The organism is Aureimonas sp. AU20 (genome assembly GCF_001442755.1).
GTDB lineage: Bacteria > Pseudomonadota > Alphaproteobacteria > Rhizobiales > Rhizobiaceae > Aureimonas.
Genome location: NZ_CP006367.1, coordinates 1928259 through 1985330 on the forward strand (window position 1 = coordinate 1928259; position 57072 = coordinate 1985330).

Sequence of the window (57072 nt, forward strand, 5' to 3'; positions counted from 1 at the left end):
GCCGTAGTCGATGGCGACGATCGTGTAATCCGGCTGCGCGGTGCTGCCATAGCCGGCGTCCCAGACCCAGGGGCCTTCGGTCCAGACTTCCTCGCTCGCCGTCGCGGCGTCCTTGGCCAGATCCAGCCCCACGAGACCGCTCCAGTCGGCGGCCTTGCGCTTCAGCGCCTCGACGTCGAACACGCCGTCGGCGCGATGCGCGATCACGGCGTTGGGCATGCCCTTCTCGCGGATCAGCGCGGTGAGCGCTCGGGTGTCGATGCCCGATAGGGCGACGACGCCGCGCTTCTTCAGCCAAGCGTCGAGACCGCCGGCCGAGCGGTAGTTGGACGGAGCCGAGACTTCGGCGCGGAAGATCACGCCGACCGCGCCGATGCTGTTGTCCGGAACGAGATCCTCGACGTCCTCGTCATTGGCGCCGACATTGCCGATATGGGGAAAGGTGAAAGTGACGATCTGCCGGGCGTAGGACGGGTCGGTCAGGATTTCCTGATAGCCGGTGAGGGAGGTGTTGAAGCAGACCTCGCCCAGCGCTTCCCCTTCGGCGCCGATCCCGTCGCCTTCGATCACGGTTCCGTCTGCGAGCACCAACAAGGCAGTCGGTGTCCTCTGCGGCCAGTTTGCGCTCATGGGGTGCGTCTCCGTCGGGGTCCAATCGGGCGTATCGAGGCCGCGCAACGCGGCCGAGCCCTTCCGGAGCGTTTCTATCGCGCCACAGACGCCCGAACGCAACCCTCTTCTCGTTGGAGAACGCCGCCGTCCCCTTGCAAATGCGGTGCACAAAACTTAATGCATTGTGAATGCGAGGGGCGCGTGGACTGGATCCGCACCCTCGAACCGTGTCCGAGAGAGCAGGTCCTCAGGCCCGCGCCCGAACAGTTAAGCAGTGTACGACGACAGGATGATGACGACGCGGCCTGCCGAGGCCGTCTTTCTCTCCGCTTCGCATGCCTTCACCCCCAGGTCAGTTTCCCGAACTAGGATGCTTGCCCATTCGGCATGGGTCCATCCGAGCTTTCGCCCGGGACGCGGCTTTGCCGCGCGCGAGGCGACACATAGGACAGACGCGTATGCGTGAACAAATCGCAGTCGCCCTCCAGGAGGCCTGCACGTCCGGCGACAAACGGCGCGCCTGCCTCTTGCGGCTCATCAATGCGGCCATTCGCGACCGCGACGCCGCCAGCCGCATGGCCGGGCGCGACAAGGTTCCCGACAGCGACATCGCCGGCATTCTGCAGCTTCTCGCCGAACAGCGCGAGCGCAGCGCCAACGACATGGCCGAGAAGGGTCGCAACGAGGATGCCGCACGCGAGCGCGTCGACGCCGCCACGATCCGCTTCTTCCTGCCGGCGGCCCTGCCGGTGGTGGAAATGGTGGAAGCCTGCCGGCAGGCGGTCAGCGACACCGGCGCCAAGGGCCTGCGCGATGTCGGCCGCTGCATGAGCGCCATCAAGGAGCGCTATCACGACAAGGTCGACATGGTTCAGGCTTCGGGCGTGGTGCGCTCGCTTCTCAGCTGAAGGCGGGTAGGGCGGTTTTGGCGCCCGAGCCCTTTTTACATTCCCCGAGGCGTCGGGTCAGGCCGTCCGTTCGGCCAGTTCGCGTGCCGTCGCCTCGTGGTAGCGAATGACTTCGCGCACCACGAAGGCCAGATATTTCTCCGCGAAATCCGGGTCGAGCTTGGCGGTCAGCGCCAGTTCGCGCAGCCGCGCCACCTGGCGCGCTTCCCGCGCCGGGTCGGCCGGGGGCAGCGCATGCTCGGCCTTCAGAACGCCGACGCGCTGCGTACAGCGGAAGCGCTCGGCCAGCATGTGGATGATCGCCGCGTCGATATTGTCGATGCTGTCGCGCAGCTTCTGAAGTTCCGGCAAGGGAGCCTGCTCTTGCATGTCGGCCGTCCGTGGCTGAATTCGCGCCGAGGCGCCACGCCCGCTGGATAGGCCCATGCGCGCGCTTCGTCAAAGGGCTGGGCCTTCGGATAAACGGCCGGTCCAACCTGTGGATTGGGGTGGATAAGGGGGACGCTGGACTGCGCGGCCGGGCGGGCCCATGGTATTTCACGCCTTTGAAGCCGATATCTCCCCCATGCGCTTCTCACCGAGCTTCCTGGACGAAATCCGGGCCCGAATTCCGATCTCCGACGTCGTCGGCCGCCGCGTCACCTGGGACCGGCGAAAGACGCAGCCGTCGCGTGGCGATTATTGGGCCTGCTGCCCGTTCCATGGGGAGAAGTCGCCCTCGTTCCACTGCGAGGATTCCAAGGGCCGCTACCACTGCTTCGGCTGCGGCGTGTCGGGCGATCACTTCCGCTTTCTGACCGAACTCGAGGGCCTCAGCTTTCCCGAGGCGGTGGAGCGGCTGGCCGGCGAGGCGGGCGTGCCCATGCCCGCGCGCGACGCCGAGGCCGAGAAGCGCGAGGAAGGGCGCGGCGGGCTGATCGCCGCGATGAAGCTCGCCAGCGACTTCTTCCGCCAGACCCTGCAGGAAAGCGAGGGTGCCAAGGCGCGCGCCTACCTGCGCGATCGCGGCATGAACCCGGTGACGCAGAAACTCTTCGGCGTGGGCTATGCGCCGGAAGGGCGCAACCGGCTGAAGGAGTTCCTCGCGGGCAAGGGCGTGGCGCGAGACGAGATCGAGGCGGCGGGCCTCGTCGTGTCGGGCGAGGGCATCGCGGTGTCCTACGACCGGTTCCGCGATCGCATCATGTTTCCCATTCTCGACGCGCGCGAGCAGCCCATCGCCTTCGGCGGCCGGGCCATGTCGTCGGATGTCTCGGCGAAATATCTGAACTCGCCGGAAACCGACATCTTTCACAAGGGCAACGTCCTCTACAATTTCGCCCAGGCCCGGCGCGCTTCGAAGGCGGCGGGAACGCTGGTGGTGGCCGAAGGCTATATGGACGTCATCGCGCTCCACCAGGCCGGTTTCGATCATGCCGTCGCCCCGCTCGGCACGGCGCTGACCGAGCGCCAGCTGGAGCTGCTCTGGCGCACGGTCGCCGAGCCCATCCTCTGCTTCGACGGCGACGCGGCGGGCGTGAAGGCCGCCAACCGCGCGGCGCAGATCGCCCTGCCTCTGCTCAAGCCCGGCCGCTCGCTGCGCTTCGCTCTTCTGCCCGAGGGCAAGGACCCCGACGATCTCCTGAAGGCGGACGGGGCGGATGCAATGCGCGCGGTGCTGGGCCGCGCCCGGCCGCTGGCCGACCTCCTTTGGATGCGTGAGACCGCCAGCGGCACGTTCGACACACCCGAACGCCGCGCCGAGCTGGAGCAAAGGCTGAAGGGCCTCGTGCGCGGCATCGAGGACGAGAGCGTGCGCCGCCACTATCTCAGCGACATGGACGGCCGCCTGCGCTCCTTCTTCGGGCCTCCGGCCGGCAACGGCTACAATCGTGGTGGCGGCGACTGGCAGGGGCGCAAGGGCGGGCAGGACCGGGGCGGCCGCTCGGGCATGGGAGGCGGGGGTGGCAACAATGGGCGCTCCGGCATGGGCGGAAGCGGCGGGCTCGGCGGCCGGCGCTCGGCCGTGTCCGAGCGGCTGAGCCGCAGCACGATGCTGCGCCCGCCCGGCGGGCAAGGCGCGTCGCTCCGCGAAATCTCCATCGTGATCGGCTTCATCAACCACCCGCTGCTGCTGCGCGAGGCCTTCGACTATCTCGCCGATCTGGAACTGCCCCCCGGCGATCTCGAACAGCTGCGCTCTGCGGTGATCGACGTCTATGCCGACGAGCTCTACCATTCGCGCGAGGAGCTTTTGGCCGCGATCGAGCGGCAAGGGCTTCTTCCCGTCTTCGACGCGTTCGAGATGCAGCTGCGGCTGGTGCGGCTCTGGTCGGTCTTGTCCAATGCCGCGCTGGAGGACGCGCGCGAAGCCGTCCGTCAGGCGCTTCACTTGCATCACAAATTTCGATCGCTACATAGGGAACTGAAGGCGGCCGAGCAGACACTCGCCGTCGACGGCGACGAACTCGCTTACGCCCAGGTCGTTGAAATCAAGCGAGAGATCAACAATCTAGCGGGAACCGAGGCGCTGATCGACGGGTTTGGTGTTCTGTCCGGCCGACCCGCCAAGGGGATTTGACGGTTCGTCCGGGGCGGGCGAAACGAGGCTCGTTTATGAAAACGGCCAAAATTTGCCGCGAAAAGGCGGCAAAGCCTTGACTCGGCGGATCGAAAGCACAAACACCGCTCGGATGTGTCGGACGTAGTGCTGCAATGACGGCCGCCCTTTCGGACGGCGGATGCGAAAGAGGTCGGCGATCGCTTCAACCTGCTCATGGTTAAGCGATTCTTTACGGCAGGGCGTTTATGAGCGGGGAGCGCGATTCCTCTCTCATCGACCGCGCGAATTGGAGATGAATGCGCATGGCGACGAAGGTCAAGGAAGGCGAGATGGCCGTCGATGAGCGTCAGGAGACGCCTGACAGTCCTCTGCTGGACCTCTCGGACGATGCCGTCAAGAAGATGATCAAGGCCGCCAAGAAGCGCGGCTTCGTCAGTATGGACAAATTGAACTCGGTTCTTTCGGCCGAGGACGTGACGTCGGAACAGATCGAAGATCTGATGGCCATGCTGAGCGACATGGGCATCAACGTCGTCGAGGACGACGAGGGCGAAGAGGCCGAGGAAAAGGAAACCGAGGAGAGCGGCTCGACCGAACTCGCCGAGGTCTCGAACAACGCCGTCGCCACGACCACCCGCAAGGAATCGAACGACCGCACCGACGATCCCGTGCGCATGTATCTGCGCGAGATGGGTTCGGTGGAGCTTCTGTCGCGCGAAGGCGAAATCGCCATCGCCAAGCGCATCGAGGCCGGCCGCGAGACGATGATCGCAGGGCTCTGCGAGAGCCCGCTGACCTTTCAGGCCATCATCATCTGGCGCGAGGAACTGAACGAAGGCAACATCATGTTGCGCGAGATCGTCGATCTCGAGGCGACCTATGCCGGCCCCGAGGCCAAGATGCCCTCCGCCCCGCCGGCCGAAGAGGCCGAAGGCGCGGGCCTGCCCGGCGCCCGGCCGGACGGCGAACTGCGCCCCGGCGAGGAAGAGGACGACGAGGACGATCTCGAGAATTCGCTGTCGCTCGCCGCGATGGAAGCCGAGATCCGTCCGCAGGTCATGGCGATCTTCGACGTCATCGCCGAGAACTACAAGCGCCTGCGCAAGTTGCAGGATCAGCAGGTGGAGAACCGTCTCGCCGCGCAGGGCACCCTGTCGCAGAGCCAGGAGCGCTCCTATCACAAGCTGAAGGAAGACCTGATCGCGGCGGTGAAGTCGCTGTCGCTGAACCAGAACCGCATCGATGCCCTGGTGGCGCAGCTCTACGACATCAACAAGCAGCTCGTCGGCAACGAGGGGAGGCTCTTGCGCCTTGCCGAGTCGCATGGCGTGAAGCGCGAGGAATTCCTCAAGAGCTATCAGGGCACGGAACTCGATCCGAACTGGGTCCAGTCCATCGCCAATCTGTCGGGCAAGGGCTGGCTGAAGTTCGTTCAGGCCGAGCGCGAGCAGATTCGCTCGCTTCGCCAGGAGATCCAGAGCCTTGCGACGATGACGGGCCTCGAGATTATCGAGTTCCGCCGCATCGTCCATATGGTTCAGAAGGGCGAGCGCGAAGCGCGTCAGGCGAAGAAGGAAATGGTCGAGGCCAATCTGCGCCTCGTCATCTCCATCGCGAAGAAATACACGAACCGCGGCCTGCAGTTCCTGGACCTTATCCAGGAAGGCAATATCGGCCTGATGAAGGCCGTGGACAAGTTCGAGTACCGGCGCGGCTACAAGTTCTCGACCTATGCGACTTGGTGGATCCGGCAGGCGATCACGCGTTCGATCGCCGATCAGGCCCGCACGATCCGCATCCCGGTCCATATGATCGAGACGATCAACAAGATCGTGCGCACTTCGCGCCAGATGCTTCACGAGATCGGCCGCGAGCCGACCCCGGAAGAGCTGGCCGAGAAGCTGGCCATGCCGCTCGAAAAGGTCCGCAAGGTCCTGAAGATCGCCAAGGAGCCGATCTCGCTCGAAACCCCGGTGGGCGACGAGGAGGATTCACATCTCGGCGACTTCATCGAGGACAAGAACGCGATCCTGCCGATCGACGCGGCGATCCAGGCGAACCTGCGCGAGACCACGACGCGGGTTCTCGCCTCGCTGACGCCGCGCGAAGAGCGTGTCCTGCGTATGCGCTTCGGCATCGGCATGAACACCGACCACACCCTGGAAGAGGTCGGCCAGCAGTTTTCGGTGACGCGCGAGCGCATTCGCCAGATCGAGGCCAAGGCGCTGCGCAAGCTCAAGCACCCAAGCCGGTCGCGCAAGCTGCGCTCGTTCCTGGACAGCTGAGCCTGTCGTATCCCATCGCATCGAACAAAGGCGCCTCAGGGCGCCTTTTTTCATATCAGATCGTCTTATGAGGACGAAGCGAGGCGAGACCTTGCGGCTGCGGCCGGCAAGCGCTCGCGCGCCTGGGCGGTGCGATGCGAGAGAATGGCCATGACCATGAGTGCGCCGATCACGGTCACATGCTCGGTCGCGGTATGGAAATGCTCCAGCGCCGGCTCGCCCTCCATGGCCCAAAATCGATGCACGAGCAGGATCGTCAGGCCGGTATAGGTGGCGAGCGCGCCCGTGCCGAGCCAGGCCGCGCGATCGAGGATTACCAGCGCGGAGCCGATCAGCAGTGTCGCGATGCTTAGGAGCACGAGCGGCGCGGCGGGCTCGATGCCGAAAGCCTGGAACTCCCCGACGGCGGCGCGAAAGCCTAGAAGCTGCCCCAACCCGGCGCCCCAGAAGACGAAGGTCAGGACGACGCGCGAGACGAGAAGGAAGCGCCTCGATTCCAGAAGGCGCGCTAGAAAGGGTGGCATGGCGTTTCTCCCGAACGGATGCCGCCATCAGGCCGCTCTCTTCATTCTCTGTCCAGCCGCGTTTTTCCCCACAATCCCGCGCCTGCGTTGAGCGAATCCGCGCGTCGATGAACCGAAGATGAACGAGGTCTTCCTCCCGCGTTCAGGCGCCGGGCTGCAACCTGGGGATCAAGGCCCTCTCGGTGGCCTCCCGATTCTCAGGAGATTTCCATGACGTTTCGTCCCGTTCGATCCGTGCTTCTCGGTCTGGCGCTTGCCGGCGGTCTCTGGGCTCCCTCGCAGGCCGCGCCGTTCGAAGCGCCGGCCACGGTGCAGACGGTCCAGTATCGCGGCGATGGCCCCTATGGCTGGCACGAGCGGCGGGGCCGCGACGAACGCTGGCATGATCGTCGCGGCTGGCGCGAGGACCGCCATGGCCGGCGTGACGGCATCTGCCGCCCGGGCTTGGCGCTCGAAAAGGCCGCTCGAATGGGCGTGCGACGCGGCGACATCGTGCGCGTCACGCCGCGCAGCGTGACGGTCGCCGGGTTCCGGCGCGGCCATCCGATCGCGGTGCGCTTCGCGCAGGTGCGCGGTTGCCCTGTGATCGGATAAGCGAAGCCTGCGACGGTTCGTCGGGCATAGGCTGAAAGAGAAAAGGGGAAAGCCGAAATCCGGCTTTCCCCTTTTTCGTGTTTGGAACGTGGGACGATTGCCTGCGGGTGGAGGACGGCCGGGAGATTGTCTCCCCTCGCGACGAAGCGAGCGGGAAGAAAGCCCGGCCAGCCGACCCCTGCAGATTTTGCCTTGGGCTTCTTAGTCCGCCATTTCGTAGACGATCCGCACCTCGGCGCGCACCGCGTTTTCACCGGTTTCGACGGCCATGCTGTCGCTTCTCGCGGATGCGGCCATCTTCATTTCCATGAGCGGGACGGGGGGCATGGGCTCGGCCCGCGCGGCGCCGTCCTGGATCACCAGGACCCGGCCGAGCTTCTGGCCGGAGGCGTCCGCCAGCGTTTCGGCCCGCGCCCGCGCGTCGGCCACGGCGAGGCGGCGCGCTTCCTTCGACACGTCGGCCGGGTCGGCGATCTCGAAACGGATCGATCCGCCCTCGTTGACGCCGAGCTTCACGGCGCGATCCATGATCTCGCCGAGCTTCGAAAGGTCGCGCACCTTCACCGACAGCGTGTTGCGCACCTCGTATCCGACGATCTTGGGCGGGGACTGCTGGCCGTCCTGCCGGTTGTCAGTCTGATACTGCGGCGAGATCTGGAAGCCGGCGGTCTGAAGATCGCGCTTTTCCACTCCGAACTCCGCCATGGCCGTCGCCACGGCGCCGACCGCTTCGCTGGCCTGTTTCGTTGCCTCGGCGGCGGTGGGCGCGTCGCGTAGGACGGTGAGCTGCGTCACGGCCAGATCAGGCGCGCGAAACGCCGTACCCTCGCCGCCGACTTCGATCCGGGCGGGTGGGCGGGGCGGGGCGCCGGCCGGCTCCTGCGCGAGGGCCGGTGCGGAGGCCGAGACGGCAAGGGCCAGAGCGAGGGGAGCGAGCGAAAGACGGATCGGAACCAAGGCGACATCTCCATGCGAATCGGAGCCCGAACCCTGTCACGCGAATGCGGCGCAAAACCGTTGGATAGGGTTTTGGCTGCCGGAGGCGCTGCCGAGGAGAGGGGAGGCAAACCGGGCGACGCCGGAATTAAGGCGCGCGCATTCTCCAAAACCGCTTGGGATGGGGAGATTATTCCCTGAATTCCGGCGCTCGTCGGCCTATCTCGGGAACGAACGGTCGAAGCGCGGGCTTCGATGTGACGGATGATAGGAAGCTTCTCATGAAACGCATGCTCATTCTCGCGGCGCTCGCAGTCTCGCTCGCCAGCGGCGCCTCGGCCGGAAGCCTGAAGCAGATCGAGGCGGCGAAGACGCTGCGGATCGGCACCGAAGGCACCTACGCGCCCTTCACCTTCCACAACGCGTCCGGCGCGCTGGTCGGCTTCGATGTCGAGATCGGCCCCGAGGTCGCCAAGCGTCTCGGCGTCGAGCCGGTCTTCGTGGAAGGCAAGTGGGACGGGCTGATCGCGGGCCTTGCCGCCGACCGCTACGACGCGGTCATCAATCAGGTCGGCATCACGGAGGAGCGCAAGGCACGCTTCGATTTCTCCGACCCCTATATCGTTTCCAAGGCCGTGCTGATCGTCAAGCAGGATGACGACGCGATCAAGGGCTTCGCCGATCTCAAGGGCAAGCGGGCGGCGCAGTCCCTGACCTCGAACTACGGCAAGCTGGCGGAAGGCGCGGGCGCCACGCTGGTCGGCACGGACGGGTTCGACCAGTCCATCCAGCTCGTGCTGACCGGCCGGGCGGACGCCACGATCAACGACAATCTCTCCTTCCTCGACTTCAAGAAGCAGAAGCCCGACGCGCCGGTGAAGATCGCCGCCACGCAGGACGAGGCTGCGGCCTCCGGCATCATCGTGCAGAAGAACAATCCCGAGCTCGTCGCGGCGGTGAACAAGGCGCTGGCCGGGATGAAGTCCGACGGCACCTATGAGAAGATCTCGCAGACCTATTTCGGCGCCGACGTTTCGCGCTGACCGGACGCGTCGGAACCAACGGGGAAGGCGGTTTCGTCCGGCTTCCCCCCCTCACGGGATTTGAGAGACCTTGCCCCCTTTCCTGCAGCTCATGCTCGACTCGCTCTGGCCGCTTCTTATCGGCGGGCTGCGCTTCACCCTGCCGCTGGCGATCCTGTCCTTCGCCTTCGGCCTTTCGCTCGGGTTCCTGACGGCGGTCGTGCGCCTTTTCGCGCCGGCGCCGCTCGCGGCCCTCGCGCGCTTCTATGTCTGGTTCATCCGGGGCACGCCGCTTCTCGTCCAGCTTTTCGTCATCTTCTACGGCCTGCCGAGCGCCGGCATCCTGATCGACGCTTTTCCGGCGGCGCTGATCGGATTCTCCTTGAGCGTCGGCGCCTATACGTCGGAGATCATTCGCGCCGCCCTGTCCTCCATCCCCAAGGGGCAATGGGAGGCGGCCTATGCGATCGGCATGACGCGCGGTCAGGCTCTGCGGCGCACCGTGGTGCCTCAGGCGGTGCGCGTGGCGCTGCCGCCCTTGTCGAACTCCTTCATCTCGCTGGTGAAGGACACCTCGCTTGCCGCCGCGATCACGGTGCCCGAACTCTTCCAACAGGCGCAGCGCATCGTCGCCGTCACCTACGAACCCCTGATCCTCTATATCGAGGCGGCCTTGATCTATCTCGCATTCTCCTCGGTCCTCTCCGCCTTGCAAGGCCGCCTGGAGCAGCGCTACGGCCGGCATGGCGGCTTCGGGGAGGGACGGGCATGATCCGCCTCAGCGAGATCGAGAAGAGCTTCTCCGGCAATCCGGTGCTGAAGAAGGTCAGCCTCGATGTGGCGTCCGGCAAGGTTACGGCGTTGATCGGCCCCTCCGGCAGCGGCAAGAGCACGCTTCTGCGCTGCGTGAACCTGCTCGAAATTCCGGACGCCGGCCGGCTCGACCTAGACGGTCTGTCGCTGACCTTCGGCAAGGCCAGGCTCGGGCGAAACGACGTGCTCGCCGTGCGCCGCCAAACCGGCATGGTGTTCCAGAGCTTTCAACTCTTCCCGCACCGGACCGCGCTCGGCAATGTGATGGAAGGCCTGATCGTCGTTCTCAAATGGCCGGCGGAGCGAGCGCGCGCCCGAGCGTTGGAACTCCTCGAAAAGGTGGGTCTCGCCGACAAGGCCGACGCCTATCCCGCGACGCTTTCGGGCGGGCAACAGCAGCGCGTGGCGATCGCTCGCGCACTCGCAGCCTCCCCCAAGCTCCTGCTTTGCGACGAGCCGACCTCGGCGCTCGACCCGGAACTCGCCGCCGAAGTGGTGGATGCGCTGGGTGCCCTGGCACGCGAGGGCACGACCATGCTGATCGCCACGCATGATCTTCGCCTCGCCAACCGCATGGCCCATCACGTCGCCTTTCTGCAGGACGGGGTGGTGGTGGAGGAAGGAAATCCCGACCGCCTGTTCCGTCAGCCGACAGACCCCCGTACGATCCGCTTCGTGCGCACCTTGGCTGGCACCTGAAGCTCGGCGCTTCGCCTTGACGACGAGATGGGTTGGGGGAGACTCCGCGTTGGGGTGGGTATCTGTTCGATCCCCGCCGACGCTCAGGCTTCAGAAGTTGGAAGACCTCAAGTTGGCTGGTCGGGTTTTCTTCTCGCCGAGCTGAAAGGACGGACCCGATCGATTGGACCGTTCGACGTAACCCCAGCGTAATGGCCCTTTGATAGAGAGAGAACCGATGGGATAGCCCCGTCGGGATCTCACCCTTGATGAACTCGCCTCATACGCCCGCGCTGGAAGCCGAGTTCGCTCGGCTCAATCATCTGCGCTTTTCGCCGGCGATCGAGGCGCGCTTCGAGACCGACGAACAGGAACAGCGGTTGCGCTCGTCCAGGCTTACGGTCCTGGTGGCGGTGGCCGTCTACGACGCCTTTCTGGTCGCGGACTGGCAGATCATGTCGGACATGGTCGGATGGCTGGCCTTGATGCGCCTCGGCATCTTCACCCCGCTCGCCCTTCTCGTCTTCTGGATGCTGCCTCGCATGTCCAAAAGCTGGCAGATCGACGCGATGACGATCGGCTGCACCGTCCTCGCCGTTCTTTTTCCAACGACCGCGATGGTGTTCAGCCATTCCCCCTATGTGCTGATCTACCAGTTCGGGAGCATGGTCACGATCACCTACTTCACGCTCGTGCAGAGGGTGCGGTTCCGAATGGCCGTCATCGGCCTCGTTGCGTCGCTGACGGTCCAATTCTGGTGCGTGGCACTCCGGCCGGAAATCGACGCAGCCTCCTATCAGTTCGTGGTCAGCTTCTACCTGTCCGGGGCGGCTCTCTTGCTGATGGGCTCCTTCGTTCTGGAGCGGACCGAGCGCCACGGGTTTCTGGAGCGCCTGCGCAGCGAATTGCTGATCGAGCATATCGAGCGAACGGCGCGGACGGACATGCTGACGGGCTTGTCGAATCGGCACCATCTCGCCGCCGTGGGTAAGACGTTCGCGGACGGACACGAGAGCCAGCCCATTGCCGCGCTGATGATCGATATCGACCACTTCAAGCGGTTCAACGATACGCAGGGGCATCTCGCCGGCGACCGATGCATTCGCGCCGTCGCCGATCTGATCCGCCAGGAACTGGAGCGCGCGGGTGAGAGCGAGGCTGATCGGAGCGTCGCCTTCCGCTTCGGTGGCGAGGAGTTTCTAATTCTTCTTCCTGGATCGAATGAGCGACGCGCCGCCGTGCTCGGCGAGGCAATTCGCCGTCGCTTGGAGGCGGCTCGAATTCCCCATCCCGCCATGGGCGTCGGCGCGTGGGTCACGGCCTCGCTGGGCGTCGCCGCCTGCCAACAAGGCGAATTCTCGCTCGACGCCTTGGTCGGCGCGGCCGACGCCGCCCTCTATCACGCCAAGCGCGACGGACGAAACTGCCTCGCCATGACCGCCTGAGCCGATCTTCACGACTGTTGGGTGAGCTAGAGCATTTTCCGGCCGGGTAGAGTCTTGGCGTCATTCGTGATTCCCTTCGTCGTTCGGAAGGGACGGGTGGATGGCGAGAGCTTTGTCTATCGATCTTCGGCACCGGGTTCTGAGGGCGATGCGCGAGGGCGCCTCGACCCATGCGGCGGCCGAGCGGTTCGGGATCGCGATTGCCACTGCGGTGCGCTGGCGCTCGAAGGATCGGGCGGGCCGTAGCGATCCCTTGCCGATGGGTGGGGATCGTCGCTCCGGGCGCATCGAGGCTGAGGCTCAGCTCCTTCAAAGCCTGGTCAATTTCAGGGACGACATTACGCTACACGAGATGCAGCGCCGCCTGGCCGACGAGCGCGGGCTGAACGTCGGGATGCGCACGCTCTGGCGCTTCCCCGACCGCCATGGGACGAAGTGGAAAAAAGGCAGCGCACGCAAGCGAGCAGAAGCGCCCGGACCTATTAAGCGGCGTCAGGCTTGGTTCGAAGTACAGCTCGATCTCGTCCCGCCAAGCTCGTCTTCATCGATGGTGAGAGAGACCCGTGGCTCTCGAACGGCCTGTCGACGAAAATGGCGCGACGCCACGGCCGAGCCCCACGAGGTGAGCGGTGCCGGTCCGGCGTGCGCATGGCCACTGGAAGACAACCACCCTTACAAGCGCTCTACGCCTGACGCGCATGACCGCGTCCATGATGCCTCGATGGTCCGATGAACGGCGTCGCGTTCCGGGCTAATGTCAGCCAAGTGCTGGTGCCCACACTCTCGCCTGACGATATCGTCGTGATGGACAACCTTCCTGCCCACAAGGCCGAGGGCGTACGGACGGCCATCGAAGCAGCCAGCGCGTCGAGATGGCCTTCTCCAAGCTTGAAGCCTTCATGCGCGCCAAGGTCGAGCGAACGGTCGAGGCGCTCTGGAAAGCCGTCGGCACGCTCATCCCGCTCTTCCAGACTGCCGAATGCGCCAACTACTTCAAAGCCGCAGGCTGCAACGCAGACTGATCGGAAAACGCTCGAGTTTGGTAGGTTTTCGTGTGCGCGCGGCTTGTTTCGCCCGTTGGGGCACGAAGCGGCTGACCGATTTGGAAACTATCGGCGCGAAAGGGTTCTGGTTGGCCCAGCAAGACACTGCCAAGCGTCACCTGAAGTCATTGTTGGCAAATTACTTTTCGGATTCGCACGTCGTCGCGCCCGCTGTTGAGGCCCACGATGTGTACGGATGGATTAGTTTGGCTGTCAGCAATTAGCGGGAGGAACCTTCCCGCTATTTCTCCAAACTGCATCGTGCCGCGTGTTCCAGGTCGTATCGTTTCCGCCGAAGGCCCACGGCGCTGATGCTGACGCCGAACCGTATGGCCATCGCGTCGAGCCTGCGTTCCTGAGCGTCCAGCTGCAACAGCACCTCGGTGAGCATGGCCGACAGCGAGGGGCGCTCGAACTCCTCGATCGCGTCTGCCAGCCGCGCGGCGAAACCGGCCCGATCTCGCGCCACCCATGGCACTTCCAACAACGTGTCCGGCGCCTCGCCGAACACTTTGACCATGATGCTTTCGAACGGGATGAGGGCCGCGGGCCTTCCAAGGTTGGCGTGTGCAAGCCTCGATGGTGCCGTCTCGGCGGCGCTGAAGGGAGCGACGGCGGGATCGGCGCACGACGACTACATGGACGAGCGAAGCGCTCCGATCGAGAACCCGCGATACCGACGTAACGGACTTGTCCACGACGAACTTGGGTGGAAAGCTTCCGGTCGCCTCTCGGGTCGATCGCGCAGGGAAGTAGACGTTGGACGGACGACCTCCAGCGATGTGGCAGACCCTCCGACGGATCAGCAAGCGCTGCGAGGATCGGTGGTCGACATGATGGGTCGCGCGCGATATTCATCCTGCAACCCGCGCGCGCCGATTGATATCGGAGGCGTGAAGGCTCTACAGCACCTCAACGCCGGTTCCCCCAGCGAACCCAATGACCACGAACGAGACCGAATCCCATGGGCATCGGACCTGAGAGTATGTCCGCCTCGGATACCGATAGCACTGCCCCGCTGCCGATCCTCGTCGATCCGGCGCGACTTGCCGCGCTTGACGGACTGTCGATCCTCGACACGGCGCCCGAACAGGGTTTCGACGACGTGGTGCGCCTCGCCACCCGGCTCTGCGCGGCTCCCGTCGCGCTTGTCAGCCTCGTTGCCGTCGACAGGCAATGGTTCAAGGCACGTGTCGGCTTTCCCCATTGCGAGACCGACCTGAACTCCTCGGTCTGCCGGTTCGTGCTCGATGAGCCCGACGTGATCGTCATCGAGGACCTCGCCAATGATGCCCGCACCGCCGCCAACCCGCTGGTGACGGGCGAACCGCACATCCGCTTCTACGCGGGCGCGCCGCTGCGCCTGGCGAGCGGGGATGTCGTCGGCTCACTCTGCGTGATCGACACGGCACCGCGTCCCGGGGGGCTCGATGCGGACCAGGCCGACGACCTTCGCGCACTCGCCCGCCAGGTATCCGGCCTCCTCGATATGAGACGGGCCGTAGCGCTGCGCGACGACGCCCTCGACAGCCAGCGCGTCGAGGTGCAGCAGGCACGACGCATCGACGTTCTTTCCAAGGCTTCGGAGGCCCTGCTCGTCGGCTTGGATCCAGCGGCGGTGCTCGACCCCATCCTGTCCGCCAATGCGGAGACGCTCGGCTTTGATCGCAGCTACATCTACGATGTCTGGCCCGAGGGCGGCCATCTGCGCCTGACGCATTCGTTGAACGCCTCGGCGCCGGTGAAGGAGTTTCTGCATAAACTACCCTTCGGAGCGCCTGTCTGCGGCATCGTCGCCGAGCGGCTCGAACCGCTGTTGTTGACCGGGATGCAGGCGGATGTCGATCCAGCCTTCGCTACTGCACGCAGCATTGGTCTCAACGCCTACGCCGGCTTCCCGGTGGTGAGCCGCGGCGCACTGCGCGGCGTCATTTCCTTTGGATCGACGCAAGTGGCGGCCTTCGACCACGAAGCCCTCAACTTCTTCGAGACCCTGGCTCGGATGATGTCGGCCGTCTACGAGCGGATCGATGGCGAACGCGCCTTGCGCGAGAGCCACGAGCGGTCCCGGCTCGCCCAGGAGGCCGGATCGATTGGCACGTTTGAGATCGACATCGTGAACGACCGGGCCCGAGTGTCGACCGAAGGCTGCCGCATCTTCGGGCTGCCGGAGATGGAAAGCCGCTCGCCGAGGGACTTCACTGACCTGGTCGTCCCGGACGATCGCTCGTTGCCCGCGAACGAGATGACCATGCGAGATGGCACGGCCGATACCGAGGCCGAGTACCGCATTCGGCGCGCCGACGACAACGCCCTGCGCTGGATCGCCCGCAACAGCCGCTTTATCCGGGACGAGGCCGGCAAGCCGGTGCGCATGATCGGCACGCTTCAGGACGTGACCGAGCGCCGGGCGACGCAGGAAGCGCTGCGCATCAGCGAGGAGCGCTTCCGCGCCATCGTCGAAACCATCGAGGCGGCGTTCGCCATCGTCGAGGTCAAGTTCGACGCCGACGATCGCCCGGTGAACTATCGGTTCGTCGAGGCGAACCCCGCCTTCGAGCGGCAGGCCGGGGTGAACCTCCACGGCAAGTGGGTCACCGAGTTCGCCCCGGACCTCGAGCAGTTCTGGTTCGAGACCTATGGGCACGTGGCGAAAACGGGTGAGCCGGCCAGCTTCGAGAACTACGCCGAGGCATTCGAACGCTGGTTCGACGTCAAGGCCGTGCGCGTCGGGAACCCCAGTGAGCGGAGAATCGCGATCTTCTTCAGCGATGTCACGGCGCGCAAGAAGGCCGAAGCGGACCTGCGCGCCAGCGAGGCCGTGGCCCGCGATAACGTCGACCGCGTGCGGCTCGCCCTGGCGGCGGGTGCCATCATCGGCACATGGCACTGGGACATCGTGGCCGATCGCTTCAAGATCGACGAGGCCTTCGCCGCCGCCTTCGGCCTCGATCCCACTTTGGGCCGCTCAGGGATCCCGCTCGCTCAGATCGTCGCCACCGTCCATCCCGACGATCAGGAGGGGCTCGCGGACGCGATCAACGAAGCCGTCGTTCGCGGTGGTGCCTACGCCCACGAGTACCGAGTGCGGCGCGCCGACGGGAAGTACTACTGGCTGGAAGCGAACGGGCGCGTCGACCATGCGGCCGACGGCACGCCAACGAGCTTCCCGGGCGTCCTGATCGACATCGAGGAGCGGCGCGCCGTCGCCGCCGAGCGCGACCAGGCAACGGCCCGGCTGCGCGAGCGCGAGGCGTTCCTGAGCAGCGTGCTAGCCTCGTCCAACGACTGCATCAAGGTTCTCGACCTCGATGCCAACCTCGTCTTCATGAGCGAGGGCGGGCAGAAGGTCATGGAGGTGTCGGACTTCAACGACATCGCCGGCTGCCCGTGGCCGGACTTCTGGCAGGACGAAGGCAACATCGCCGCCAAGGAGGCCATCGCCTCTGCGCAGGCCGGGGTGCCCGCGGGCTTCCAGGGGTACGCCGAGACAATGAAGGGCCGGCGGCGGTACTGGGACGTCCAAGTGTCGCCGATCCTCGGAGCCGACGGGAAGCCGGAGCGCATCCTGTCCGTATCCCGCGACATCACCCCGTTGAAGGCGTCCGAGGAGGCGCGGGCGGTCTTGAATCAGGAACTGTCGCACCGAATGAAGAACCTCCTGTCGATGGTCCAGGCAATAACGGCCCAGACCCTTCGGCAGGCCCGGAGCATGGACGAGGCGCAGGACGCGGTGTTCACCCGCATCGCGGCGCTGGCGAGGGCGCAGGATATCCTCGTGCGGACGAGCTTCGAGGAGGCGGACGTCGGCGAGATCGTCGAGGCGGCCGTCACGCCGCACCAGACCGCGGACCAACGGATCGAGGCGAGCGGTCCCGACCTTGGCCTGACCGCGCAACAAGCACTTGGCCTTTCGCTCGCCATCCACGAGCTCGCGACGAACGCCGCCAAGTACGGGGCGCTCTCGAACGAGACGGGCCGCGTGGCGATGAGGTGGGATCGCGTCGAGGGCGCGTTCGTCTTCGAATGGATCGAAACGGGCGGTCCTTCCGTTAGCCCGCCTCAACGCCGTGGCTTCGGATCGAAGCTCATCGAGCGCATCGTCGCCTCCTACTTCGATGGCGAGGGGCGTCTCGACTTCGATCCGAGCGGTATCCGCTTCACTCTGACGGGCGCGAACCAGCGCGCCGAGACGACTTCGTAGAGAGCAGGCTGCATCATGGCACAATCGTTCGATCCCGCCCGCTATGCAGTCCTGGTCGTCGAGGACGACGCCCTTGTCCGCGCCGAGGCGGTCGACCTCTGCGAGGATGCCGGGTTCACCGCCTACGAAGCGCGCAACGCGGACGAGGCCATCCGCCTTCTGGAGCGCCATACGGACATCCGCGTGCTGTTCACCGACATCGAGATGCCCGGCACGATGGACGGGTTGAAGCTCGCTCGGGCGGTGCGCGACCGCTGGCCGCCGGTGGCGATCATAGTTACCTCCGGGCGCATCAAGATCAGCGAAGGCGATCTGCCGGAGAACGGCCTGTTCTTCGCCAAGCCCTACCCACCGAAGGGCGTCGTGAAAGCACTCAACGACATTGCCGCGCAAATCCAGGGCTGATTGAAGCGGAAGCAACCCCGAAGCGTGAGCGTCCCGTTCTTCGACGATCCCGAGAACCTCTCCGCCTTCTGTTCCGCTGTCGGGCGTCGAGCTTTGATCGGCGCCTGCCGATGCTTTCCTCGGCTCAGGCTTGACGAAGACCGAAAGAGTTTCGTTTTCGGATCATAGCGCGCTCGAATTCGTCCAGGCGCCAATCATGTGCGTGAGCATCCGCCCAGTCTGGAAATCAAGAAACTTCGCTGATGGCCCTGCCGTCTTCAATCCAAGTCATCCTGACGCGCTTCCGGACCTCGAACAACAACGCCTACAACGCTTCCACGAACCCGCTAGGGTGGGGCAGGCGGCCACCGTCAGAACTTCGGCCCGCGCCTAAAGGACACCGCCGACGTGGTGGAGCGGCCGGGAGCCGAACTTCGATCCGTCAAGGATGTCAGGGTAGGTTCTTGTGGCGCGGCTCTTGATCGGCAGGGCCGTCAGCGAACACGACGGTATCGCCTTCACCAATCTCACGCAGGGCGCGGCGATCCCGTCCTATATGAATGAAGTCGGGCTGGCCGAAGACGAGGACGACGGCATAATAACGGTCGTCGCGGAAGCCTACGAAATGGACGCGGCTAACCCTTTGGCTACGCCATGGCTAACGCTTCCACGAAGCCTTGAGACGTAATGGTTCTGGTGGGCCCGGCAGGACTCGAACCTGCAACCAAGCGGTTATGAGCCGCCGGCTCTAACCATTGAGCTACAGGCCCCACCCGAGCGAGCCCTATCGCAATCTCGGCTCGTTCTCAAGCGGTGGTTGGGACAGGATGATGCGGACGCGGGGAAACATATTCGGCTGACGGCGTTTGACTCCCATGGACAGCATGGGAGTCGACATGTCGAATATCGAACCCAACATCATCGACCCGACCAAGGGGCCGCCCCCGCCGCCGGACTCGATTCCGGATCTGGACCCGACCCGGCCCGACGACGACCATGTCGGGTCGGATGAGATCCGCGAGCCGGGCCGCGATCGGCCGCCGATCGAGAAGGACCCGGAGGAGGGCGGGGGACCGGGGGATATCGAGCGCGCCTGATCCTTCACCCCTGGAGAGAGAAGAGGCCGGGCGGTGCCGAACCGCCCGGCTTCTTTTCATTCCGGCTTGTCCTTGGCGCGTTCCGCCGCACCGTCGATCGTGGCGCGGTCGGTGCCCTGTTCCGCCACGATGCGCTTGGCCTCTTCGATCGGAATGTTGTGCTTGCCGGCCAGTTCCTCGGCCGCGAGATCGGGCTCTGCGCCGGGTTCGATCGGGATATTGCTCATGGATGCTCCTCCTGTTTCCGTTCCAACGCTCAAGGAGGGGATATGGTGTCGCGACCGATCGAAGACAGCGTCATGTTCACGACAGCTCGCACCTTTGAAGACGTGGCAAACGTATGGCTCGCAGGGGCTTAACCCTGATCCCTGAGCCCCTACATAAAGACAAAAGACGAGAGGAGTTCGCCGTGAGCGTCGCGTTCGTGAAGGAACCCAACGAGAATCAAGTCGAGACCCTGCCGGACCGCGAGCTAGGGACGGACCCGAACTTCGTCACGGCGCAGGGGTTGAAGCAGATCGAGGGTCAGGTCTCCGATTTGGAAGCCGCGCTTCTCGCCGCGCGCGCGGCCGACGACAAGATCGCGTATGCCTCGATCCACCGGGACCTTCGCTACTGGCGGGCACGGAAGATGAGCGCCGAACTCGTGCCGACGCCGGAGGATGCGGAGACCGTGCATTTCGGCTCCGAAGTCACGATCGAGCGCGACGACGGGCGTGCCCAGGTGTTCCGCATCGTGGGCATCGACGAGGCGAACCCGGCCGACGGGCGCCTATCCTATCTCTCCCCGCTCGCCAAGGCGATCGCCGGCAAGAGCGTCGGCGATGTCGTGAAGGTCGGGCCGTCCGAGGCGGAGATCGTCGAGATCAAGCCTATCGGCTGAGGGCTGACCTTAGAGACCGTTTAACAACCCGGCGGCGGAGGGCTGCCGAGTGATTTTGCGACGTTCGCGAGGCGCCAAACGTAGTCGATGCGAGGGCGCATCGGCGAGGATTGGCAACGAAGTGACGACGGAAAAGCGCCGGCGGACCGACCCGACTGGGTTGTTAAACGGTCTCTTAAGCCGGCTGCAGCGCCCGGATGAAGCGCCGGGTCGTTTCGGCAAAACCATGTTCCAGCGCGTCGGCCGTCAGCGCATGGCCGATCGAAACCTCCTTGAGGCGCGGGATCGCGTGGCAGAGGGCCGGCAGATTGCCGATCGTCAGGTCGTGCCCGGCATTCACGTCGAGCCCGACCTCGGCGGCCACTTGGCCCGCCTCGCGCAACTTTCCCAACTCGCGCTCGGCGGCGGCGGAGTCGGAATGCGTGGCGCCATAGGGGCCGGTGTAGAATTCCACCCTTTCGGCCCCGAGCCGCCGGGCGATGTCGAGCCCTTGCGGCGAAGGGTCGGCGAAGAGCGAAACGCGAATGCTCCGGCTGCTTAGACGCTGGACGATCCCCGCCAGACGCTCCGCCTCGGCGGCGAAATCCCAGCCATGGTCGGAGGTCGCCTGCGTCGGGTCGTCCGGCACGAGCGTGACCTGATCGGCACGCGCGGCCTCGCACAACTCGAGGAAATGATCGGTCGGATAGCCTTCGATATTGAACTCCGCCGCAGGGAATTCCGCGTCGATGAGCTGACGGATCTCGGGCAGATCGGAAAAGCGGACATGCCGCTGGTCGGGCCGGGGATGGACCGTCAGCCCGCTGGCGCCGCTCGCCAGCGCGATGCGGCCGAAATGGATCACCTCGGGCCAGGGCAGATCGCGGCGGTTGCGCAGCATCGCGATGGCGTTGAGGTTCACGGACAAGGTGGCGGTCATTGCGGAGGGCCTCGTGCCTTGCGGGGTGGCCATCCGCATGAACCCGGCCACTGAACAAGTCAACGCCCCGGCAGCAAGGCGGCCGGGGCGTTTTCATGTCGTCGGAGGGGCGTGCCTTACTCGGCCGGCGCGGGCTTCGCCGTGTTGGGCGTCGTGGCCGCCCGGCCTTGCTTCGTCAGACGCAGCACGAAGACGAAGAAGATCGGGACGAAGAAGATGGCGAGAACCGTCGCCGAGATCATGCCCCCGATCACGGTCGTGCCGATGGCGTTCTGGCTCGCGGCGCTGGCGCCGGACGCGATCGCCATGGGCAGGACGCCCATGGTGAAGGCGAGAGAGGTCATCAGGATCGGGCGGAAGCGAAGATGCGCCGCCTCGATCGTCGCCTCGCGCAGGCCCATGCCCTCGGCCATCAGGTCCTTGGCCACTTCCACGATCAGGATCGCGTTCTTGGACGAAAGACCGACGATGGTGATGATGCCGACCGTGAAATAGACGTCGTTGGACAGGTTGCGCAGCAGCACCGCCGCGACGCAGCCGATGACGCCGAGCGGCACCACGAGCATGACCGAGAAGGGGATCGACCAGCTCTCGTAGAGCGCCGCGAGGCACAGGAACACAAAGAGCACGGCGAGCCCGATCAAGAAGGGCGCCTGGTTGCCCGACTGGATCTCCTGCAGCGACTGGCCCGTCCATTCGAACGAGAAGCCGGCGGGCAGTTGTCCGGCGAGACGCTCCATCTCCGCGATCGCCTCGCCCGAGGAATAGCCGGGATTGGCGTCGCCGGACAGGCGAACGGAGGGATAGCCGTTGTAGCCGACGAGCTGCGAGGAGCCGAGCGTCCAATCCGCCGTCGCGAAGGCGGAAAGGGGCACCATGCCGCCCTGCGTGTTGCGCACGTTGAGGTTCATGACCTCCTCGATGCGCATGCGCGAGCGCTCCTCGGCCTGCAGCGTGACGCGCTGCATGCGGCCGCCATTGGGGAAGTCGTTGACATAGGACGAGCCGAGCGCCGCCGAGATCGTCTGGTTGATGTCGGCGAAGGTGACGCCGAACGCGTTGGCCTTCTCGCGGTCGATATTGAGCTGGATCTGCGGGCCGGGGGGCAGGCCCTCGAAGTTGATCCGCCCGAGGATCGGGCTCTTGCCCGCTTCCGCGACGAGCTGGTCGCGCGCGGCCAGAAGCGCCGGCGTGCCCTGGTTGGCGCGGTCCTGCAGGCGGAAGGCGAAGCCGCCGGTGTTGCCGAGACCTTGGATGGGAGGCGGCGACAGGGCGAAGGCGATCGCATCCCGGAACTGGATGAGACGGCCGGAAATGATGCCGGCCAGGGTTCCCGCGTCCTCCCCGGGGCCGCGCTCGCTCCAGTCCTTCAGCGTCACGAAGGCGAGGCCCGCATTGGCGCCCTGGCCCGAGAAGGAGAAGCCCTGGATCGTGATCATGCTCTCCACGGCCTTCTGGCCGAGGATGAACTTTTCGGACTCGGACGTGACCTCGCGCAGGCGGTTGCTGGTCGCGCCCGCCGGGCCCTGGAAGTTGGCGATCAAGAAGCCCTGGTCTTCCTGCGGCAGGAAGGCGGAGGGGATCTGCACGTAGAACCAGCCGAGGCCCGCCAGAAGCGCGACATAGATGATCATGAACCGCTTGGTGCGGCCGATGAGATAGCCGACGCCCTTGGAATAGGAGTGGGACGTCTTGTCGAAGCCCCGGTTGAAGAGGCCGAACAGGCCGCGCTTGCCGTGGTGGTGGCCGGCCTTCACGGGCTTCAGGAAGCTGCCGCACAGCGCCGGGGTCAGCGACAGGGCGAGGAAGGCCGAGAACAGGATGGAGGTCACCATTGTCAGCGAGAACTGGCGGTAGATGACGCCGACCGAGCCGGGGAAGAAGGCGAGCGGCACGAACACCGCGCAGAGCGCCAGCGTGATGCCGATGATGGCGCCGGTGATCTGGCGCATGGCCTTCTTGGCGGCTTCCTTCGGGGGCAGGCCCTCGCTCGCCATGATGCGCTCGACATTCTCGACCACGACGATGGCGTCGTCGACCAGGATACCGATGGCCAGAACCATGGCGAACATGGTGAGGACGTTGATCGAGAAGCCCGCCGCCAGCATCACCGCCAGCGTGCCGGCCAGCGCGATCGGCACCACTAGCGTCGGGATGACGGTGTAGCGGATGTTCTGGAGGAAGACGAACATCACGACGAAGACCAGCGCCACCGCTTCGAGCAGCGTGTGGATGACCTTCTCGATCGAGGCCGAGACGAAGGGTGTCGTGTCGTAGGGGATCTGGTAGCTAACCCCTTGCGGGAAGAGGGGTGCCAGACGCTCCATGACCTGCCGCACGCCTTGCGCGGCGTCCAGCGCGTTGCCCGTCGGCGAAAGCTGGATGCCGATGGCCGCGCTCGGGCGACCGTTCAGGAACGTGTTGAAATTGTAGCTTTCAGCATCGACCTCGACACGCGCGACGTCGGACATGCGCACCAGCGAGCCGTCGGCATTGGCGCGCAGTACGATGGCGCCGAACTCCTCCGGCGTCTGAAGCTGCCCCTTGACCAGGATCGTCGCCTGCGTCTGCTGGCTCACCGGGTTGGGATTGGCGCCGATCGAGCCGGCCGCGACCTGCGCGTTCTGCTGCTGGATGGCGGTGACGACGTCGGACACGGCCAGGTTCAGGCCGACCAGACGATCTGGGTCGATCCAGACGCGCATCGACCGCTCGGAGGCGAAAAGCTGCGCGCGGCCGACGCCGGGCACGCGGCGGATCTCATTGATGACGTTGCGGGTGATGTAGTCGCCGAGACCCACGGCATCGAGCGTCGATTTCTCGTCGCCCACCAGCGCCACGACCATGAGGAAGCTCGAGCCGGCCTCCTCGACGAGGACGCCCTGCTGCGTCACCTGCTGGGGCAGCTTGGACTCGACGCGGCGCAGGCGGTTCTGCGTGTCCACCACGGCCTGCGCGATCTCGGTGCCGGCGCTGAAGGTCACGGTGATCTGCACCGAGCCGGTCGCGTCGCTCGTGCTTTCGAAATAGATCAGGCCGTCGATGCCGTTCAGCTCCTCCTCGATCGGCCTCGTGACCTGCTGGTAGAGGTCCTCCGGCGAGGCGCCAGGGAAGGCGGTGGAGATGGTGAGCTGCGGCGGTGCGACGTCGGGATACTGGGCGATCGGCAGCGAGGGCAGCGAGATGACGCCCGCCAGGACGATGAAGATCGCGATCACCCAGGCGAAGACCGGCCGATCGATAAAGAACTGAGGCATGTCGATCGGTCCTTAGCGCGCGGTGGTGGATGCGTCGGCCGCCGGCGCCGTCGCCCGCTGCCCGCCCGCATCCTGCGGGGCCGAATTGGCCTTCCCGGCGGCTGCTGCGTCGGAGCCCGGCGCCGGCGTGGCGCGCTGGGCCTCGGGCGACGCGGCTTGGCCGGCCGGCGTGGAGGCGGGGGCCTGCGCGCCCGCGCCGGTCGCGTCCGTCTTGCCCGCATCCTTGGACAGGCCTTCGGCCGCTGCGCCGACCGGAGTCCAGGGCGTCGGGGCCACCGGCGCGCCGGGGCCGATCTTCTGGAAGCCGTCGGCGATCACCTTGTCGCCGGCCGCCAGCCCCTGCGAGATCACCGAGCGGTTGCCGACGACGCGAACCACCGTGACGGTGCGCTGCTCCACCGTATTGTTGGCGTTCACGAGATACAGAAAGGCCTGGCCCGACGTGTCGCGCTGCACGGCCTGATTGGGCACGGCCAGCGCCTTGGCGTCGATGCCCTGGTCCACGGCGACGCGGACATAAAGCCCGGGCAGGAGTGTGTCGTCCGGGTTGGGGAACTCGGCGCGCAGCGTCACCTGACCGCTGGTCTCCTCCACCGTGGATTCGGAGAAGAGAAGGCGGCCGGGATAGGGATACTCGCTGCCGTCGTCGAGCTTCAGGCGCACCTGCGCGACGTTCTCCTCCAGCTGCGTCAGCTGGCCGGTGCGCAGCGCCTCGCGCAGGCGCAGGAGCTGCGAGACGGGCTGCTGGATGTCGGCATAGACGGGGTCGAGTTGCTGGATCGTGGCGAGCGCCTCGGTGCCCGTGGTGCTGACCAGCGCGCCTTCGGTGATCAGGGCGCGGCCGATGCGGCCGGAGATCGGCGCGCGGACCGTCGCATAGTCGAGATTGATCTGCGCGGCGCGCAGCTGCGCGCGGGCGGAGGCGAGATCGGCCTCGGCCTGGCGCTGCGTGGCGACGGCAGTTTCCAGATTGGCGGTGCCGACCGTGTTGCGGGCGACGAGGGCCTGGGTGCGCTCGGCATCCTGGCGCGCCTGCGTCAGCACCGCGTCAGCCTTGGCGACGCCGGCCTGCGCCGATTCCACCGCGACCTGGAAGGTCGCCGGATCGATCTGGAACAGGGGATCGCCCTCGTCCACGTCGGAACCCTGCTCGAAGACGCGCTGCACGATGATGCCGCCGACGCGCGGGCGCACCTCGGCGATGCGCGTCGGCGCGATACGGCCGGGAAGCTCGGACGTGACGGCAATCGGCTCGGGGCGCACTTCGACGATGCCGACCGGCGAGGGAGGGGGCGCGCCGCCGGCTCCCTGCTGCGCGTTGGCGGTCTTCGTCTCGCCCTGGCAGCCCGACAAGGCCAGAAGCCCGAGCGCTGTCGCCATGAACAGGGTGGGTGCAGAAACTCTCATAAGACCGCCTTGTTTGCCGGCTGCGCAGAGGCCGGCCGAGACTCATATTGCCGTGCAACATACATGCATGTATGAAACTAAACAAGCGGATTGGAAGGCAGGCGAACCATGAGACGCACCAAGGCGGAGGCAATGGAAACCCGTTGCGCGATCCTCGATGCGGCGGAGGCGATGTTCTTCGAGAAGGGCGTGTCGCGCACCACCCTGGCGATGATCGCCGAGGCCGCGAACGTGACGCGCGGTGCCATCTACTTCCATTTCGCCAACAAGAACGCCCTGTTCGAGGCCATGCTGGAGCGCGGTCGCCTGCCTCAGGAATGCTTCGTCCAGCTGGACGACCTGCTCCGATCCGAGGACGATCCGCTGGAGCGGATCCGATCCAACGCGGTGGACGCGCTCGACTTCATCAGTACGAACGCCCGCGCGCAGAAGGTTCTCACGATCATGCTGCTGCGCTGCGAATACGTGGCGGAGATGGAGGAGATGCTGGTGCGCATGCGCGAGGCGGACGAGGAGATGCTGAGCGTCATCCGCCTGGCGTTCCAGGAGGCCTCGCGGCGCGGGCTGATGCGGGCGGACTGGACGCCCGAGGCCGCAACGACGACGGTTCAGTGCGCCATGAGCGGGCTCATCACCCAATGGCTGCGCTCGGGCTTCGGCTTCGACCTCGTTTCGGTCGGTCGGCGCACGCTGGAGTGCCTGTTCGATTCGTTTCGCAGCACCCCGGCGGGGGAGGGGAGGCCGGACGGCCGGCCGGCTCTGGAGCAGCGGCCCCTTCAAGCCTGAACTCGCCGCAAGCGGCACGCATGAAAAAAGCCGGAGGCGGAGCCCCCGGCTTTGGCTTTGTCCGCGTCTGGCTGCGGCCCGATCAGATCGCGCTGGAAGCCAGGCGACGATTGATGAAGAGTGCCAGAAGCGTGAACACCGCGCCGGACAGGAGATAGGCGCCCGAGAAGACGAGGCCGAGATTGTCGGCGATGGCGAGCGCGGCCAGCGGCGCGAAGCCGGCGCCGAAGAGCCAGGCCAGGTCCGAGGTAAGGGCCGAGCCGGTGTAGCGATAGGCGCGCGGGAAGTTCGCCGCGAGAGCGCCCGAGCACTGGCCGAAGGACACGCCCAGGATCACCGAGCCGATCACCATGTAGATGGTCTCACCCACCGCGCCGCCGTTCAGCAGCAGGGGCGCGAGGCCGCTGTAGAAGGCGATGGCGCCGGCGCAGACGCCGAGAACGCGGCGGCGGCCGAAGCGATCGGCCAGCGGGCCGGACGCGATATGCGCGATCGTGCCGAACACGGTCGCGACCAGTTCGATCAGGAGGAAGCGCGCGACGCTTTCACCCGCGAAGAGCGTGACCCAGGACAGCGGAAACACCGTGACCATGTGGAACAGCGCGAAGCTCGCCAGCGGCACGAAGGCGCCGATCACGATGTTGCGACCGTTCTGCGAGATCGTCCTGCGAACCGACGACGGCTGCAACTCGCCGCGCTCGAACAGCTCGCGATAGTTCTCGGTCAGAACGATACGCAGCCGGGCGAAGAGCGCCACGACGTTGATCGCGAAGGCGACGAAGAACGGATAACGCCAGCCCCAGCCCAGGAAGTCTTCCTGCGTCAGGTTGGTGATCAGGAAGTAGTAGAGCGCGCTGGCGACGATGAGGCCGAACGGCGCGCCCAGCTGCGGCAGCATGGCGTACCAGCCGCGCTTGTTCTCCGGCACGCTGACCGCGAGCAGCGGGGCGAGACCATCCCAGGTGCCGCCGAGCGCCAGACCCTGGCCGAAGCGAAGCACGGCGAGCGTGACGACGGAGGCGAAGCCGACGCTGGCGTAGCTCGGCAGGAAGCCCATGACGATGGTCGAGCAGCCGAGGAGGAAGAGCGCCGTGGTGAGCTTGGCGGCGTCGCCATAGCGACGGTGCATCCAGGTGAAGAAGATCGTGCCCAGCGGCCGGACCGCGAAGGCCAGTGCCAAGAGCGCGAAGGAGTAGTAGGTTCCCGTCACCGGATCGACGAAGGAAAAGACCACCGCCGGGAACACCAGCACGGAGGCCAGCGCGTAGACGAAAAAGTCGAAGAACTCGGCCGTGCGGCCAATCAGCACTCCGATTGCGATCTCGCTCGGCCTGACTTCTCCGTGATGCGCGTTCGCGACGCGCGCATCCCTCTCAAAAGCGGACGGAGCGGCCGCCGCGGTGTTCGAACTCATTTTTGATCTCGCTCCTCATCTTTAGACATGGTGGAAACATTCGCGTTTCCGTCATCGATGCCACCTTGAATATAGGCCTCGGCGGGCTTAACGAACGCCTCATAAACGATTTGCTGCGATGCAGCTAAGAAAAGCATGCAAGCGACCCCATTTCGCTGATTGGACCGCGACCTTGAGCCGATATCGCTTCCTAGCCCTCGCACCGCTTCTCCTCCTGATCGGCGGCTGCAATGCCGTGCTGCTGAACCCGGCAGGCGACGTCGCCGTCCAGAAGCGCGACCTTCTCTATATCTCAACCGGGCTGATGCTCCTCATCATCATTCCGGTCATCGCTGCGACGGTGATCTTCGCCTGGCGCTACCGCCGCGGCAACAAGGATGCGACCTACGATCCCGAATGGAACCATTCGACGCACCTGGAGCTGGCGATCTGGTCGGCGCCGCTGCTCATCATCATCTGTTTGGGAGCGCTGACCTGGACGGCGACCCACCTTCTCGACCCCTACCGACCCCTGACGCGAATCGCCGAAGGCCAGCCGGTGACGCCCGAGATGAAGCCCCTGGAAGTGCGCGTCGTTTCGCTCGACTGGAAATGGCTCTTCATCTACCCCGACCTCGGCATCGCGACCGTCAACGAGCTGGCCGCGCCGGTGAACACGCCCATCAACTTCAAGCTGACCTCGGCCAGCGTGATGAACGCGTTCTTCGTCCCTTCCATGGCCGGCATGATCTACACGATGGCCGGTATGGAGACGCAGCTGCACGCGGTGATGAACAAGGAAGGGGTCTACGAGGGCATGTCCTCGCATTATAGCGGCGCCGGGTTCTCGAACATGAAGTTCAAGTTCCACGGCCTTGCCCAAGGCGATTTCGACGCCTGGGTCGCCAAGGTCCGTTCCGAGGGCCAGCCGCTGAGCCGCGAGCTGTTCCTAGAGCTGGAGAAGCCCAGCGAGAAGGAGCCGATCCACTACTATTCGAGCTTCGCGGACGGGCTCTACAACGCCATCCTCAACAAGTGCGTCGCCCCCGGCAAGATGTGCGCCGACGAGATGATGCATATCGACGCGATGGGCGGGGCAGGGGTCGACAGCCACGAAAATCGCGAGCGTCTTCTCTATGACAACCGGCGCGCCGTGGCGGGCGACGAGCCTTCGGGCGCGACCTTCCCGGCCAGCGGTCGCCTGCCGCACAGCGACGACCAGCCCCAGGGAATGCAGCCCGACCAGCTGAACCCGCAGGTCAACCAGGACGGAACGAGCACGCCGCCAGTGCAGGGGCATTCCGGCCACACGATGCCCAACAGCGGCACCGGCGCTGCGCCGGCGCAGCTGAACCAGACGAACTAACAGAGCACCGTGTCGCGCCGTCCCGGGTGCGACGCCAGACGATGCCATCGCACGAGTGCCAGAGATGCAAGACAACTCCGATCTCATACGAATGATCTTCGGGCGGCTGACGTTCGAAGCCTTCCCGTACCACGAGCCGATCGTGGTCGTGACCTTTGCGGTCGTCGCGCTCGGCGGGCTCGCGCTGCTCGCCGCGCTGACCTATTTCAAGCTTTGGGGCTATCTCTGGAAGGAGTGGTTCACCAGCGTGGACCACAAGAAGATCGGCATCATGTACATGGTGCTCGGCATCGTCATGCTGCTGCGCGGCTTCGCCGACGCCATCATGATGCGCCTCCAGCAGGCCATCGCCTTCGGCGGGTCGGAGGGCTATCTCAACGCCCACCACTACGACCAAGTCTTCACGGCGCACGGCGTCATCATGATCTTCTTCGTCGCCATGCCCTTGGTGACGGGTCTCATGAACTTCGTGGTGCCGCTGCAGATCGGCGCGCGTGACGTCTCCTTCCCCTTCCTGAACAATTTCAGCTTCTGGATGACGGTTGGCGGCGCGGTGCTGGTGATGCTGTCGCTCTTCGTGGGCGAATTCGCGCGCACGGGCTGGCTGGCCTTCCCGCCGCTATCGGACGCCAACTACAGTCCGGGCGTCGGCGTCGACTATTATATCTGGGGCCTTCAGGTGGCCGGTGTCGGCACGCTCCTGTCAGGCGTCAACCTGCTCGTGACCATAATCAAGATGCGCGCGCCGGGCATGACCCTCATGAAGATGCCGATCTTCTGCTGGACCTCGCTCTGCACGAACGTCCTGATCGTGGCCTCGTTCCCGGTCCTGACGGCGGTGCTGGCGCTCCTTTCGCTTGATCGCTACGCCGGCACCAACTTCTTCACGAACGATCTCGGCGGCAATCCGATGATGTACGTGAACCTCATCTGGATCTGGGGCCACCCCGAGGTCTACATCCTCATTCTGCCGGCCTTCGGCATCTTCTCCGAAATCACCTCGACCTTCTCGGGCAAGCGCATCTTCGGCTACACGTCGATGGTCTACGCCTCGGTGGTCATCACGATCCTGGCCTATCTCGTCTGGCTCCATCACTTCTTCACGATGGGCTCGGGGGCGAGCGTGAACTCGTTCTTCGGCATCACGACGATGATCATCTCGATCCCGACGGGCGCCAAGATCTTCAACTGGCTGTTCACGATGTATCGCGGCCGCATCCGGTTCGACGTGCCGATGATGTGGACGATCGCCTTCATGATCACCTTCGTGATCGGCGGCATGACGGGTGTGCTCCTGGCCGTTCCGCCTGTGGACTTCGTGGTCCACAACTCGCTGTTCCTGGTCGCGCACTTCCACAACGTGATCATCGGCGGCGTGCTGTTCGGCCTCTTCGCCGGCATCAACTACTGGTTCCCGAAAGCCTTCGGCTTCAAGCTGAATGCCTTCTGGGGCAAGATGAGCTTCTGGTTCTGGGTGGTCGGCTTCTACTTCGCCTTCATGCCGCTCTACGTGCTCGGCCTGATGGGCGTCACGCGTCGTCTGCGCGTGTTCGACGATCCCTCGCTCCAGATCTGGTTCGTGATCGCGGCCTTCGGCGCTGCGCTGATCGCGCTCGGCATTGCCTCCTTCCTCATGCAGATCTTCGTCAGCATCCGCGACCGGCACAAGCTGGTGGACGTCGACGGCGATCCCTGGGGCGGGCGCACGCTGGAGTGGGCGACCTCCTCGCCGCCGCCGGCCTACAACTTCGCCTTCTCGCCGATGATCCACGAGAACGACGCTTGGTGGCAGATGAAGCAGCGCGGCTACGAGCGCCCGCTGGAAGGCTTCAAGCCGATCCACATGCCGCGCAACACCGAGGCGGGCGTCGTGATCGCCGGACTGAGCGTGGTCTTCGGCTTCGCCATGATCTGGTACATCTGGTGGCTCGCCGCGCTCAGCCTGGTCGCGATCGTCGGCTACGCGATCTACCACACGTTCAACTATGACCGGAGCTACCACATCCCGGTCAGCGAAGTGATCGCGACGGAAGCCGAGCGGACCCGTCTCCTCTCGAAGGTGAAGCACGCATGAGCACGAGCACCTTGCACGCGGCGCAGGGCGAAGAGAACCTGAGCTTCTACGTCGCCGACGAGCACGAGCATGCCGAGGGCTCCAGCACGATGCTGGGGTTCTGGATCTACCTGATGAGCGACTGTCTCATCTTCGCCTGCCTGTTCGCCGTCTATGCCGTTCTCGGGAACGCCTATGCGGCGGGCCCGAGCCCGCGCGACCTGTTCGACCTGCCGCTGGTGGCGCTGAACACGTCGATGCTGCTCTTGTCCTCGATCACCTACGGCTTCGCCATGCTCTCCATGGCGAAGCGGGACGTTCGCTCGGTTCAGGTCTGGCTGGCCATCACCGGCCTATTCGGCCTCGCCTTCCTCTCGATCGAGCTCTACGAGTTCTGGCACCTCATCCACGAGGGTGCGACGCCCCAGCGCAGTGCCTTCCTGTCGGCCTTCTTCACGCTGGTCGCCACCCACGGCCTGCACGTGACCTTCGGCCTGATCTGGCTGGTCACGCTTATGGTCCAGATCCGTCAGCGCGGCCTCGTGCCGGCCAACCAGCTTCGCCTGTCGTGCCTCAGCCTGTTCTGGCACTTCCTGGACGTCATCTGGATCGGCGTCTTCACCTTCGTCTACCTCATGGGAGTGCTTCGATGAGCACCAACGCCCCCTCGACCAAACACGCCGCCCTGGCGGACGGCGCGGGGAAGGGGCCGACGGACGATCACGGCCATCTCGACGGCCATGGCCACGACCATGGCACGATGGGCGGCTATGTCACCGGCTTCCTTCTGTCGGTCATCCTGACGGCCATTCCGTTCTGGCTCGTCATGTCCGACGTGCTTCAGGATCGCGCGCTCACCGGCATCATCATCATGGGACTGGCGGCGGTGCAGATCGTCGTCCACATGATCTTCTTCCTGCATATGAACGGGAAGTCGGAAGGCGGCTGGACCATGACCGCGCTGGTCTTCACGGTCGTGGTCGTGGTGATCGTCCTCGCCGGTTCGCTCTGGGTCATGTACCACATGAACACGAGCATGATGCCGATGATGGACATGGGCATGACGCCCTGACCGAACGGATCGGTGCCGCCTGACCGAGTTCAGCGGCAGCGATCTCTTCCATCGTTTCGCGCGGCGACCCGCCGCGCGAAACCGCTTGAGGTGGCCCGTGAAAGGACCACGATGCCCCGCCGTTCCCGGATCGTCCTTCTCGCCCTGTCCTTGCCGTTGATCGCGGGCCTTCTCGGCCTCGGCATCTGGCAGGTCGAACGCCGCGCCTGGAAGCGCGATCTGATCGAGCGTGTGGACCAGAGGGTTCACGCCCCGGCCGTGGGGGCGCCCGGCCCTTCGCAGTGGTCGTCGCTCGATCCCACCGACGACGAGTATCGCCACGTTCGGCTGACCGGCACTTTCCTCCATGATCGCGAAACGCTGGTGCAGGCCCTCACGACGCTGGGGGGCGGCTTCTGGGTGCTGACGCCGCTCCAGGCGCCGGACGGTTCCATCACCCTCGTCAATCGTGGCTTCGTGCCGACCGAGCGGCGCGATCCCGCCTCACGGCCGGATGGTCAGGTGCAGGGTATTCAAACGTTCGAAGGGCTCCTGCGCCTCAGCGAGCCCGGCGGGCGCGTCCTGCGCGCCAACGAACCCGAGGCCGACCGCTGGTTCTCCCGCGACATCGACGCCATCGCCGCGCGGCGCGGGCTCGAACGCGTCGCGCCCTTTTTTGTGGACGCCGATGCCGCGCCCAATCCGGGCGGCGTTCCCGTCGGCGGCTTGACGGTCGTTCAGTTCAACAACAACCATCTCGTCTACGCCCTGACTTGGTTCGCGCTGGCGCTCATGCTCACGGCGGCGGTCGTTTACGCCTGGCGGCACGATCGCAAACCTGCGTGAAGGCCTGACGCGGCGCCGGCTCGAGACGCCCTGCAGGGCTCGCCCGCCCGCCGTTTCGTTGCTACATCGGGGCGGGGACAGCGAGCGATCGGGGGACGTATGACACTCGGCTCGAAGCGGAGCGGGCGGGCGGCGGGGCGAATGGCTCTTGCGCTGCTGGCCTCCGGCCTGGCGCTCTCGGCCTGCGCGAGCCGGCCCTATGCCACGCTCGTTCCGGTCGAGCGCAGCGTTCCCGGCGCGCATAAGGTGGACATGCTGGTGGCCACCACGCGCGCGCCGTCGACCGTGCCGGGCGTCGTCTTCTCCGGTGATCGTGGACCGGAACTCTCTTTGGAAAACATCATCGTCTCGATCCCGCCCGATGGCGCGCGCAAGGCGGGCGAGGTCGTTTATCCCAGGCCGAGCGCGCCCAACCCGGCGCGGGAGTTCGTCGCGCTGCGCATCGATCCGATGAGCCAGAAGGACACCGATCGCTGGTTCGAACAGCGCAAGTCGCCGAGCGGGCGGCTTCTGATCTTCGTCCATGGCTTCAATTCGAGCTACGAGGAAGCGGTCTTCCGCTTCGCCCAGATCAGCTACGATTCGGGAGCCGACGCCGCGCCGATCCTGTTCACCTGGCCCTCGCAGGGCTCAATCTTCGGTTATCTCTACGACCGCGAAAGCGCCAACTACTCGCGCTCCAGCCTGGAAAAGGTGATCGAGGCGGCGGCGGCGCGCAAGGACGTGACCGAAATCACCATCATGGCGCATTCCATGGGAAGCTGGCTGACCATGGAAGCCCTGCGCCAGATCGCGATCCGAAAAGGGAGCCTGCCGAGGAAGCTCGGCCATGTCGTTCTGGCCTCCCCCGATCTTGACGTCGACGTGTTCCGCGAGCAGCTGGACGAAATCGGGCCGGACCAGTCGCGCATCACGATCTTCACCTCGCAGGACGATCGTGCGCTTCTGGTTTCCCGGCGCCTCGCCGGCGGCGTCCAGCGCCTGGGCGCGGTGGACCTGACCAAGCCGGATGTGCAGGCCGCCTTCGCCCAGCGCGGCATCACGGTGGTGGATCTCACCAGCATCCGCACCGGCGACAGTCTCAATCACACGAAGTTCGCGCAAAGCGCCGAGGTCGTGCAGGCGATCGGACGGCGTCTGATCGCGGGGCAGAAAGTGTCGGAAGGCAGCCCGGGTCTGGGCGAGACGCTGGGCGCGGCGGCGATCGGCACGGCGCAGGGCGTCGGCTCGGCCGTGAATGCTGCGGTGAACGCGCCGGCGGCGATCGTCGATCCCGGCGCACGCCAGAGGTTTGGGCGCAGCATCGAGGATGTCGGCCGCAATATTGGCGGATCGCTTCAGACCGTGACGGGCAATTGACGCGATCAAAAAAGGCCCGCCCTTTGGGGGCGGGCCGTCTTGGGTGGACCGTCAGGCCGCTCGGCGCACCGGGCGGCTCGGCTGAGCCGTCGTCTCGCCGGGGCCAGGCAGGCGCGACAGGAAGGTGAAGGCGAGCACGGCCGACAAGGCCATGAAGCCGCCGACGATCGTCATGGGAACGCCATAACCGCCGGTCCAGTCCTTCACCGCGCCGGTGATGTAGGGAGCGGCAAAGCCCGCCATATTGCCCATCGTGTTGATGAGCGCGATGCCGGCCGCCGCGCCCGCGCCGGTGAGGAAGCGGGCTGGGAAGCTCCAGAAGTTCGGCAGCGCCGAGAAGATGGCGCAGGCCGTGAGCGTGATGACGGCGATCGTCGCGGTCGGGCTCTGCATGGAGAGCGCGAGCGGAATCGTCACCGCACCGAGCACGGCGGGAATGCCGATGTGCCAGGGTCGCACGCCGCGACGCGAGGCATCCCGGCTCCAGAGAATGAGAGCGACGGCCGCCGGGAGATAGGGGATCGCGGTGATCAGCCCGCGCTGCATCACGGTGAACTTGGTGCCGAACTGAGCCTCGAAGCCGCCGATGATGGTCGGCAGGAAGAAGCCGAGCGCATAGAGCCCGTAGATAAAGCCGAAATAGATGAGCGCGAGGGTCCAGACGCGGCCGTCCCGCAGCGCCTTGCCGGAGATGTGGCCGCCCGAGGACTTCGTCTTGTCCTCGCGGGCCAGCTCTTCGTTCAGCCAGGCGCGCTCGGCCGGTGTCAGCCATTTGGCGTCGTTCGGCGTGTCCGGCAGGTAGAAATAGGTGACGATGCCGATGATGATGGCCGGGATTGAGACGCCCGCGAACATGACGCGCCAGCCTTCGAGGCCGAAGAGCCCGTGCATGTCGATCAGGAGCGAGGCGAGCGGCGCGCCGATCACCGTGGTCAGCGGCTGCGCGACATAGAACACGGCCAGGACCTTGGCGCGGTGGCGCGCCGGAACCCAAAGGCTGAGGAACAGGATCGCGCCGGGAAAGAAGCCGGCCTCGGCGATGCCGAGCAGGAAGCGAAGCCAATAGAGCTGTGTGCCGGTCTGCACGAAGGTGAAGAGCAGCGAGACGATGCCCCAGCTCACCATGATGCGCGCCAGCCAGCGCCGCGCGCCGAACCTGTGAAGGGCGAGGTTGCTGGGAATTTCCAGGAGGATGTAGCCGAAGAAGAAGATGCCGGCGGCGAAGCCGAACTGCGCGGCCGTGAGACGGAGATCCTGAGTCATGCCGTTAGGACCGGCGAAGCCGATGGCGGTCCGGTCCAGGAAGTTGATGAAGAACATCAGTCCGAGAAACGGCACCAGCCGCCAGACGATCTTGGAAATTGCCGATGTCTCAACATCGGATTGCACTGCTGCCATGTCTGCCTCCTCCTTCAGGGCAAGCGCGGTCGTTCCGCCCGAGCATGTCGGGCGGTCGCGTTTCGTCGGGTCTTCGGTCTCGGTGCGGATGGGAGAGGGGTCAGACCCCGTCGCGAATCCGCACGAAATAGTCGTCGTGGCCGACCTGGCCGCCCTTCAGCGCGATCTCCAGCCCGTGGAAGGCGGGGTTCTCGCTATGGGCGGTGGACACGGGCGAGCCGGGTGTCTCGGCCAGCGGCATGCGCGGCGTCAGGGCATGGACGCCGAGCTGGCGCAGCGCGTGGCTCGACGTGTCGCCGCCCGCGATCACGGCGCGCGACAGGCCGGCCCCGCGCACGAGATCGGCCTGCAACCGCCCCAGACCGCGCCCGATCGCATGGCGCGCGCCCTCGTTGCCGGCGATCTCGGCGCCGAGATCGCTCTCTGGCCCAAGCGCGGTGTAGACGATGACGCTTTGGCCCGCCGCCAGGTGCCCGAGCGCCTGCGTGCGGGTGGCTTCGATCCCCGCGCTGTCGCCGGCCACGAAAAGGCGCGGGTCGAGGGCGATGGCGGTGAACCCTTGCGTTTCGGCAAAGCGGATCTGGCGCTCGGTGGTGGGGGAGCAGCTTCCCGAAACCACGGCGAGGCGCTCAACGGGCTCCAGCGGGTCGAAACCGCCGGCTTCCGTGATCGTCCCATCCTCGCGCCAGCTTTCCGCCAGCGCATACTCGACGCCGGACGAGCCGACCACAAAGCGCGAGCCCTTGGCCGCGAGGCGGCGAAGCTGCCGCCCGGCGGCGCGCTGCGTAGCGGGGTCGAGCACGTCGATCAGGAGGGCGCCCGGGGCGGACGCCAGGGCCGCGTCCACCCGCCCGTCGGCCTCGCCGTCCGTAAGCGCGAGATGGTCGAGGAGGGCGATGGAGACGGCGGTCTGTTCGGCGAGATGCCGGCGGAGGTTCGCCTCGTGCATGGGGGTGACGGGATGGCGGCTCATGACCGGGTGCCGGTCGATGCGGAAGACCTCGCCGCGATAGGCGGCGAAGAGCTCGCCGAAGGCGGTGTAGCGCTTGAGCTGCGGCGCGCCGACGAGGATCGGCACGGGCAGCCCGCCGAAGGCGGCATGGCCGATCTCCAGCGCGCGGCCGATGGAGCCGATCGCGGGCGAGGAATCGAAGGTCGAGCAGACCTTGTAATGGGCGATTTCCGCGCCTTCCGAGGCCATCCAGAGAAAGACGGGCGTCAGGTTCTCGTCCATCCAGCGCGGCGTTTCGCTGCGGCTCGTGCCCGCGACTCCGATCGCCCGGGCATGGGGAAAGCGGGCGCGCTGGGCTTCGGTCGGCACGTCGAGGAAGAGAACGGTCTCGACGCCGCGTAGCGCCAAGGCCTCCATCACGTCGGTCGAGCCGGTGAGATCGTCGCCGTAGAAGGTGAGAAGAAGGGGGCTCGTCATGGCAGGCTCCATTCGGGTCGTCACGCGCCGGCGCCGGAGCCGAAGGTTTCCAGCGAGGCCTTCAGTTCGGAATGGGTTCGGGCATGGGTTTCCAGCGAAATCCCGGCGGTGGCCGCATCCCAGGCCTGGCGGACGGCGCGCACGCCGGCTCCGGGGCCGCCGGGATGGCTGACGACGCCGCCGCCGCAGAGGTACATGATGTCCGTGGTGCGCAGGGCCGCGAAGGTCGCCGGCGCTTGGCCGCCCCACTGGCCGGAACAGACCACGGGCAGCGGCTTGTCGGCCTCGGAGAAGATCGGCCGGCCCAGCGCCTGGAACGAGCGCACGAAGGATTCGTCCGGCTCCCAGTATTTGGCCGCGATGCCGTTGATCTGAAACTGGTCCACCCCGAGCAGGCGCCAGAACTTCTCGTAGACGGCGAAATCCATCCCCAGCGAGGGGTGCCGGGTGAGGATGTCCCAGCCGTTGCGATGGGCGTGGAGCACGAGGCGGGAGCGCCTGCGCAGAAAGCTCATGGCGCCCATGCCGATCGAGTTGATGTTGACGACGGCCGCGTTGCCGCCGGCCTCTGCGACAAAATCGTGGTTTCGCATCATCTCGTCGGGGTCGGTAGCCGAGATGCCGAAGGCATACATCACCTTCTTCCCGGTGCGCTGCTCGTGGTCGAGAATGACGGGCATGATCGCCTTCACCCGCTCCGCGAGTGGCGAGTAGCCGGGGCTCATCAGCTTCTCGTCGTCCTTGATGAAATCGACGCCGGCTTCCACCAGCTCCTTCACCATGGTGGCGCTCTCGCTGGGGCTAAGGCCCAGCGCGGGCTTCACGATCGTGCCGATGATCGGCCGTCCCTCGACGCCCGTCAGGCGCTTGGAGCCGGGAATGCCGAATTGCGGTCCGGGATAGGCCTTGGCGAAGGGAGCGGGGAGTTGCAGCCCGGTGACACGGATGCCGCTGAAGCCCTTGATCGAATAGGTACCGCCGATCGCGATCGTCATCAGCGCGGCGAGATCGGTGCCGATCGCCTCGATGGGAAAGGCGATGTCGGCCTCGCCGCAGTTGAAGCTCTGGACGGACTTCAGGTCTTCGTGCGTGCGGCCGAAGGCGGGCTCCGACACGGGATCGAGCCGGCGTACCGCGAGCACACGGGCGGCGACGCGCGCCTTGAGTTCGGGCGTTTCGCCGGGCAAGGGAACAAACGTGCCGGTGGACTGGTCGCTGGCGATCTTGGTCGCCATCTTCTCGACGCTGCCCGGCGTTTCGATACGATAGGTGAGAACGATGCTATCGGACATGTCGGGTCTTCCCGCTGAGGGCTTTGCGGCGCACTCTTTCGCGCGCGAAACTTAGTCTCTGTTCTCGACACGCCATGCTGGTATAATCATCATACCAGACGGTTGCGCTTCGCATGGAGCGATGACCGAGATGTGATCTCCGTCCGAAGGGTCTTCCATGGTGACGCCGTCCGAGCCGATCGTCCGCCGCAAACTGTCGAGCCAGATCTTCGACCGCCTGAAGACCATGGTGACGGACGGGACGCTGAAGCCCGGCGACGTCATGCCCTCCGAGCGCGAGCTGATGGAGCGCTTCGGCGTGGGGCGGCCGGCGATCCGCGAGGCCATGCAGAGCCTCAGCAATATCGGCCTCATCGCGATCTCGCATGGTGAGCGGGCGCGCGTCCTGCCGCTGACGCCGCGCTCGGTCATCTCGCAGGTGGACATGGCGGCCGAGATCATGCTCTCGACCTCGCCCTCCGCACTCGGCCACCTGAAGGAGGCGCGCATCTTCTTCGAGCGCGGCATCGTGCGTCAAGCCGCCGAGAAGGCCACGCCGGCCGATGTTGCGGCGCTGCGCGCGCTGCTCGACACGCAGGCCGAGGCGTTGGGCATGCCGGAAATTTTCATCGCCGCCGACATGCGCTTCCACACGCGCATCGCCGCGATCTGCGGCAATCCGATCTTCGAGGCGGTGTCGGCCTCCATGCTCGGCTGGTTGAAGGAATATCACACCGAAATGCTGATCTGGACCGGCAAGGAAAACCTCACGCTGGTGGAGCACGAGGAAATCCTGGAGGCCATTTCGCGCAACGACTCGGAGCGCGCCGAGGCCGCCCTGATCCGCCATCTCGAACGATCCCGCGCGCTCTACGTGCATCAGGCGTCCTGACCTTCCAGGGAGGCGTCGAGCGCGACGAGTCGCGCCACAGCATAGGGCGCCAGATGGATGGCGCCGCCTGCGGGGAGGCTCGTGGGCATTTCGCCCGTGGCGCTTTCCGCAAAACTCGCTTCGTCCAGAATCGAAAGGCTCCAGCGCCCGGCCAGACGCGCCGCCTGTGGCTCGCCCGTCAGATTGGCAAGCCAGACGACCGCGCGACCGTCCTCGTCGCGATAAGCGAATCCGTCCACGCGCCCGCGCGCGGCGGAGGTGAGCGTGAGACGCGGAGCGCCCGCGGCCCGGCCCAAGCCGCTCGCGACATGGAAGGGCGGCGCAACCTTGCCGTCTTCCACAAGCAGCCCGCGCGGACCCGCGAAGGAGGCGCCGCACCAGGCTTCCAGACCGCTACCGGCCAGCCGCGCGGCGTAGCCGGCGAGCCAGGCGGCGCCGAACAGGGCGTGGCCGCGCGGGTCGTTCGCGGCCATGGGCACGCGCTGGTTCTCCGGGTTCGGCATGGTGCGCGAGCCATAGGGGTTCTGCCGCATGCCGATCGTCGTCGGGCCGAGCCGGTAGGGCGTGTCGCCGATGAAAGCGCGCGTCGAGCGGGTGATGAAGGGGATGGCCTCCAGCGATTCCATGACGCTGCGATCGTCCGCCGCGTGGACGATCGGGCAGGTGGCGTGGGTGACGAAGTCGAGGCGCTCGACCGGCACGCGCTTGCGGTTCAACTCGGTGAAATAGCTGAACATGCCGCCGCCGAGACGAAGGCCGGGAAAGGCTCGCCGCGCCGCATCGTAGATCGCCTCCAGCGGCGGGCAGTCCGGCCAGCGGCTGCCGGGCGGCGTGGATTGCCGGTCGACGTCGGGACCGACGATCACGGTGTCGAGCCGAAGCCCGGCGGCGCGGATCGCCGCCGTACCCAGCTCCAGCGCCTCCGCGAAATCGCTGTCGGTGGGCACCACGAATTCGAGCGCGCTCTCGGTGCCGGGCAGGGCTTCCGCCAGTGTGGCGAAGCGTCGGAGGCTTTCCGGCCCGTGGCCGGCGCCGGGATCGAAATGGAACAGGAGGAATTGCGGCGCCAGCGCGCGCAGCCGGCCGATCGCCGCCAAGGCCGCCTCGGCCTCGTCCGGCGCGATCGCCACGCCGAAGCGCGGCATCGTCTCGGCGGTGGCTTCGCCGTAGAGGATTTCGATCGGGCCCTCGGGGATTGACACCGGCACCGCATTCTTGCCTGAGAACGTGAGCGTCACCGCCTGACGGTCGGCCGTGCCGCTTTCCATGCGGTAGGGCCAGGGGAGCGCGAGCGGCCGCACATAGGTCTTGTAGGAGGCGTCCGACCAGGCCCGCTGGTCCTCCATCTCGAACGTGTCGCCCTCCATCCGGCAGGTGGCCTGCAGACCGGGAGCGACCTCGTGCGTGATCGCGCGAATGTCCTTGAAGGGCTGCCAGGGCTCGATCAGGTCGGGAAAGCGGCTCCCTTCCACCGACCCATCGACATGCGTGACCTCGGCCGGCGTGCCGGCGACACCTTCGATCGGATGCAGCACGCAGAAGCCGCAGCGATTGGTCTCGAACGCGCCCTCCGGCACCGCCTCGACCTCGAAGGAGAGATGGCCGGTCGCCTCGCCAATGATCGCCGCGCGGATGCGCAGACGCGCGCCGTCGGGCGCTTCGCATTCCGAGGCGAAGCGGACGGTGAAGCGCTCCGCCGTTTCCTCAACGGCGAGATCGGCGATCGGCGGATCGTAGGTGCCCCAGTCGCGGTCCCGCACGACATAGGCGATGGAGCGCAAAACTTCGTGCCCGGCGAAGCGAATGGCGCGAAGCTGGCCCGACACGAGTTCGACGGACAGCGGTCCGGCGCTGAGGCGGCGCGAGGCGGCGGGCGGCTCGGCGGTGCCGTAGAGCTTGAGGCGGTCGCTCATAGGTCTCAGACCGTTGCCGGATCGATGGTCTGGCGGGACGCGGCGCCCTGATAGGCCGCCTCCACCAGCGCCAGCGTCTTTAGATTGTCGCGGCCGGACGTGTCGGGCGCGCGCCCGGCTGCAAGCGCTTCCACCCAGTGCTTCTGGATCAGGAAGACGCTTTCCTGGATATTGTGCCAGGGGCGCTCGGCCCAGCGCAGAAGCTGCGGGGACACATCCTCGTGGCGCGTGCCGTCCGCATCCGTCACGCTGAGGCGATAGCCGGCGTCGAGGCGGATCGTGCCCTCGGTTCCGTCGATTTCCACCAGCGTCTGGGGAAAACGGTCCTCTTCGAGCCGCGTCGCATAGGAACAGTCCACGACCGAATGCATCCCGCTCTCGTGGTCGAGCAGCATGGTGGCGACATCCTCGCCGCGAATGCGTGGGTTGACGCGGGTCGTGCGCGTCGTGATGGCCGCGACATCGCCGAACAGGAAGCGGGCGATGTCGAGCGCGTGGATGCCGAGATCCTCGATGATGAAGCGCTCGCCTTCCGCCAGATAAGGCTGGCCGGAATAGACGTCATAGGCCGAGCGGAACGAAACGCGGCCGAAGAAGGGCGCGCCGATCGTGCCGGCATCGAGAGCCGCGCGCACCGCGAGGATGGGCGACTGCCAGCGGAAATTCTCATGCACCATCAGCGGCACGGTCGCACGCTCGCAGGCCGCGACCATGGCGCGCGCATCATTCATCGTCGGCGCGAAGGGCTTCTGGCAGACCACGGGAATGGCGAGCGAGGCAGCGAGCTCCACCAGCGCGCGGTGGCTCGGCGCGGTGGTGGCGATGTCCACGAAGTCGGGCTTCTCGGCGCGCAGCATCTCGGCCGCGTCGCGGTAGCGCGCCGCGATGCCGAACCGCTCGCCCATGGCCGCGAGGCGCGCCTCGTCCCGGTCGCAGATCGCGACCATCCGCACGCCGGGAAGATCGGCCCAGGCGTTCATCTGATTGACGGCGAAGAAGCCACAGCCGATCAGGGCGCCACGCAGTTCGCTCATTGACTAGATCTCCCAATTCTCAGCGGGGCCCGCCCGAGCCGGAACTCGGGCGGGTTTTGTCTCGGTCAGGTGATGCGGCGGATCGAGGCGGCGAGCTCTTCGGGCTCGAAGACCTTCTTCCAGTCGTCGCGCATCAGCATCGGCTTGCCGAACTCGATCGCCTTGTTGCAGGCGTCGGAGAAGACGCCCGGCGTTTCCTCGAAGATCACGGCACCGAGGACGTTCATGTGGCCGAGCAGAAAGTCGCGCGCGGCCTCCTTCGGCACGCCGCGCCGAACCACCTCGTCCATCGCCTCGCGCATCGCCACCAGCAGGCTGGCGCAGACCGTCTCCGACAGGCCGGGCTCCAGCAGCGCCATCTGCTCGACGGTGACGCGGTGCGAGCGCATGACCGGCGCCCAGATCACCTTGGCCACTTCCTCGCCCAGCGCGTAATGCTCCTCCGGCCCCTGCATCAGGGCCGAGGTGATGTGCTGCTTGGCCGCGATGCCGCCGAAGAAGTCGCGCTTGGCGGCCGGGTCGGTCTCGTCGTTGAAGATCGGCGGATGGCAGGGATGGGTGACGAAATAGGTCAGGTCGGCGCGCTCCGGCAGATGGCCTGCGAAGGGGGCGGCGGCGTCGAGCACCACGACCATCGTGCCGGGCTTCAGCTGTGCGTTGATCCCGCTCGCCACCTTGCCGATCGCCGTATCGGGCACGGCGAGGATCACTACCTCGGCGCCTTCGAGCGCCTGCTCCTGCGGCACGCAGTCGAAGCCGAGGCCCGACTTCAGGCGCTCGCGGCCGGCTTCGCTCAGCTCGACATGCCGCACGTCGAAGCGCGAGCCCTTCAGATTGCTGGCGAGGCGGTAGCCCATCTTTCCGCCGGCTCCGAACAGAGCGATACTTGTCATGCCTTTTCCTTTCACTGCGAAGAGAGAACCTGCCGTCAGCGGCAGAGGGCCGCTTGACGCTGAAGCGCGATGCGCTGCTGCAGGCGTTGCTGGAACTGGTCGACCACGACGGCCGCGATGGACGAAGGCGCCGACGATCTTGTCATGTCCACCCGAAATGGTCGTGCCGCCGAGCACCGTCGCGATGGCGTCAAGCTTGAAGGTCTCGCCCTTGGCGCAGTTTGGCCGCGGCCGCGCCGGACTGAAGAACCTGCTTGAACATGGATCGTCCTCCCGAGACTCTCGACGGCGAGCGATCGGCCGTCTTCGGCTACGCGATCCTCGACTCGAGCGCTGCCTCCCCGCAGCGGTGACGTGACAATGACAATCCTCGGTTTTCTCGTCAACTGGTATAATGAGTTTGCCAGTTGGATGATTGAGGATCAAGCGTCCTGCGGCCAGTTGGCTTGGGTGAAGACGCCGCCGTCGACCCAGAGCGTCTGCCCGGTGACGAAGCCGGCGGCCTCGCTGGCGAAGAACAGGACCGGGCCGGCGATATCCTCGGCCGTGCCGGCGCGGCGCAGCGGAGTGATGCGGCCCCAGCTGGCGGCATAATCTGGCGCTTCCTGAAGCGTGCGCTCGTTGAGGATGGCGCCGGGCGCCACGCAGTTGACGCGAATGCCATGGGGCCCAAGCTCGGCGGCCGAGACCTTGGTCAATTGCTCGATGCCGCCCTTAGAGGCCGTGTAGTCCACCAGCTTGGGGAAGGCGAGCTTGTTGCAGCCCGAGCCGATATTGACGATGGCGCCGCCTTTCCCGGCTGCCACCATCCGCCGAGCGGCGGCCTGCGTGTTGAGGAACGTGCCTTTCAGATTGGTCGCGATGACTCGGTCCCAATCCTCCTCCGCGAGGTCGAGAAGCGAGCTCCAGGTTTGGATGCCGGCATTGTTGACGAGGACGTCGGGTGCCGAGCCGTGCCAGCGCTCCGCCGCATCGAAAAAGGCGTTGACCTCGGCCGATCGCCCCGCGTCGCATTCGAGCCCCAGCGCCCGGGCGCCGATAGCTTCGATCTCGCTGACGAGCGACGCCGACGCCGTTTCGTCCAGCTTGTAGCTGAAGGCGACGGCGTGGCCCGCCTTGGCGAAGGCGACGGCGAGATGCCGCCCGATGCCCGTGTTGCCGCCCGTCACCACCGCCAGCTTGGTCATATCCGCTTCTCCATCTGCTTCTGCGCGGCGCTCTACGCTGCACTGGGCGAAGAGGAAAGACGCCGACGGGTCTGTTCCTCGACCGCCGTCCTGGCTCTGGATTGCCCTCGGTGACAACGGGTCGGGAAGGGACAAGCCTTGCGGAGATCAGCGGACGGTTGCGGGCGGCGCGCCTTGGCAGGTGCTTGGGGCGGCCGAGCGGAGGCGCGGGCATGAGCGGCTATATCCTCGCCATCGACCAGGGCACGACTTCGGCGCGGGCCACCGTCTTCGACGCTGATTTCGGGGTGGTCGGCGTCGGCCAGGAGGAGTTGGAGCAGATTCTGCCGTGTTCCGGCTGGGTGGAGCACGGTCCGGAAGCCATCTGGCGCAGCGTCGTCTCCACCGTAAAGGCTGCGCTGGCCGACGCCTCGCTCTCGGCCCGCGATCTTTCCGCTCTCGGCATCACCAACCAGCGCGAGACGACAGTCCTGTGGAACCGCGACACGGACGAGGCGATCCACAACGCCATCGTCTGGCAGGACTGGCGCACTGCAGAAACCTGCCGCCGCCTCGTGTCCGACGGCGCGGAGGAGATGATCCAGGCGCGAACCGGCCTCGTGATCGATCCCTATTTCGCCGGAACCAAGCTCGCGTGGCTGCTGGATCATGTGGACAGGGCGCGGGCGCTGGCCGAGCGCGGCAAGTTGGCGTTCAGAACCGTGAACAGTTTCCGTCTCTGGCGGCTGACGGGCGGCCGCGTCCACGCCACCGACACGACCAATGCCGCGCGCACCATGCTGTTCGACATCGACCGCAACGCCTGGGACGGAGAGCTTTGCCGGCTTCTGCGCGTGCCGCTGTCGCTTCTGCCTGAGGTGAGGGACTGCGCGGCCGATTCCGACGCGACGGAGGCCAAGCTCTTCGGCGCGCCGATCCCGATCTGCGGCATGGCGGGAGACCAGCACGCCGCGACGCTCGGCAATGCCCGTTTCCAGCCCGGCATGATGAAGTCGACCTACGGCACCGGCTGCTTCGCCGTTCTCGACACGGGCCCTGAGCGCGCGCCTTCGCGCAATCGCTTGCTCTCCACGGTCGCCTATCGGCTGAACGGCCGGACGACCTATGCGCTGGAAGGCTCGATCTTCATCGCCGGGGCGGCGGTGCAATGGCTGCGCGACGGGCTGCGCATAGTGGAGAGAGCGAGCGACACCGGCGCCATGGCGGCGCGTGCGAGCGAGGAGCAGGACGTGTTCCTCGTGCCGGCCTTCACAGGCCTCGGCGCACCCTGGTGGGACGCGGAGGCGCGGGGCGCCATCTACGGCCTCACCGGTAACACGGGGCCGGACGAGTTCGCCCGTGCGGCGCTGGAGGCGGTGTGCTTCCAGACGGCCGACCTGCTTCAGGTCATGCGGGCGGACTGGCCGGGGGCAAGCGAGACGAAACTGCGCGTCGATGGCGGTATGGTGGCGAGCGACTGGACCATGCAGCGCCTCGCCGACATTCTGGACGCGCCGGTGGACCGGCCCGTTGTGCTGGAGACCACGGCGCTGGGGGCCGCGTGGCTCGCCGGCCAGCATTGCGGCGCCTGGCCTGACTAGGCGCGTTTTGCGGAACGCTGGCGCCTCGACCGGACCTTCGAGCCCGGCATGGATGCCGCTCTGCGCGGGCGAAAGCTCTCCGGCTGGCGGCAGGCCGTGCGCCGGACCCTCAGCGACCTGCCGGCACTCGCGACATAGGCATAGGACGGGTCAGGCGAGGTGGTGCTCGTGCCGCTTCGACGAAGCCTGCCAAACCATCTCGGAACCACACGGCCGGCGGCCGATTTGCCTGGAAGGATTCCAGACAAGGGCGCGACGCATGGCTGAAAAGAGCAAGGGACCGGACTTCACCCAGGGGATCGCCTCGTCCGATCTCGCCCCCGGCGCGATGCTGCGCGGCACGGTGGGCGAGGTGGCGGTGATCCTGGTGCGCAGCGAAGCGGGCCTGCGTGCCTTTTCTGCCAAATGCACCCATCTCGGCGCCATGCTCGACACGGGGCTCCTGGCCGGCGGCGAAATCCGCTGTCCCTGGCATCATGCCCGTTTCTCCGCCGACACGGGCGAGGCGGTGGCCGCGCCCGCTCTTGCCCCGCTCTCCTGCTACCTTGTGGAGGAGCGAGAGGGGCGCATTACCGTAGGGGCGCAAACCGACGCGGCGCGGCCTAGGCCGGCGCCCAGCGCGCCGGACCGCATCCTTATTTTGGGCACTGGCGCGGCCGGCTTCGCCTGCGCCCACGAACTCGCCAAGCGCGGCGCCGGGCGCCATGTCACGCTGATTGGCGAGGAAGAGGACGCCCCTTATGACCGGACCTTCTGCTCGAAGCAGTATCTCGCGGGCAAGGAGGAGCGCACCGGCGTCGCCTTCAAGGAAACGGCCTTCCTAACCGAGAGCGGCGTGACCTTGCGCAGCGGCGCGAGTGTCGAGGCGATCGATCCCCTGGACCGGACGATCCGGTTGACCGGAGGCGAGGTGCTGGCCTTCGACGCCTTGGTGATCGCGACCGGCGCGGCGCCGCAGCGGCCGGACACGCCGGGCTTCGATCGAGCGAATGTCCATGTCCTTCGCAGTCTGGCGGATGCCGACGCGATCATCGCGGAGGCCCGCGAGGGCAAGCGGGCGCTGGTGGTCGGCGCCAGCTTCATCGGGCTGGAGGCGGCGGCTTCGTTGCGGGGGCGCGGCGTCGAGGTGGACGTGGTTGCGCCCGGCGAGATTCCGATGCGCAAGGTGCTGGGCGAAGAGGTCGGCCGGATGGTTCGCGGCCTGCACGAGGAAAACGGCGTGCGGTTTCACCAGGGCAAGGTCCGCTCCTTCGATGGATCGGCGGCCGTGCTGGAGGATGGGACGAGACTTCCGGCCGACTTCCTCGTGCTCGGCCTCGGCGTTTCGCCCAGTGTGGATCTGGCGAGGGAGGCCGGGCTCGAACTCGCGGCGCGCGAGCAGGGCGGCGGCATTCTCGTGGATGCCCGGTTGGAAACCTCCTATCCCGGCATCTTCGCGGCTGGCGATGTCGCGAACCTTCGTCGCCCGACGGGCGATGGACGCCAGCGGATCGAGCATTGGGTCCATGCCGAGCGGCAGGGCCAGCATGTCGCCCGCGTCCTCTCGGGAGAGGGCGAGCGCTTCGAGGACGTGCCCTTCTTCTGGAGCGCTCATTACGGCACGAGCCTTCGCTATGTCGGCCATGCCGATGCAATCGCCCAAGCCGAGATGGACGGTTCGGCAGAGCAGCGTGATTTCGCGCTTCGAATCCGCGACGAGACGGGCGGGGAGGCGCTGGTCACCTCCAAGCGCGACAAGGCGGCGCTGGAGACCGAAGCGGAGTGGGAGCGATAGGGCGAAGGGCATGCGCTATCCCGTGACGCCGGACGGGCGCTATTTCGTGGTGCGCGGACGGCTCTGGCGCATGTCGAACCCCAACCTTTCGGAGGCCGAGCGAGAGGACGGGGTAAAGCGCCTCATGGCGGCGAGGCGCGCCGTCGGAGCCGCCAAGCGCACTGGGGACGACGCGGCCCTACGCGCGGCGCGCGGCACCGTGGATGAAGCCAAGCGCGATCTCGGCGAACGCGGCCTCGTCTGGTGGACGGACGGGGCAGCGGATTTCAGCCAGCGGATGGTGCGCTCGACACCCTATGCCGATTGGTTCACCGCACTCGACGACGCGGAGCGCGAGGCCGGCGACAGGCCGGCCGCCCGCTCGTGACGGCGCCCTCACTCGCTGGGGGCGCGATCGGCATGGACATTTCCCCGAATTACTCCGACAAATCATCTCTGGGGGTGGGGTAAAACAGAATCGTGCTTCGCCCGAGCCCCTAGAGCAATGCGCCGGATTGTGCTGCACTTGCCTTCGGAGGCATTGCGTCGGGGAAGGGCGTGGTGGGAACAGGGGAGACGCGACGCTGGTCATCGACATCGTACCCGTGAGGCGCACGCCCGCACGGCAATCCCTGCGTCTGCACGGCTCGATCGCGCAGGAGATCGGCACGGCCATCCTGACCGGGCGCTACGAGCCGAACGAACTCCTGCCGAATGAAGTCACCTTCTCCGAGCAGTTGCAGGTGTCGCGCACCGCCTACCGGGAAGCCGTTCGCATTCTCGCCGCCAAAGGCTTGGTTCACAGCCGCCCCAAGGCGGGAACCCGCGTCAGCCCGCGTAACACATGGCACTTCCTGGACCCCGACGTCCTGCGCTGGATCTTCGAGAGCGGCGCGCCCGACCCGACCTTCCTTCGCGAGCTTTTCGAGCTGCGTCAGATCGTTGAGCCCGCGGCGGCGGCGCTCGCCGCAGAGCGCCGCACGCCCGAGCAGATCGCGGAACTGCGCCGCGCGCTGGAGGGGATGGAGCGGCACGGCTTAGCCGTGGAAGAGGGGCGCAACGCCGATCGGTTGTTCCACGAGCTGATTCTCGGAGCGACCGGCAACGAAGCCTTGGGCACGCTGGCCAGCGGTATCGCCTCGGCGGTTCGGTGGACCACGATTTTCAAGGCGCGCGACGGACAGATGCCGCGCGATCCTCTGCCCGAGCATCTCGCCGTGTTTCTGGCCATCGAGAAGGGCGATCCCGAACTGGCCCGTAGCACCATGGCCGAGCTCGTCGGCCTCGCGCTCAACGATATCAGCGCCCTCGGCGACTGACGCCGCGAATCAGACATTGGAGCGCTGAAAGTCCGGCTAGGTTTTCCTGGCGCGCGACCGAACGGAACGTCGGGAGAACAGGCGTCCGGGCGCGCTTGAGCGGGGCTGGATTGCGTGAGCTTCCTGCAACACCGCACCTTCAAATCCTGGCCTACCCAGCGCCCGACCACGGCCGGAGGTTGAGCATGTCAGCGCTTTGCGTTTCGATAGTAAGGCACGAAATCCAATCAGGCGGATGGGGACGCTGCAAGCGATCCGCCGGATGGAGACCAAAGGAATGCCGGGGGCTTTCGAATGACGATCCGTAGTCTTGTTTTCGCGGCCAGCGTGAGTCTGCCGGCTTTGTCCGCCGCTCATGCGGCCGATGCCGTGGTCGTGCCACAGGCCGAGCCTGCCGATTACGTTCGGGTCTGCGACGTCTATGGGGCCGGCTTCCATTACATTCCCGGAACGGAAACCTGCTTCAATCTCGGCGGCTATCTCCGCTTCGATACGATCGTTGCCGGCTCTCCCGCGACGAATCTCGAAGGTGACGACTACCAGGTCAACACGGCCCTGCGCACGCGCCTGAATTTCGACATTCGCGAGGAAACCGAACTCGGCACCTTGCGCGCCTTCGTGCGGCTTCAGAACACGAACCGCTCCGGCTCGGCCAACGACGTCGCCATGGACCAGGGCTTCGTCCAGCTTGGCGGCTTGCTCGCGGGTTACCGCGATTCGATGTGGTCCTCCGACATCGGCGGCATCGAAGACGGTCTTTTGACCGACACCGATCTCGTGGTGGGCGATTTCAACACCAACCAGATCTCCTACACCTACGCGATGGGCAACTTCTCGGCCACCGTCGGCCTGGAAGACGATGCGACGGGCGACGCGGTGCCGGATATCCATGCCAAGCTGGTCTATTCCGGTAGCTGGGGCGGGGCCTTCCTATCGGCGGTCTATGACGAGACCTTCAACGAGGAAGACGCGATTTCCGCGATCGGCGCCGAGCCCTTCGACTACCAGGGATCGCAGTTCTACCCGATCTTCCTTCCCCGCCTGCCGACGCGTCTGCAGGACGGCAACAACGACGCCTTCGCCCTGAAGGGCGGCGTGCTCCTGAAGAACCTGATCGCGCCGGACTCTTCGCTCAAGATCGAAGGGCACTACGCCTTCGACCCGACCGTCTATGCCTCGATCGCCGGTCTCGCCACGACGCGCACCTTCTCGGAAAACAACCCGACCGTCCTGAACCCAGAGCCGGGTTCCGTTCCGATCTTCCTGGAATATGCCGTGGGCGCCGGCTACGCGCAGAAGTTCGGCAATCTGGGTCTGGCGGTCGCTGGCCAGTTCGGCCGCACCTTCGACACCGGCTTCTTCGGGCAGCTTCCCAACGGACAGTTCGGCACCTTCGACAGCCGGGGCGATTACTACGCGCTGGTCGGCAATCTCGGCTACCAGATCACCCCGAAATTCGCCACGCTCGCCGAAGTCTCCTATCGTAATGTCGACTTTGACCGGGTCGGCGACGTCGATCAGACCAGCGGCTTCCTTCGCTTCCAGCGCGATTTCTGATCTCGCCGGCGATCCGTTCTCGAACGAAAACGGGCGCCTCCTTTCGGGGCGCCCGTTCTTGTGTTGGGGATTGGATTAGGCCTGACGCTTCAGACCCAGCGAGGTGATGCGACGGGCCGAGGCTTCGCCGGGCAGGCGCACCAGCGTCGAACGCTGGAAGCCATCCGCCTCGCCGGCAATCTCCGCGCGATCAATGCGCGCCGGCTTCGAAGCGGCGGTCTGCGTGGCACGCGGTGCGGACGCGTCGTTCGACAGCTTGAAGCGCCCGGCTTCGTCCGCCAACCGTCCGGCTTCCGCCGAAAGCTGCTCAGCGGTGGCCGCCATCTCGTTCGCCGCACCGGCGTTCGACTGCGTCACCTGATCCAGCTGGCCGATCGCCTGGTTGATCTGCTCGATGCCGATCGACTGCTCCCGGCACGCCGCTGAAATCTCCGACACCAGCTCTGCCGTCTTGCGAATGTCCGGAACCAATCGCTCCAGCCGCGCCCCGGCGTCCTCCGCCACGACCAGCGTGCGGCTCGACAACTCGCCGATCTCAGCCGCCGCCGCCTGGGAACGTTCAGCGAGCTTGCGCACTTCGGAGGCGACCACCGCAAACCCCTTGCCATGCTGGCCGGCACGGGCCGCCTCGATCGCGGCGTTCAGCGCCAAGAGATCGGTCTGGCGGGCGATCTCCTGCACCACGGCGATCTTCTCGGCAATGGCGCGCATGGCCTCGGTGGACTGCGCCACCGCCGCGCCCGTGGTGCCGGCATGCTCGGCGGCCTGGGCGGCGATCTTCTCGGTGGTGGAGGCGTTGTCGGCGTTCTGGCGGATGTTGGCGGTCATCTCCTCGATCGCGGCGGACGCCTGCTCGGAGGCGGCGGCCTGTTCCGTCGAGCCCGACGACAGGCGGTCGGCGGTCTCGGCCGACAGGCTGGACCCCGCCGTCACTTGCGACGAGGCGGTGCGGATGTTGGTGACGATCGACGTCAGGTTGCGGCTCATCGTGGAAGCGGCATTCTGAAGGTCGCCGATCTCGTCCCGGCTGCGCACCGGCTCGAGCGGTTCGCTGAGATTGCCGTCTGCAATGCGCCCGAAGGCGGTCTGGAGCGAGCGGAGCGGGCGGAACAACATGCTGCTGACGAGGAAAATGAGAACGCCGGCCACGCCCGCGATGACGAGGTTGGTGATCACCATGGACTGGACCGTGCTCGAAATGCCGGCGAGATACGCCGTGCGATCGAGCCCAACCATGAGCAGGCCGATTGTCTGGCCCGACGCATCCTTCAGAGGATCATAGGCGACGTAATAGGGCTTCCCCAGAATGGCCGCTTCGCCCCGGAAGGGCTGGCCGCCGGCGAGCGCCGTGGTGGCGGCCGCGGCCGAGGTCAGCTTGGTGCCGTTTGCGCGCGAGCCGTCCTCGTTGCGCAGGCTGGTGCTGACCCGGGTGTCGCCCTGGAAGAGCGTCGCGGCTCCGCCGAGGAGGCCGCTGATCTCGTCGACGATCTCCGTATCGCCGTTGAGAAGCTTCGATCCGAGATAGAGTTGCCCGTTCTCGATTCGGAAGGTCGCGCCCTCGGGATTGAGAATGCGCCAGGCGACCTTGTCGTTCGACGCGAGGCGAGTGGATGCTTTGTGCGAAGCATCCTCCACGGCGGAGCTATAGGCTTGCCAAATGTTGGTGACGGAAGCCACCGTCAGCGCTGCAAGAGCAAGTGCGACGACCTTGGCGCGAATGGAAATCCGAAGCTTTTGACTCGACATGTCACCCTCATCACCCCGCCGGATGAGCGTCTCGTTTGCGGGGGTCCCTTTTCGATGACGGGATAAGACATCAGACTTCGTTTGGTGCCCAACTACCGGGCGCTCTGCCCGAAAAAACGCGCCCTATGCTGAAGCATCCCTAAACACTCTTCGAGAGGGTCTGCCGACAAGGGCTTCGACACGCCGGCGCGGCAAACCCACGTCGTCGGGAGCATTTGCCGCTTCCATTCGTTCCCCCGCCGAGCGAAACGGCGAAGGGCGGATCATGGGGCTAAATCGAAGGGAGTTCGTCGCGGCGGGACTGACGATGGCCGGCGGCCTCATGCTGGCCCGCTCGGCCTGGGCTCAGGGTGCCGCCGCACCGAGCGACGGAGATATGTCCGGCCTCCTTCGCCCCGGCGCCCGGCTCGAAACGCTCTACGAGGGTGGTCGTTGGTGCGAAGGGCCGTGCTGGCTTCCTCACCGAAACGGCCTCGTGTTCAGCGACGTGCGCGCCAATCGCATGAATCTTTTGGGCGGCCCGGGTGAGATATCGCCTTATCGCGACCCGTCCAACAACGCCAATGGCAACGTGCTCGACGCCGAAGGGCGCCTCGTCACCTGCGAGCATCGCAACCGCCGCGTGGTGCGCAAGGAGGCGGACGGCACGCTGACCGTCCTGGCGGACGCGTTCGACGGCAAGCGCCTGAACTCTCCCAACGACGCGACCCTCGCCCCCGACGGCGCGATCTGGTTCACCGATCCCGTCTACGGCATTCGCCAGCCCGACGAGGGCATCATGGCCGAGCCCGAGCAGACGGCGCGCCGGGTCTATCGCATCGCCCCCGATGGGCGGCTGGAGGCGCGCACCGACCGGCTCGACCAGCCCAACGGACTCGCCTTTTCCCCTGATGGCGCCACGCTCTATGTTTCCGAAAGCGGCGCGGCTTTGAACCCGGAGGGGCCGAGCGGCATCTGGGCCTTCGCGGTGGCGGCGGACGGGAGCCTGGACGAAGGCCGCCTCTTCGCCGCGATTTCGCCCGGCGTTCCCGATGGACTGGAGGTCAGCGAGGCCGGACATGTCTTCGCGGCCTGCCAGGATGGGGTGCGAGTCTTCGGCCCGGACGGGCGAAGGATCGGCCGCATTCCGACGGCAACCGCCAGTTCCAACATTGCCTTCGGCGGCGCCGACGGCAAGCGCCTGTTCATCACCGCCGGGAAGGCCGTCCACGCGATCGATCTCGCCGTTGCCGGCCTGCGCTTCGGCCGCGGCTGACACACTTCCCCATCATTCCCTGATCCGCAGGAGTTCGTGACATGGCGCCATCCCGCCGACAATTTCTCGCCCACAGCGCCGGCCTCGGCGCTTCGCTCGTTCTGGGCGGCCCGGCCTTATCGCAGGAGACGGGCTCACCGCTTTGGGTTACCGGCGAGGCTCGGGGCGAGGGGAGCACGGCTCGTGGTGTCGGCGATATGGAATTGGCATTCCTCGCAAACGCGCCCTCCACGCCGACGGGCCTTGCCATCTCGCCGGGCGGCCGGGTCTTCGTCATGATACCGCGTTTCGACGCGAAGGTGCCCTATACGCTGGGCGAGGTGGCGCCCGACGGTTCGGTGACGCCCTTTCCCGATGCCGCGACCAACGCGGTTGACCCCGACGCGCCGCAGCGATCGCTCATGCATGTTCCCAACGGCGTCTTCGATACGGCCGGCCATCTCTGGGTGCTCGATGCCGGGTTGCCGGAAGGCAAGGGGCCGCCGGTGCCGGGCGGTGCCAAGCTGGTTCAGTTCGACATCGAGACCAAGCGGGCCCTTCGCACCATTCCGCTCGAACCGGGCATTGCTCCGACCTCCTCTCTCAACGATCTACGCGTCGATACGCAAGGCGGCAGGGCTCGCGCCTTCATCTCCGACCAGGGGCAGGACGGGGAAGGGGCGATCCTGGCTGTGGATCTCGAAACCGAGCGCGTCGTGCGGCGCCTGGCCGGCCATGCCAGCACGCAGTCGCAGAAGGGCTTGGCGAAGTTCGTGGAGCACCGCCCGGTGGTGCTCGATTCGGGGAAGGGGCCGGCACGTGCCGTACAAGGCGGCGCGAACGGCATCGCCCTCGGGCCGGATGGCAAGCGTCTCTATTATGCGCCGCTGATCGGGCGCCATCTCTACGCCGTGGATGCGTCGGCGCTTCTTGACCCGGCCCGCAGCGATGCGGAGATCGCCGCGATGGTGGACGATCTCGGCGAGAAGGGCATGACCGGCGGGCTCGGCGCCGATGCAATGGACCGGGTCTATCTGACGCTGCAGGAGCAGAACGCCGTCGGATGCCACCATCCCGACGGGCGGATCGAGGTGATCGCCTCCGACCCCCGCCTTGTCTGGGCCGATACGATCGTGATCACCTCCGACAAATGGCTCTACGTTTCGGCCGCGCAGGTGAACCGCCGCCCCGAATACAACAAGGGCGAAGATCGGCAGAAGCCGCCCTATGCCGTGTTGCGCGTGCGCATCGACGCTGGGCCGGCTTGAGGGGGGCGAGCAAGCCCGGCGCGGATGGACGCTGCAGCGGCTTAAGGCTTGCGGGGCGCTGGAGGCGACGCCCCGCTTCACAGGATTTGCGTCTTGACCCCTTGATCCAAAGTCTCGCTTCCGTTAGTCGGAGCGTATTGGAGAGGTGGCCGAGTGGTCGAAGGCGCTCCCCTGCTAAGGGAGTATACCAGAAATGGTATCGTGGGTTCGAATCCCATCCTCTCCGCCATGATCGGCCGATAGCTTTCCCGCTTCGACTGTTTCCCCGATTTCCCGCAACGATTATCTTGGCCCACGCGTATCGTTTGGTCCGTGCCGATGATGGGCATGCACTCGAGTGGCGCGCCGTCCAGTTCGGCATCTCACCCAAAATGCTGCATTGCGGTAAATCTTGGATTGTCGCACGATCCATTTTGGCGCGCGAGATTGCCGGTTTGTTTGTTCTGTCGTTCTTCGACGTCCCTCAGTAGGTCGGATGTCCTGGACTCTTGGCAAACAGGATGCGTTCGCCATTCCTGCAACACAATCGTCGTTGCATCGAGACGGACGTGTCACTTCCTGCGAAAACAATCAAATTGAACGTAATTCCGTCAGGTCTTGAATTTACAGTGCGGCGAGACGCGTTCTTTACCAATGAAGACAGGCGGGAAGCCTTGAGATCAGCGACCTGTGATTGTCTGGCATTAGGGATAGGACGCGGAAAAAGAGAATCGCCATTGCGCAATGCAACAGCAGAAGGCATTGTATTTTCGAATATGTGATTGTTTTTGCGGCGGGCAGTGTCGCGTCTTGAACTGGCGAAACGATTGGACGCGAGTTTCGGGCCGGTGCCCATCCTGCCGCTACGGCCGGTCGGCTTTCCCACGAAGCGGCGTTCCGCTATTCCAGCCGAAAGCGGCGACGCGTGTTCGGAGCGGGGCATTCCCCGCTCCGTTGCAGCGCGCTGAGCTGAGGCGGCTTGGATCGCACGCTGGCGTGGGGCCGGGAACGGTCGCTTGGAAATCTGAGGAGTCGACGGGTGAAGGTTGCGATCGTCCATTACTGGCTCGTGACGATGCGGGGCGGGGAGAAGGTTCTCGAAGAGCTCTGCAAGCTCTACCCGCAGGCGGACATCTTCACGCTCGTGCTGGACGAGGGGACCTTGTCTCCCATCCTGCGCAAGCACAAGATCACCACGTCCTTTCTCCAGAGCATCCCCGGCAGTCGCAAGCACTACCAGAAGCTTCTGCCACTCATGCCCTTCGCGCTGGAGCAGCTCGACGTCACGGACTACGATCTGGTGATCTCCAGCGAGTCCGGGCCGGCCAAGGGGATCGTGACGCGCCCCGACGCCCTGCACATCTGCTACTGCCACTCGCCGATGCGCTACATCTGGGATCATTACCACGTGTATCGCCGCGAGCTGGGTCTGGCGTCGCGCTTCGTCTTCTCACTCGTGGCGCCTCTCCTGCGCATGTGGGACGTGACCACGGCGGCGCGTGTCGATGCCTTCGTCTCCAACTCCATGCATGTCTCGCGTCGGATCGCGCGCGTATACGGCCGCCTGTCGACGGTGATCTACCCGCCCGTCGCGGTTGAGGATTTCGAGCCCGCGAACAAGATCGAGGACTATTATCTCTGCGCCGGGCAGATCGTCACCTACAAGCGCGTGGACCTCGCCGTGCAGGCCTTCACCAGGATGGGCAAGCCCCTGGTGGTGATCGGCGACGGGCCGCATCTGGAGCCCTTGCGGCGCGTGGCCGGCCCGAGCGTGAAGTTCCTTGGCCGCTGCGATTTTGCGACCTTGAAGCATCACCTCAGCCACTGCCGCGCCCTCGTGTTTCCGGGCGAGGAGGATTTCGGCATCCTGCCCGTCGAGGCCATGGCCAGCGGGCGTCCGGTGATCGCCTATGGTGCCGGCGGCGCGCTGGAAAGCATGGGGGACGAAGGCGCGGGCGTCTTCTTCACCGACCAGTCGGTGGACGGGTTGGTGGATGCGGTGCGTCGCTTCGAGGCGCGGTTCGACGAATTCGACCCCTCGCGCATCCGAAAAAGGGCGCAGCGCTTTTCTTCGGCGCGTTTTCGCCGCGAAATGTCGGCATTCGTCGAAGCCGAGTTGGCGCGCAAGAGAAACACGTTCCGCCAGCCGGAATGGAACGAGATCGAAGCGCACGAAGACTCTTCGAACACGCTCGTGCTCACGCATGACGAG

47 protein-coding genes, 2 tRNA genes and 2 pseudogenes (2 of these 51 running past the window's edge) are annotated in these 57072 nt (G+C 66.0%); 31 read left to right on the forward strand and 20 right to left on the reverse strand.

Annotated elements, in window-relative coordinates; all coding sequences use genetic code 11:
- Positions 1–630, reverse strand: the 5' portion of a protein-coding gene (gene carA / locus M673_RS08480; protein ID WP_061975308.1) for a glutamine-hydrolyzing carbamoyl-phosphate synthase small subunit. It extends 555 nt beyond the left edge of the window; the window shows 630 of its 1185 coding nt (coding positions 1–630); it begins with the start codon at positions 628–630; its stop codon lies off the left edge, out of view.
- A 440-nt stretch (positions 631–1070) separates the two neighbouring features.
- Here carA and M673_RS08485 point away from each other — a divergent pair, with 440 nt between their 5' ends.
- The gene (locus M673_RS08485) at positions 1071–1520 is read left to right on the forward strand and encodes a GatB/YqeY domain-containing protein (RefSeq protein ID WP_061975310.1); all 450 of its coding nucleotides are present in this window, start codon (positions 1071–1073) and stop codon (positions 1518–1520) included.
- A 57-nt stretch (positions 1521–1577) separates the two neighbouring features.
- On the opposite strand, the gene M673_RS08490 is transcribed toward M673_RS08485, so the two are convergent.
- On the reverse strand, positions 1578–1889 hold the full coding sequence (locus tag M673_RS08490; protein WP_061975312.1) for a chorismate mutase: 312 nt from the start codon (positions 1887–1889) through the stop codon (positions 1578–1580).
- A gap of 196 nt (positions 1890–2085) precedes the next feature.
- Between M673_RS08490 and dnaG the strand changes: the two genes are divergently transcribed.
- On the forward strand, positions 2086–4080 hold the full coding sequence (gene dnaG, locus M673_RS08495) for a DNA primase (protein ID WP_061975313.1): 1995 nt from the start codon (positions 2086–2088) through the stop codon (positions 4078–4080).
- Between the two features lie 284 nt (positions 4081–4364).
- Entirely contained in the window at positions 4365–6347 is a 1983-nt protein-coding gene (gene rpoD, locus M673_RS08500) for an RNA polymerase sigma factor RpoD (RefSeq protein WP_061975315.1), read from the forward strand.
- 65 nt (positions 6348–6412) lie between these two features.
- Here rpoD and M673_RS08505 read toward each other — a convergent pair whose 3' ends face one another.
- Positions 6413–6871: a DoxX family protein gene (locus M673_RS08505; protein ID WP_061975323.1), complete on the reverse strand. Its 459-nt coding sequence runs from the start codon at positions 6869–6871 to the stop codon at positions 6413–6415.
- A gap of 210 nt (positions 6872–7081) precedes the next feature.
- Here M673_RS08505 and M673_RS08510 point away from each other — a divergent pair, with 210 nt between their 5' ends.
- A complete protein-coding gene (locus M673_RS08510; protein WP_061975325.1) occupies positions 7082–7465 on the forward strand; it encodes a hypothetical protein in 384 nt (127 codons plus the stop codon).
- 201 nt (positions 7466–7666) lie between these two features.
- Here the strand turns inward: M673_RS08510 and M673_RS08515 are convergent, their stop codons facing one another.
- Positions 7667–8422: an SIMPL domain-containing protein gene (locus tag M673_RS08515; RefSeq protein ID WP_244493050.1), complete on the reverse strand. Its 756-nt coding sequence runs from the start codon at positions 8420–8422 to the stop codon at positions 7667–7669.
- 260 nt (positions 8423–8682) lie between these two features.
- Here M673_RS08515 and M673_RS08520 point away from each other — a divergent pair, with 260 nt between their 5' ends.
- The 5 genes and pseudogenes from M673_RS08520 to M673_RS23610 all read left to right on the forward strand — a co-directional run bounded on the left by M673_RS08520 (position 8683) and on the right by M673_RS23610 (position 13381).
- On the forward strand, positions 8683–9444 hold the full coding sequence (locus tag M673_RS08520; protein ID WP_061975327.1) for an amino acid ABC transporter substrate-binding protein: 762 nt from the start codon (positions 8683–8685) through the stop codon (positions 9442–9444).
- 70 nt (positions 9445–9514) lie between these two features.
- Positions 9515–10195: an ABC transporter permease subunit gene (locus tag M673_RS08525; RefSeq protein WP_061975329.1), complete on the forward strand. Its 681-nt coding sequence runs from the start codon at positions 9515–9517 to the stop codon at positions 10193–10195.
- On the forward strand, positions 10192–10935 hold the full coding sequence (locus M673_RS08530) for an amino acid ABC transporter ATP-binding protein (protein WP_061975331.1): 744 nt from the start codon (positions 10192–10194) through the stop codon (positions 10933–10935). Before M673_RS08525 ends, M673_RS08530 begins: the two co-directional genes overlap by 4 nt.
- Positions 10936–11183: 248 nt before the next feature.
- Positions 11184–12359, forward strand: a complete 1176-nt coding sequence (locus tag M673_RS08535; protein ID WP_061975334.1) for a GGDEF domain-containing protein — start codon at positions 11184–11186, stop codon at positions 12357–12359.
- A 100-nt stretch (positions 12360–12459) separates the two neighbouring features.
- A pseudogene (locus M673_RS23610) lies at positions 12460–13381 on the forward strand (IS630 family transposase).
- 262 nt (positions 13382–13643) lie between these two features.
- Here M673_RS23610 and M673_RS08550 read toward each other — a convergent pair.
- Positions 13644–13922, reverse strand: a complete 279-nt coding sequence (locus M673_RS08550; RefSeq protein ID WP_061975336.1) for a hypothetical protein — start codon at positions 13920–13922, stop codon at positions 13644–13646.
- Between the two features lie 444 nt (positions 13923–14366).
- Here M673_RS08550 and M673_RS24875 point away from each other — a divergent pair, with 444 nt between their 5' ends.
- The 3 genes from M673_RS24875 to M673_RS24580 all read left to right on the forward strand — a co-directional run bounded on the left by M673_RS24875 (position 14367) and on the right by M673_RS24580 (position 18678).
- Positions 14367–17606: a PAS domain S-box protein gene (locus M673_RS24875; RefSeq protein WP_082639252.1), complete on the forward strand. Its 3240-nt coding sequence runs from the start codon at positions 14367–14369 to the stop codon at positions 17604–17606.
- Positions 17607–17621: 15 nt separating this feature from the next.
- Entirely contained in the window at positions 17622–18011 is a 390-nt protein-coding gene (locus tag M673_RS08560) for a response regulator (RefSeq protein ID WP_061975339.1), read from the forward strand.
- A 445-nt stretch (positions 18012–18456) separates the two neighbouring features.
- Positions 18457–18678 (forward strand): hypothetical protein, encoded by a 222-nt coding sequence (locus tag M673_RS24580; protein WP_061975341.1) that lies wholly within the window; start codon positions 18457–18459, stop codon positions 18676–18678.
- 6 nt (positions 18679–18684) lie between these two features.
- Here the strand turns inward: M673_RS24580 and M673_RS08570 are convergent.
- A tRNA-Ile gene (locus M673_RS08570) sits at positions 18685–18760 on the reverse strand.
- Positions 18761–18886: 126 nt separating this feature from the next.
- Between M673_RS08570 and M673_RS08575 the strand changes: the two genes are divergently transcribed.
- Positions 18887–19087 carry a hypothetical protein gene (locus M673_RS08575; RefSeq protein ID WP_148640001.1) on the forward strand — a complete coding sequence of 67 codons (201 nt, stop codon included), beginning with the start codon at positions 18887–18889 and terminating at the stop codon, positions 19085–19087.
- A gap of 56 nt (positions 19088–19143) precedes the next feature.
- On the opposite strand, the gene M673_RS24585 is transcribed toward M673_RS08575, so the two are convergent.
- Positions 19144–19314 carry a hypothetical protein gene (locus tag M673_RS24585; protein ID WP_156421086.1) on the reverse strand — a complete coding sequence of 57 codons (171 nt, stop codon included), beginning with the start codon at positions 19312–19314 and terminating at the stop codon, positions 19144–19146.
- 182 nt (positions 19315–19496) lie between these two features.
- Between M673_RS24585 and greA the strand changes: the two genes are divergently transcribed.
- Positions 19497–19970 carry a transcription elongation factor GreA gene (gene greA, locus M673_RS08580; protein ID WP_061975345.1) on the forward strand — a complete coding sequence of 158 codons (474 nt, stop codon included), beginning with the start codon at positions 19497–19499 and terminating at the stop codon, positions 19968–19970.
- Positions 19971–20145: 175 nt separating this feature from the next.
- On the opposite strand, the gene M673_RS08585 is transcribed toward greA, so the two are convergent.
- From M673_RS08585 to M673_RS08595, 3 genes are all read right to left on the reverse strand, one after another.
- A complete protein-coding gene (locus M673_RS08585; protein WP_061975347.1) occupies positions 20146–20889 on the reverse strand; it encodes a pyridoxine 5'-phosphate synthase in 744 nt (247 codons plus the stop codon).
- Positions 20890–21005: 116 nt separating this feature from the next.
- On the reverse strand, positions 21006–24146 hold the full coding sequence (locus M673_RS08590) for an efflux RND transporter permease subunit (RefSeq protein ID WP_061975349.1): 3141 nt from the start codon (positions 24144–24146) through the stop codon (positions 21006–21008).
- 12 nt (positions 24147–24158) lie between these two features.
- The gene (locus M673_RS08595) at positions 24159–25553 is read right to left on the reverse strand and encodes an efflux RND transporter periplasmic adaptor subunit (RefSeq protein ID WP_061975351.1); all 1395 of its coding nucleotides are present in this window, start codon (positions 25551–25553) and stop codon (positions 24159–24161) included.
- Between the two features lie 108 nt (positions 25554–25661).
- On the opposite strand from M673_RS08595, the gene M673_RS24590 reads away from it, so the two are divergent.
- Positions 25662–26339, forward strand: coding sequence for a TetR family transcriptional regulator (locus tag M673_RS24590; protein WP_082639255.1), 678 nt, complete (start codon positions 25662–25664; stop codon positions 26337–26339).
- An 82-nt stretch (positions 26340–26421) separates the two neighbouring features.
- On the opposite strand, the gene M673_RS08605 is transcribed toward M673_RS24590, so the two are convergent.
- Positions 26422–27753, reverse strand: a complete 1332-nt coding sequence (locus M673_RS08605; protein ID WP_061975355.1) for an MFS transporter — start codon at positions 27751–27753, stop codon at positions 26422–26424.
- Between the two features lie 172 nt (positions 27754–27925).
- Here M673_RS08605 and cyoA point away from each other — a divergent pair, with 172 nt between their 5' ends.
- The 6 genes from cyoA (at position 27926) to M673_RS08635 (ending at position 34407) form a co-directional block, all read left to right on the forward strand.
- A complete protein-coding gene (gene cyoA, locus M673_RS08610; RefSeq protein WP_061975357.1) occupies positions 27926–29098 on the forward strand; it encodes a ubiquinol oxidase subunit II in 1173 nt (390 codons plus the stop codon).
- Positions 29099–29162: 64 nt separating this feature from the next.
- A complete protein-coding gene (gene cyoB, locus M673_RS08615; RefSeq protein WP_061975359.1) occupies positions 29163–31172 on the forward strand; it encodes a cytochrome o ubiquinol oxidase subunit I in 2010 nt (669 codons plus the stop codon).
- The gene (gene cyoC, locus M673_RS08620; RefSeq protein WP_061975361.1) at positions 31169–31804 is read left to right on the forward strand and encodes a cytochrome o ubiquinol oxidase subunit III; all 636 of its coding nucleotides are present in this window, start codon (positions 31169–31171) and stop codon (positions 31802–31804) included. The genes cyoB and cyoC overlap by 4 nt, the downstream gene beginning before the upstream one ends.
- Positions 31801–32223 (forward strand): cytochrome o ubiquinol oxidase subunit IV, encoded by a 423-nt coding sequence (gene cyoD, locus M673_RS08625; RefSeq protein WP_061975363.1) that lies wholly within the window; start codon positions 31801–31803, stop codon positions 32221–32223. The genes cyoC and cyoD overlap by 4 nt, the downstream gene beginning before the upstream one ends.
- Before the next feature lie 111 nt (positions 32224–32334).
- A complete protein-coding gene (locus M673_RS08630) occupies positions 32335–33048 on the forward strand; it encodes an SURF1 family protein (RefSeq protein WP_061975365.1) in 714 nt (237 codons plus the stop codon).
- A gap of 141 nt (positions 33049–33189) precedes the next feature.
- Positions 33190–34407: an alpha/beta hydrolase gene (locus tag M673_RS08635; RefSeq protein WP_244493049.1), complete on the forward strand. Its 1218-nt coding sequence runs from the start codon at positions 33190–33192 to the stop codon at positions 34405–34407.
- Positions 34408–34458: 51 nt separating this feature from the next.
- On the opposite strand, the gene M673_RS08640 is transcribed toward M673_RS08635, so the two are convergent.
- From M673_RS08640 to oiaX, 3 genes are all read right to left on the reverse strand, one after another.
- A complete protein-coding gene (locus tag M673_RS08640) occupies positions 34459–35805 on the reverse strand; it encodes an MFS transporter (RefSeq protein ID WP_061975369.1) in 1347 nt (448 codons plus the stop codon).
- Between the two features lie 100 nt (positions 35806–35905).
- Positions 35906–37234 carry a four-carbon acid sugar kinase family protein gene (locus M673_RS08645; protein WP_061977745.1) on the reverse strand — a complete coding sequence of 443 codons (1329 nt, stop codon included), beginning with the start codon at positions 37232–37234 and terminating at the stop codon, positions 35906–35908.
- A 20-nt stretch (positions 37235–37254) separates the two neighbouring features.
- Positions 37255–38526: a 3-oxo-isoapionate-4-phosphate decarboxylase OiaX gene (gene oiaX / locus M673_RS08650; protein WP_061975371.1), complete on the reverse strand. Its 1272-nt coding sequence runs from the start codon at positions 38524–38526 to the stop codon at positions 37255–37257.
- Between the two features lie 157 nt (positions 38527–38683).
- Between oiaX and M673_RS08655 the strand changes: the two genes are divergently transcribed.
- On the forward strand, positions 38684–39397 hold the full coding sequence (locus M673_RS08655; RefSeq protein ID WP_061975372.1) for a transcriptional regulator NanR: 714 nt from the start codon (positions 38684–38686) through the stop codon (positions 39395–39397).
- On the opposite strand, the gene apnL is transcribed toward M673_RS08655, so the two are convergent.
- From apnL to M673_RS08675, 4 genes are all read right to left on the reverse strand, one after another.
- Complete coding sequence (apnL, locus tag M673_RS08660) at positions 39385–41310, reverse strand: D-apionate lactonase (RefSeq protein WP_061975374.1); 1926 nt, start codon at positions 41308–41310, stop codon at positions 39385–39387. The two genes, M673_RS08655 and apnL, sit on opposite strands and share 13 nt — an antisense overlap.
- 5 nt (positions 41311–41315) lie before the next feature.
- A complete protein-coding gene (locus M673_RS08665; RefSeq protein WP_061975376.1) occupies positions 41316–42344 on the reverse strand; it encodes a Gfo/Idh/MocA family protein in 1029 nt (342 codons plus the stop codon).
- Between the two features lie 65 nt (positions 42345–42409).
- Positions 42410–43237, reverse strand: a complete 828-nt coding sequence (locus tag M673_RS08670; protein WP_061975378.1) for a phosphogluconate dehydrogenase C-terminal domain-containing protein — start codon at positions 43235–43237, stop codon at positions 42410–42412.
- Positions 43238–43659: 422 nt separating this feature from the next.
- Positions 43660–44424: an SDR family NAD(P)-dependent oxidoreductase gene (locus M673_RS08675; protein WP_061975380.1), complete on the reverse strand. Its 765-nt coding sequence runs from the start codon at positions 44422–44424 to the stop codon at positions 43660–43662.
- Positions 44425–44636: 212 nt separating this feature from the next.
- Here M673_RS08675 and glpK point away from each other — a divergent pair.
- From glpK to M673_RS08700, 5 genes and pseudogenes are all read left to right on the forward strand, one after another.
- A pseudogene (gene glpK, locus M673_RS08680) lies at positions 44637–46142 on the forward strand (glycerol kinase GlpK).
- Positions 46143–46263: 121 nt separating this feature from the next.
- Complete coding sequence (locus tag M673_RS08685; RefSeq protein WP_061975382.1) at positions 46264–47778, forward strand: FAD-dependent oxidoreductase; 1515 nt, start codon at positions 46264–46266, stop codon at positions 47776–47778.
- A 10-nt stretch (positions 47779–47788) separates the two neighbouring features.
- Positions 47789–48145 (forward strand): hypothetical protein, encoded by a 357-nt coding sequence (locus M673_RS08690; RefSeq protein ID WP_061975384.1) that lies wholly within the window; start codon positions 47789–47791, stop codon positions 48143–48145.
- A gap of 217 nt (positions 48146–48362) precedes the next feature.
- Positions 48363–49076 (forward strand): FadR/GntR family transcriptional regulator, encoded by a 714-nt coding sequence (locus M673_RS08695; protein WP_244493048.1) that lies wholly within the window; start codon positions 48363–48365, stop codon positions 49074–49076.
- Between the two features lie 294 nt (positions 49077–49370).
- On the forward strand, positions 49371–50633 hold the full coding sequence (locus tag M673_RS08700; RefSeq protein WP_061975386.1) for a porin: 1263 nt from the start codon (positions 49371–49373) through the stop codon (positions 50631–50633).
- 75 nt (positions 50634–50708) lie between these two features.
- Here M673_RS08700 and M673_RS08705 read toward each other — a convergent pair whose 3' ends face one another.
- On the reverse strand, positions 50709–52379 hold the full coding sequence (locus tag M673_RS08705; RefSeq protein ID WP_061975388.1) for a methyl-accepting chemotaxis protein: 1671 nt from the start codon (positions 52377–52379) through the stop codon (positions 50709–50711).
- A gap of 265 nt (positions 52380–52644) precedes the next feature.
- Between M673_RS08705 and M673_RS08710 the strand changes: the two genes are divergently transcribed.
- The 3 genes from M673_RS08710 to M673_RS08720 all read left to right on the forward strand — a co-directional run bounded on the left by M673_RS08710 (position 52645) and on the right by M673_RS08720 (position 55110).
- Entirely contained in the window at positions 52645–53634 is a 990-nt protein-coding gene (locus tag M673_RS08710; protein WP_061975390.1) for an SMP-30/gluconolactonase/LRE family protein, read from the forward strand.
- 41 nt (positions 53635–53675) lie between these two features.
- Positions 53676–54881 (forward strand): SMP-30/gluconolactonase/LRE family protein, encoded by a 1206-nt coding sequence (locus M673_RS08715; RefSeq protein ID WP_061975391.1) that lies wholly within the window; start codon positions 53676–53678, stop codon positions 54879–54881.
- 139 nt (positions 54882–55020) lie between these two features.
- Positions 55021–55110, forward strand: a tRNA-Ser gene (locus M673_RS08720).
- Positions 55111–55344: 234 nt separating this feature from the next.
- Here M673_RS08720 and M673_RS24145 read toward each other — a convergent pair.
- Positions 55345–55803, reverse strand: a complete 459-nt coding sequence (locus M673_RS24145) for a hypothetical protein (protein ID WP_148640002.1) — start codon at positions 55801–55803, stop codon at positions 55345–55347.
- 96 nt (positions 55804–55899) lie between these two features.
- Between M673_RS24145 and M673_RS08725 the strand changes: the two genes are divergently transcribed.
- Positions 55900–57072, forward strand: the 5' portion of a protein-coding gene (locus M673_RS08725) for a glycosyltransferase (RefSeq protein WP_148640003.1). Its footprint extends 9 nt past the window's final position; the window shows 1173 of its 1182 coding nt (coding positions 1–1173); its start codon is at positions 55900–55902; its stop codon lies off the right edge, out of view.

Excerpts from the sequence above, each read along its gene's own strand:
- M673_RS08575 (WP_148640001.1), top strand. The coding sequence starts at position 18,887 with ATGTCGAATATCGAACCCAACATCATCGACCCGACCAAGGGGCCGCCC.
- M673_RS08595 (WP_061975351.1), bottom strand. The coding sequence starts at position 25,553 with ATGAGAGTTTCTGCACCCACCCTGTTCATGGCGACAGCGCTCGGGCTT.
- M673_RS08630 (WP_061975365.1), top strand. The coding sequence starts at position 32,335 with ATGCCCCGCCGTTCCCGGATCGTCCTTCTCGCCCTGTCCTTGCCGTTG.
- M673_RS08715 (WP_061975391.1), top strand. The coding sequence starts at position 53,676 with ATGGCGCCATCCCGCCGACAATTTCTCGCCCACAGCGCCGGCCTCGGC.
- M673_RS08485 (WP_061975310.1), top strand. The coding sequence starts at position 1,071 with ATGCGTGAACAAATCGCAGTCGCCCTCCAGGAGGCCTGCACGTCCGGC.
- M673_RS08605 (WP_061975355.1), bottom strand. The coding sequence starts at position 27,753 with ATGAGTTCGAACACCGCGGCGGCCGCTCCGTCCGCTTTTGAGAGGGAT.
- dnaG (WP_061975313.1), top strand. The coding sequence starts at position 2,086 with ATGCGCTTCTCACCGAGCTTCCTGGACGAAATCCGGGCCCGAATTCCG.
- M673_RS08700 (WP_061975386.1), top strand. The coding sequence starts at position 49,371 with ATGACGATCCGTAGTCTTGTTTTCGCGGCCAGCGTGAGTCTGCCGGCT.
- M673_RS08635 (WP_244493049.1), top strand. The coding sequence starts at position 33,190 with ATGGCTCTTGCGCTGCTGGCCTCCGGCCTGGCGCTCTCGGCCTGCGCG.
- M673_RS08490 (WP_061975312.1), bottom strand. The coding sequence starts at position 1,889 with ATGCAAGAGCAGGCTCCCTTGCCGGAACTTCAGAAGCTGCGCGACAGC.
- M673_RS08670 (WP_061975378.1), bottom strand. The coding sequence starts at position 43,237 with ATGACAAGTATCGCTCTGTTCGGAGCCGGCGGAAAGATGGGCTACCGC.
- M673_RS08560 (WP_061975339.1), top strand. The coding sequence starts at position 17,622 with ATGGCACAATCGTTCGATCCCGCCCGCTATGCAGTCCTGGTCGTCGAG.
- M673_RS24585 (WP_156421086.1), bottom strand. The coding sequence starts at position 19,314 with ATGAGCAATATCCCGATCGAACCCGGCGCAGAGCCCGATCTCGCGGCC.
- M673_RS08710 (WP_061975390.1), top strand. The coding sequence starts at position 52,645 with ATGGGGCTAAATCGAAGGGAGTTCGTCGCGGCGGGACTGACGATGGCC.
- cyoD (WP_061975363.1), top strand. The coding sequence starts at position 31,801 with ATGAGCACCAACGCCCCCTCGACCAAACACGCCGCCCTGGCGGACGGC.
- M673_RS08505 (WP_061975323.1), bottom strand. The coding sequence starts at position 6,871 with ATGCCACCCTTTCTAGCGCGCCTTCTGGAATCGAGGCGCTTCCTTCTC.
- M673_RS24590 (WP_082639255.1), top strand. The coding sequence starts at position 25,662 with ATGAGACGCACCAAGGCGGAGGCAATGGAAACCCGTTGCGCGATCCTC.
- M673_RS08510 (WP_061975325.1), top strand. The coding sequence starts at position 7,082 with ATGACGTTTCGTCCCGTTCGATCCGTGCTTCTCGGTCTGGCGCTTGCC.
- cyoC (WP_061975361.1), top strand. The coding sequence starts at position 31,169 with ATGAGCACGAGCACCTTGCACGCGGCGCAGGGCGAAGAGAACCTGAGC.
- M673_RS08585 (WP_061975347.1), bottom strand. The coding sequence starts at position 20,889 with ATGACCGCCACCTTGTCCGTGAACCTCAACGCCATCGCGATGCTGCGC.
- M673_RS08530 (WP_061975331.1), top strand. The coding sequence starts at position 10,192 with ATGATCCGCCTCAGCGAGATCGAGAAGAGCTTCTCCGGCAATCCGGTG.
- M673_RS08665 (WP_061975376.1), bottom strand. The coding sequence starts at position 42,344 with ATGAGCGAACTGCGTGGCGCCCTGATCGGCTGTGGCTTCTTCGCCGTC.
- M673_RS24145 (WP_148640002.1), bottom strand. The coding sequence starts at position 55,803 with ATGCCCCGCTCCGAACACGCGTCGCCGCTTTCGGCTGGAATAGCGGAA.
- M673_RS08535 (WP_061975334.1), top strand. The coding sequence starts at position 11,184 with ATGAACTCGCCTCATACGCCCGCGCTGGAAGCCGAGTTCGCTCGGCTC.
- M673_RS08655 (WP_061975372.1), top strand. The coding sequence starts at position 38,684 with ATGGTGACGCCGTCCGAGCCGATCGTCCGCCGCAAACTGTCGAGCCAG.
- apnL (WP_061975374.1), bottom strand. The coding sequence starts at position 41,310 with ATGAGCGACCGCCTCAAGCTCTACGGCACCGCCGAGCCGCCCGCCGCC.
- M673_RS08590 (WP_061975349.1), bottom strand. The coding sequence starts at position 24,146 with ATGCCTCAGTTCTTTATCGATCGGCCGGTCTTCGCCTGGGTGATCGCG.
- M673_RS08520 (WP_061975327.1), top strand. The coding sequence starts at position 8,683 with ATGAAACGCATGCTCATTCTCGCGGCGCTCGCAGTCTCGCTCGCCAGC.
- M673_RS08705 (WP_061975388.1), bottom strand. The coding sequence starts at position 52,379 with ATGTCGAGTCAAAAGCTTCGGATTTCCATTCGCGCCAAGGTCGTCGCA.
- oiaX (WP_061975371.1), bottom strand. The coding sequence starts at position 38,526 with ATGTCCGATAGCATCGTTCTCACCTATCGTATCGAAACGCCGGGCAGC.
- M673_RS08690 (WP_061975384.1), top strand. The coding sequence starts at position 47,789 with ATGCGCTATCCCGTGACGCCGGACGGGCGCTATTTCGTGGTGCGCGGA.
- M673_RS08645 (WP_061977745.1), bottom strand. The coding sequence starts at position 37,234 with ATGACGAGCCCCCTTCTTCTCACCTTCTACGGCGACGATCTCACCGGC.
- cyoB (WP_061975359.1), top strand. The coding sequence starts at position 29,163 with ATGCAAGACAACTCCGATCTCATACGAATGATCTTCGGGCGGCTGACG.
- M673_RS08550 (WP_061975336.1), bottom strand. The coding sequence starts at position 13,922 with ATGGTCAAAGTGTTCGGCGAGGCGCCGGACACGTTGTTGGAAGTGCCA.
- rpoD (WP_061975315.1), top strand. The coding sequence starts at position 4,365 with ATGGCGACGAAGGTCAAGGAAGGCGAGATGGCCGTCGATGAGCGTCAG.
- M673_RS24875 (WP_082639252.1), top strand. The coding sequence starts at position 14,367 with ATGGGCATCGGACCTGAGAGTATGTCCGCCTCGGATACCGATAGCACT.
- M673_RS08640 (WP_061975369.1), bottom strand. The coding sequence starts at position 35,805 with ATGGCAGCAGTGCAATCCGATGTTGAGACATCGGCAATTTCCAAGATC.
- M673_RS08685 (WP_061975382.1), top strand. The coding sequence starts at position 46,264 with ATGGCTGAAAAGAGCAAGGGACCGGACTTCACCCAGGGGATCGCCTCG.
- M673_RS08675 (WP_061975380.1), bottom strand. The coding sequence starts at position 44,424 with ATGACCAAGCTGGCGGTGGTGACGGGCGGCAACACGGGCATCGGGCGG.